53 protein-coding genes (2 of these 53 cut by a window edge) are annotated in these 57,671 nt (G+C 45.6%); 20 read left to right on the forward strand and 33 right to left on the reverse strand.

Annotated features, from left to right (window positions below):
- The 3 genes from ENLAB_RS03495 to ENLAB_RS03505 all read right to left on the reverse strand — a co-directional run.
- Positions 1 to 78, reverse strand: the start of a protein-coding gene (locus ENLAB_RS03495; protein WP_081118204.1) for an ROK family protein. It extends 798 nt beyond the left edge of the window; the window shows 78 of its 876 coding nt (coding positions 1-78); the start codon lies at positions 76 to 78; its stop codon lies off the left edge, out of view.
- Between the two features lie 3 nt (positions 79 to 81).
- Entirely contained in the window at positions 82 to 2,760 is a 2,679-nt protein-coding gene (locus ENLAB_RS03500) for an alpha-mannosidase (protein ID WP_244352640.1), read from the reverse strand.
- Between the two features lie 73 nt (positions 2,761 to 2,833).
- Positions 2,834 to 4,123, reverse strand: coding sequence for a glycoside hydrolase family 125 protein (locus ENLAB_RS03505; RefSeq protein ID WP_244352642.1), 1,290 nt, complete (start codon positions 4,121 to 4,123; stop codon positions 2,834 to 2,836).
- A gap of 155 nt (positions 4,124 to 4,278) precedes the next feature.
- Here ENLAB_RS03505 and ENLAB_RS03510 point away from each other — a divergent pair, with 155 nt between their 5' ends.
- Both ENLAB_RS03510 and ENLAB_RS03515 read left to right on the forward strand, forming a co-directional pair.
- Positions 4,279 to 5,331, forward strand: a complete 1,053-nt coding sequence (locus ENLAB_RS03510) for a GntR family transcriptional regulator (RefSeq protein WP_244352644.1) — start codon at positions 4,279 to 4,281, stop codon at positions 5,329 to 5,331.
- A 5-nt stretch (positions 5,332 to 5,336) separates the two neighbouring features.
- Complete coding sequence (locus tag ENLAB_RS03515) at positions 5,337 to 7,487, forward strand: GH92 family glycosyl hydrolase (RefSeq protein ID WP_244352645.1); 2,151 nt, start codon at positions 5,337 to 5,339, stop codon at positions 7,485 to 7,487.
- 85 nt (positions 7,488 to 7,572) lie between these two features.
- On the opposite strand, the gene ENLAB_RS03520 is transcribed toward ENLAB_RS03515, so the two are convergent.
- A complete protein-coding gene (locus ENLAB_RS03520; RefSeq protein WP_244352646.1) occupies positions 7,573 to 8,379 on the reverse strand; it encodes a Cof-type HAD-IIB family hydrolase in 807 nt (268 codons plus the stop codon).
- A 172-nt stretch (positions 8,380 to 8,551) separates the two neighbouring features.
- Here ENLAB_RS03520 and ENLAB_RS03525 point away from each other — a divergent pair, with 172 nt between their 5' ends.
- From ENLAB_RS03525 to ENLAB_RS03545, 5 genes are all read left to right on the forward strand, one after another.
- A complete protein-coding gene (locus tag ENLAB_RS03525; protein ID WP_220426827.1) occupies positions 8,552 to 9,547 on the forward strand; it encodes an ROK family protein in 996 nt (331 codons plus the stop codon).
- Between the two features lie 37 nt (positions 9,548 to 9,584).
- Positions 9,585 to 11,426, forward strand: a complete 1,842-nt coding sequence (locus tag ENLAB_RS03530; protein ID WP_244352647.1) for an FAD/NAD(P)-binding protein — start codon at positions 9,585 to 9,587, stop codon at positions 11,424 to 11,426.
- A gap of 198 nt (positions 11,427 to 11,624) precedes the next feature.
- Positions 11,625 to 12,563: an AAA family ATPase gene (locus tag ENLAB_RS03535; protein WP_244352651.1), complete on the forward strand. Its 939-nt coding sequence runs from the start codon at positions 11,625 to 11,627 to the stop codon at positions 12,561 to 12,563.
- Between the two features lie 2 nt (positions 12,564 to 12,565).
- Positions 12,566 to 13,609, forward strand: coding sequence for a DUF58 domain-containing protein (locus tag ENLAB_RS03540; protein ID WP_244352656.1), 1,044 nt, complete (start codon positions 12,566 to 12,568; stop codon positions 13,607 to 13,609).
- The gene (locus ENLAB_RS03545; RefSeq protein WP_244352658.1) at positions 13,606 to 15,744 is read left to right on the forward strand and encodes a transglutaminase-like domain-containing protein; all 2,139 of its coding nucleotides are present in this window, start codon (positions 13,606 to 13,608) and stop codon (positions 15,742 to 15,744) included. Before ENLAB_RS03540 ends, ENLAB_RS03545 begins: the two co-directional genes overlap by 4 nt.
- Positions 15,745 to 15,802: 58 nt before the next feature.
- Here the strand turns inward: ENLAB_RS03545 and ENLAB_RS03550 are convergent, their stop codons facing one another.
- The gene (locus ENLAB_RS03550; protein WP_244353410.1) at positions 15,803 to 18,454 is read right to left on the reverse strand and encodes a cation-translocating P-type ATPase; all 2,652 of its coding nucleotides are present in this window, start codon (positions 18,452 to 18,454) and stop codon (positions 15,803 to 15,805) included.
- 349 nt (positions 18,455 to 18,803) lie between these two features.
- Here ENLAB_RS03550 and ENLAB_RS03555 point away from each other — a divergent pair, with 349 nt between their 5' ends.
- A complete protein-coding gene (locus ENLAB_RS03555; protein ID WP_244352660.1) occupies positions 18,804 to 19,547 on the forward strand; it encodes an NADPH-dependent oxidoreductase in 744 nt (247 codons plus the stop codon).
- 120 nt (positions 19,548 to 19,667) lie between these two features.
- On the opposite strand, the gene ENLAB_RS03560 is transcribed toward ENLAB_RS03555, so the two are convergent.
- Positions 19,668 to 20,018, reverse strand: coding sequence for a hypothetical protein (locus ENLAB_RS03560; RefSeq protein WP_244352661.1), 351 nt, complete (start codon positions 20,016 to 20,018; stop codon positions 19,668 to 19,670).
- A 160-nt stretch (positions 20,019 to 20,178) separates the two neighbouring features.
- Between ENLAB_RS03560 and ENLAB_RS03565 the strand changes: the two genes are divergently transcribed.
- Both ENLAB_RS03565 and ENLAB_RS03570 read left to right on the forward strand, forming a co-directional pair.
- On the forward strand, positions 20,179 to 20,487 hold the full coding sequence (locus tag ENLAB_RS03565) for a DUF5960 family protein (RefSeq protein ID WP_008378984.1): 309 nt from the start codon (positions 20,179 to 20,181) through the stop codon (positions 20,485 to 20,487).
- A gap of 128 nt (positions 20,488 to 20,615) precedes the next feature.
- A complete protein-coding gene (locus tag ENLAB_RS03570) occupies positions 20,616 to 20,822 on the forward strand; it encodes a glycine zipper domain-containing protein (RefSeq protein ID WP_244352662.1) in 207 nt (68 codons plus the stop codon).
- 142 nt (positions 20,823 to 20,964) lie between these two features.
- Here the strand turns inward: ENLAB_RS03570 and ENLAB_RS03575 are convergent, their stop codons facing one another.
- A complete protein-coding gene (locus tag ENLAB_RS03575) occupies positions 20,965 to 21,258 on the reverse strand; it encodes a hypothetical protein (protein WP_244352663.1) in 294 nt (97 codons plus the stop codon).
- 220 nt (positions 21,259 to 21,478) lie between these two features.
- A complete protein-coding gene (gene pepV / locus ENLAB_RS03580) occupies positions 21,479 to 22,903 on the reverse strand; it encodes a dipeptidase PepV (RefSeq protein WP_005225493.1) in 1,425 nt (474 codons plus the stop codon).
- Between the two features lie 159 nt (positions 22,904 to 23,062).
- Here pepV and ENLAB_RS03585 point away from each other — a divergent pair, with 159 nt between their 5' ends.
- Complete coding sequence (locus ENLAB_RS03585) at positions 23,063 to 23,899, forward strand: NAD(P)H-hydrate dehydratase (protein ID WP_081116578.1); 837 nt, start codon at positions 23,063 to 23,065, stop codon at positions 23,897 to 23,899.
- A gap of 74 nt (positions 23,900 to 23,973) precedes the next feature.
- Here the strand turns inward: ENLAB_RS03585 and ENLAB_RS03590 are convergent, their stop codons facing one another.
- From ENLAB_RS03590 to ENLAB_RS03630, 9 genes are all read right to left on the reverse strand, one after another.
- A complete protein-coding gene (locus tag ENLAB_RS03590; protein ID WP_244352664.1) occupies positions 23,974 to 26,028 on the reverse strand; it encodes a beta-galactosidase in 2,055 nt (684 codons plus the stop codon).
- Positions 26,025 to 28,262, reverse strand: coding sequence for an alpha-galactosidase (locus ENLAB_RS03595; RefSeq protein ID WP_244352665.1), 2,238 nt, complete (start codon positions 28,260 to 28,262; stop codon positions 26,025 to 26,027). Before ENLAB_RS03595 ends, ENLAB_RS03590 begins: the two co-directional genes overlap by 4 nt.
- 2 nt (positions 28,263 to 28,264) lie before the next feature.
- A complete protein-coding gene (locus tag ENLAB_RS03600; protein ID WP_244352667.1) occupies positions 28,265 to 28,738 on the reverse strand; it encodes a hypothetical protein in 474 nt (157 codons plus the stop codon).
- Between the two features lie 53 nt (positions 28,739 to 28,791).
- Positions 28,792 to 30,126: a PTS sugar transporter subunit IIC gene (locus ENLAB_RS03605; protein WP_015509292.1), complete on the reverse strand. Its 1,335-nt coding sequence runs from the start codon at positions 30,124 to 30,126 to the stop codon at positions 28,792 to 28,794.
- Between the two features lie 100 nt (positions 30,127 to 30,226).
- The gene (locus ENLAB_RS03610; protein ID WP_244352669.1) at positions 30,227 to 31,261 is read right to left on the reverse strand and encodes a LacI family DNA-binding transcriptional regulator; all 1,035 of its coding nucleotides are present in this window, start codon (positions 31,259 to 31,261) and stop codon (positions 30,227 to 30,229) included.
- Positions 31,262 to 31,402: 141 nt separating this feature from the next.
- Positions 31,403 to 32,005, reverse strand: coding sequence for a hypothetical protein (locus ENLAB_RS03615; RefSeq protein WP_244352671.1), 603 nt, complete (start codon positions 32,003 to 32,005; stop codon positions 31,403 to 31,405).
- A complete protein-coding gene (locus ENLAB_RS03620) occupies positions 32,002 to 32,862 on the reverse strand; it encodes a carbohydrate ABC transporter permease (protein ID WP_005225484.1) in 861 nt (286 codons plus the stop codon). Before ENLAB_RS03620 ends, ENLAB_RS03615 begins: the two co-directional genes overlap by 4 nt.
- Positions 32,862 to 33,773, reverse strand: coding sequence for a carbohydrate ABC transporter permease (locus ENLAB_RS03625; protein ID WP_244352672.1), 912 nt, complete (start codon positions 33,771 to 33,773; stop codon positions 32,862 to 32,864). The genes ENLAB_RS03620 and ENLAB_RS03625 overlap by 1 nt, the downstream gene beginning before the upstream one ends.
- A 132-nt stretch (positions 33,774 to 33,905) precedes the next feature.
- Entirely contained in the window at positions 33,906 to 35,222 is a 1,317-nt protein-coding gene (locus ENLAB_RS03630; RefSeq protein ID WP_008379010.1) for an ABC transporter substrate-binding protein, read from the reverse strand.
- A gap of 241 nt (positions 35,223 to 35,463) precedes the next feature.
- Between ENLAB_RS03630 and ENLAB_RS03635 the strand changes: the two genes are divergently transcribed.
- Positions 35,464 to 35,982 carry a cysteine hydrolase family protein gene (locus tag ENLAB_RS03635; protein WP_244352673.1) on the forward strand — a complete coding sequence of 173 codons (519 nt, stop codon included), beginning with the start codon at positions 35,464 to 35,466 and terminating at the stop codon, positions 35,980 to 35,982.
- Between the two features lie 55 nt (positions 35,983 to 36,037).
- Here the strand turns inward: ENLAB_RS03635 and ENLAB_RS03640 are convergent, their stop codons facing one another.
- Positions 36,038 to 36,322: a hypothetical protein gene (locus tag ENLAB_RS03640; RefSeq protein ID WP_026008050.1), complete on the reverse strand. Its 285-nt coding sequence runs from the start codon at positions 36,320 to 36,322 to the stop codon at positions 36,038 to 36,040.
- Between the two features lie 287 nt (positions 36,323 to 36,609).
- On the opposite strand from ENLAB_RS03640, the gene ENLAB_RS03645 reads away from it, so the two are divergent.
- From ENLAB_RS03645 to ENLAB_RS03660, 4 genes are all read left to right on the forward strand, one after another.
- Complete coding sequence (locus ENLAB_RS03645; RefSeq protein WP_244352674.1) at positions 36,610 to 37,743, forward strand: alcohol dehydrogenase catalytic domain-containing protein; 1,134 nt, start codon at positions 36,610 to 36,612, stop codon at positions 37,741 to 37,743.
- 28 nt (positions 37,744 to 37,771) lie between these two features.
- On the forward strand, positions 37,772 to 38,107 hold the full coding sequence (locus ENLAB_RS03650; RefSeq protein ID WP_077452782.1) for a YrhK family protein: 336 nt from the start codon (positions 37,772 to 37,774) through the stop codon (positions 38,105 to 38,107).
- Between the two features lie 28 nt (positions 38,108 to 38,135).
- Complete coding sequence (locus tag ENLAB_RS03655; protein WP_008379021.1) at positions 38,136 to 38,351, forward strand: DUF378 domain-containing protein; 216 nt, start codon at positions 38,136 to 38,138, stop codon at positions 38,349 to 38,351.
- Between the two features lie 181 nt (positions 38,352 to 38,532).
- A complete protein-coding gene (locus ENLAB_RS03660) occupies positions 38,533 to 39,375 on the forward strand; it encodes a hypothetical protein (RefSeq protein ID WP_244352675.1) in 843 nt (280 codons plus the stop codon).
- Positions 39,376 to 39,438: 63 nt separating this feature from the next.
- Here the strand turns inward: ENLAB_RS03660 and ENLAB_RS03665 are convergent, their stop codons facing one another.
- The 3 genes from ENLAB_RS03665 to ENLAB_RS03675 all read right to left on the reverse strand — a co-directional run bounded on the left by ENLAB_RS03665 (position 39,439) and on the right by ENLAB_RS03675 (position 41,768).
- Positions 39,439 to 40,218 (reverse strand): sulfite exporter TauE/SafE family protein, encoded by a 780-nt coding sequence (locus ENLAB_RS03665; RefSeq protein WP_244352676.1) that lies wholly within the window; start codon positions 40,216 to 40,218, stop codon positions 39,439 to 39,441.
- A 99-nt stretch (positions 40,219 to 40,317) separates the two neighbouring features.
- Positions 40,318 to 41,052: an ABC transporter permease gene (locus tag ENLAB_RS03670; protein ID WP_081118232.1), complete on the reverse strand. Its 735-nt coding sequence runs from the start codon at positions 41,050 to 41,052 to the stop codon at positions 40,318 to 40,320.
- Positions 41,049 to 41,768, reverse strand: coding sequence for an ABC transporter ATP-binding protein (locus ENLAB_RS03675; protein ID WP_244352678.1), 720 nt, complete (start codon positions 41,766 to 41,768; stop codon positions 41,049 to 41,051). The genes ENLAB_RS03670 and ENLAB_RS03675 overlap by 4 nt, the downstream gene beginning before the upstream one ends.
- A gap of 96 nt (positions 41,769 to 41,864) precedes the next feature.
- Here ENLAB_RS03675 and ENLAB_RS03680 point away from each other — a divergent pair, with 96 nt between their 5' ends.
- From ENLAB_RS03680 to ENLAB_RS03690, 3 genes are all read left to right on the forward strand, one after another.
- Complete coding sequence (locus ENLAB_RS03680) at positions 41,865 to 42,617, forward strand: polysaccharide deacetylase family protein (protein ID WP_244352680.1); 753 nt, start codon at positions 41,865 to 41,867, stop codon at positions 42,615 to 42,617.
- Positions 42,614 to 43,591: an ABC transporter substrate-binding protein gene (locus ENLAB_RS03685; protein WP_142424224.1), complete on the forward strand. Its 978-nt coding sequence runs from the start codon at positions 42,614 to 42,616 to the stop codon at positions 43,589 to 43,591. Before ENLAB_RS03680 ends, ENLAB_RS03685 begins: the two co-directional genes overlap by 4 nt.
- Positions 43,592 to 43,721: 130 nt before the next feature.
- Positions 43,722 to 44,048 (forward strand): arsenic metallochaperone ArsD family protein, encoded by a 327-nt coding sequence (locus tag ENLAB_RS03690; protein WP_244352682.1) that lies wholly within the window; start codon positions 43,722 to 43,724, stop codon positions 44,046 to 44,048.
- A 21-nt stretch (positions 44,049 to 44,069) separates the two neighbouring features.
- On the opposite strand, the gene ENLAB_RS03695 is transcribed toward ENLAB_RS03690, so the two are convergent.
- The gene (locus tag ENLAB_RS03695) at positions 44,070 to 44,729 is read right to left on the reverse strand and encodes a YczE/YyaS/YitT family protein (RefSeq protein ID WP_244352684.1); all 660 of its coding nucleotides are present in this window, start codon (positions 44,727 to 44,729) and stop codon (positions 44,070 to 44,072) included.
- 92 nt (positions 44,730 to 44,821) lie between these two features.
- On the opposite strand from ENLAB_RS03695, the gene ENLAB_RS03700 reads away from it, so the two are divergent.
- The gene (locus ENLAB_RS03700) at positions 44,822 to 45,493 is read left to right on the forward strand and encodes a cyclic nucleotide-binding domain-containing protein (RefSeq protein ID WP_244352686.1); all 672 of its coding nucleotides are present in this window, start codon (positions 44,822 to 44,824) and stop codon (positions 45,491 to 45,493) included.
- A 120-nt stretch (positions 45,494 to 45,613) separates the two neighbouring features.
- Here ENLAB_RS03700 and ENLAB_RS03705 read toward each other — a convergent pair whose 3' ends face one another.
- The 11 genes from ENLAB_RS03705 to ENLAB_RS03755 all read right to left on the reverse strand — a co-directional run.
- Entirely contained in the window at positions 45,614 to 47,056 is a 1,443-nt protein-coding gene (locus tag ENLAB_RS03705) for a glycoside hydrolase family 32 protein (RefSeq protein WP_244352688.1), read from the reverse strand.
- Positions 47,057 to 47,099: 43 nt separating this feature from the next.
- Positions 47,100 to 48,476 (reverse strand): PTS transporter subunit EIIC, encoded by a 1,377-nt coding sequence (locus ENLAB_RS03710; RefSeq protein WP_244352690.1) that lies wholly within the window; start codon positions 48,474 to 48,476, stop codon positions 47,100 to 47,102.
- 146 nt (positions 48,477 to 48,622) lie between these two features.
- On the reverse strand, positions 48,623 to 49,618 hold the full coding sequence (locus ENLAB_RS03715) for a LacI family DNA-binding transcriptional regulator (protein WP_195264709.1): 996 nt from the start codon (positions 49,616 to 49,618) through the stop codon (positions 48,623 to 48,625).
- A gap of 373 nt (positions 49,619 to 49,991) precedes the next feature.
- Positions 49,992 to 51,302, reverse strand: coding sequence for an NCS2 family permease (locus ENLAB_RS03720; protein ID WP_081116571.1), 1,311 nt, complete (start codon positions 51,300 to 51,302; stop codon positions 49,992 to 49,994).
- Positions 51,303 to 51,462: 160 nt separating this feature from the next.
- Positions 51,463 to 52,062, reverse strand: a complete 600-nt coding sequence (locus tag ENLAB_RS03725) for an NUDIX hydrolase N-terminal domain-containing protein (RefSeq protein WP_244352691.1) — start codon at positions 52,060 to 52,062, stop codon at positions 51,463 to 51,465.
- A 206-nt stretch (positions 52,063 to 52,268) separates the two neighbouring features.
- Positions 52,269 to 52,889, reverse strand: a complete 621-nt coding sequence (locus ENLAB_RS03730; RefSeq protein WP_244352692.1) for a zeta toxin family protein — start codon at positions 52,887 to 52,889, stop codon at positions 52,269 to 52,271.
- Entirely contained in the window at positions 52,890 to 53,756 is an 867-nt protein-coding gene (locus tag ENLAB_RS03735) for a class II fructose-bisphosphate aldolase (protein ID WP_244352693.1), read from the reverse strand.
- A gap of 22 nt (positions 53,757 to 53,778) precedes the next feature.
- Positions 53,779 to 54,171: a tetratricopeptide repeat protein gene (locus ENLAB_RS03740; protein ID WP_244352694.1), complete on the reverse strand. Its 393-nt coding sequence runs from the start codon at positions 54,169 to 54,171 to the stop codon at positions 53,779 to 53,781.
- An 18-nt stretch (positions 54,172 to 54,189) separates the two neighbouring features.
- A complete protein-coding gene (locus ENLAB_RS03745; protein WP_244352695.1) occupies positions 54,190 to 55,479 on the reverse strand; it encodes a PTS sugar transporter subunit IIC in 1,290 nt (429 codons plus the stop codon).
- A 31-nt stretch (positions 55,480 to 55,510) separates the two neighbouring features.
- The gene (locus ENLAB_RS03750) at positions 55,511 to 55,813 is read right to left on the reverse strand and encodes a PTS sugar transporter subunit IIB (RefSeq protein WP_005225455.1); all 303 of its coding nucleotides are present in this window, start codon (positions 55,811 to 55,813) and stop codon (positions 55,511 to 55,513) included.
- A gap of 23 nt (positions 55,814 to 55,836) precedes the next feature.
- Positions 55,837 to 57,671, reverse strand: the 3' portion of a protein-coding gene (locus ENLAB_RS03755) for a BglG family transcription antiterminator (protein WP_244352696.1). It continues 235 nt past the right edge of the window; the window shows 1,835 of its 2,070 coding nt (coding positions 236-2,070); its start codon lies off the right edge, out of view; the stop codon is at positions 55,837 to 55,839.

Genomic DNA, 57,671 nt, shown 5'->3' on the forward strand with positions numbered 1-57,671 from the left:
GATGATCGTCAGCTGGTCATCGGCAACGGCACAAATCATTTTTGTGCCGCCGGCTTCAATTCCTCCGTAAACCATCATTTCTCACTCCTTTACTCCAATGGTACGAATTTCATATGGGCGTAATTGCTCATTGACGCTCGATGCTTGTTCTTCCTCTAAAAGATTCAACAGACAAAGTGCCGCCTGCTCTTTTTGCACGTGAAAGGCAGTGGCTTGATCCGCCAAATTATAGCCCCGCAAAACGATTTGTTGGTCTTGGCGATTGCGTTTTAAGGCGGTGATAGCTACCGTCGATCCATGAGCTTCCATGTATTGGTTGCTGCTGGCTAGCTTGCCTTGGTGCTTGTCGGTCTGGCTTGCCGTCCAAGGAACTTGGGCAGCTTGTGCTTGGCGATACGTTTCATAACGTTCTTCAGGAGCCCCATGACAGGCTACGCCGTATTCAAAGGTGTGGTTGCCTAAGCATTGCGCTTCTGGTGTTGGGAAGTAGCCCCAATCGCCTAGTTCTCCCGTACAGCGCAACAAGGTCAAGCAGATCTGATCCTTCACGATTTCATATTCGTTTAAACCAAAATTAGAAACCGTCATGCCGCTAGTTTCATCATGCAAGTTGACAAAGGCGTGCTGATGCTGCGGATTTGTTGGGTTTTCCCAATGACTGGAAACCTGATTCGGCCGTTTTACGACTTCATAAATGCTGTCAGCTTCATGGAAATCCGTGATGATCCCTGTTGGGAATAACACTCGCAGTCGGTGATCTTTGCTTTGGTTGTTGACGGTGGTTTTAAATGCCAGGCGGTTGCTGGTTCGTTCTAAACGGATCTCCGTCTCGATCTTGAAAGCAACCAATTCTTGACTCCGCTGTGCCTTACGGAAACGGAAATCGACGACAGCTTTTTGTTCTTCTAACAAACGGTCATCTGCTGAAACGGGAATCTGCAATTCTTGCGTCAGTCGCACGATCCCCACCAGTGGATCGTTTTGTTCGATCGTCACGTGATGCGGAAATTGTGTCGATAAGATTGCTTGATCTCCTTCTGGTTGTTTGAAGATGTACTCATTGGCGATATCCCCCACATCCTCGAAAACCAGTAAATTGCGATAGGCTTTTTGGGTTGCTTTGTCTGTAATCGTCAAGCTGCCGTTTTCAGTAATGACGGCTTCCAAATGTGTGTTGGCAAGTTTACGCCCTCCTTCTGAAACGATCGGTGCACTCTCTACTGGCGTAGCGGCTTTTTCCACTAGGGCAAAGGTCTGCCATGAAAATTCCGGCAACTGGTTTGCTTCTACTTGGACCGTAACAAAGCGTTTCATGAAAGGAATCCGAAAGGCATCTTTAGGCAATTCATAGTCAAAAAGGACCTCTTCTTCACTGATGATCGCAGCAACAGGGTTCCCCTGTTCATCGATCACCGAATAAGAACCTTTTGGCTTCGCCAACAATTCGTGGTAAAGCTTGCTTGGCAATCCTTCACGGAATGTTTTACGCTCAAGTTCGATCACCACTTCCACTAAACCAGAACGCGTGCTGCCAGTGGTGTTGAAGACCACGAAGGGGCGACTCTCCTCAGGAAACTGGCTCGTGTCGATGGCGACTACTAAATTGCGTAACGCTTCATCTGCCACAAACTTGCCGATTTCATTGGCTTTTTCAAAGCGCGGCATCATTTCTCGGTGTACCTCGTCCACTGAGCAGCCGCAGATGCTGTCGTGAGGATGATTTTGCATCAGAGTTTTCCACGCATGATCCAACATATCGTGAGGATAGCTGCCGATTGCTTCATAAGCCATAGTTGCTAATGGCTCCGCAACATTTTCTAATTGGCGGGAAACCTTTGTATTCCATTGTTTTAAATAGACTCGGGAAGAGGCGGTATTGGCTAAAGTATACCAACCATCGGTTTCTTGACTGGTCAATTCACCTGTAACAGTTCCTAGGTCATCTGGCAGATCTGCTTGCACTGCTTCAAGGTATTCGGTAAAGCTGGCGTGCTTGAATTCATACTCTGGGAAAAGCTCGTTGGCTGTACGAATCGCTGCCGAAATGTCTTTTTGGACGGGTTGATGATCGACCCCATTCATCATTAAATAATGATTGGTGGCACCAAATTTTTCTACATCTTGCAGTTTTTGCGTCCAAAAGGCTTTGGCTTCTGCTTTATCCACTGGAATCTCATTGCCATTGGAGTACCAGTTGGCAAAAAGTAGACCAAAGATTTGACTGCCATCTGGACCTTCCCAATGCATTTCAGAATATTGGGAAGTAAATTGATCATCGGGTAAAACTTCGTTGTCAAAGCCGATCGGTTTGACGCCACGCCCAAATGCAGCACTTTCAAGATTGGCTTGCAGCATCATTTGCGGGGTTTGCCCCATATTGCCGAAAGTATCTGGGAAATACCCCAACATAACGGGGGTGCCCCACTTTTTGCTTTCTGCCATTCCAATCAGCATGTTACGGGTGTTTGATTCAGCACTGATCAAAAAGTCATCTTGCAAAATATAAAACGGACCGATCTGCAATTTTCCTTGTTGGATGGCCGCTTTGACCGCTTCGCGTTTTTCAGGTCGCACTTCTAAATAGTCATCCAAGATGATTGTCTGTCCATCTAGATGGAAGCTGTGGAACTCAGGGTCATTTTCAATTAATTCTAAAAGATCATCCATCAATTCAACTAGCCGCATATGATGCTGTTCGTAAGGCATGTACCACTCCCGATCCCAGTGGCTGTGTGAGATGATATAAACTTGTTTCTTCATTGATTTTTACTCCTCGCTGTTTGCGTCGTTGGACTGCTTTTTGTGTCACTCGAATGGTCGTGGGTCATGCTGCTTATTTTTCCACTCGGATATCGAAATAATCCATGACCAATTCACAAAACATCATGTTCGCCCACGAGAACCATTCTCTCGTGTATTGCGAAGGATCATCGACATCGAACCCTTCATGCATCAAATTGGTACCCGCATCTGTCGCCACTAACTGATCCAAAATTCGTTTCTTTTCTTCTTTGTCAGTAGTAGTCATCCCTTCCATTGCCATGGCGATCGGCCACACATAATTTTCTGGCGTATGAGAGCTACCAATGCCTTTGGCGTATTTCCCTTCATAGAAATACGGATTTTCACTGCTTAACAACGTTTTACGAGTCTGAAGATAAAGGGGATCTTCCATACTGCCATACCCCAAGTAAGGAGCGGCGATCAAATTCGGCACATTGCTGTCATCCATCAGGGTGCGATTGCCGAATCCATCCACTTCATAGGCGTAAACTTCTTCGCCAGCTTGGTTTTTGGTCAACCCATGCTCTTTGATGCCCGCTTCGATGTCTGCTTGTAATTTTTTTGCTTGTGCCACGATCGCTGCATCTTCTAAAACCGTCGTAAAGATTTCTTGGATATAGCCTAAGACCACCACCGCAAACATATTGGAGGGAATCAAATAGCCGTATTTGCAGGCATCATCACTTGGTCGAAAGCCTGACCAAGTCAAGCCAACGGGTTTCACCGGTGCTCCTTTGCCGTCATGAGTCAAGGTATCTTCTTTTCGCCAGGTATCCCGTTCAAAGCGATACGGAGATTCCGCATGGTTTTGTTCTGTCACAAACACATCCAAGGCTTTTTTGATGCCTGTTACAAAATCATCATTGAACTGATCGGTTCTGCCTGTGTTTTTATATAGCAGATAGGCCAGTTGGATCGGATAACACAAAGAATCGATCTCATATTTGCGTTCCCAGATCCAATCGTTCATTTCTGTATCGTCTGTTTGGTGGCCAGCACCATTGGCTGATTCGTTAAAGGCATTTGCATAAGGATCGATCGTAATATAGTAGAATTGCTTCTTGACTAACCCGCTGATCATGCTTGCTAAGTCTTCGTCTTCTTTGGCGATCACTAAATAGGGACGAACTTGCGCAGTGGAATCTCGCAGCCACATCGCTGGAATATCCCCCGTCAGTAAAAAGGTCGTGCCATCCTCATGACGCTTGACCGTCGTTAATAGTGTATTGGCAAAAGCTGCGTTAAAATTTTTCGCCCAATCGGCATGCGTTTCTCCGCATAGATCCGTAATCGTTTCCATAAATGTTGCTACTGAAGTTGGTATTTCTTTATAAACCATTCCATCACCTTCCCTGATTTGATATATCAATTTACGAACCTAGTATATCATGAATCATGTGAATGTCTAGCGCTTTTTCAAAATAATTAAAGGGTTTTCATTTTTGTTGGTTTATGGTATGCTAACAAATATGATATATCAAAAGGGGTTTTCTTATGAAACAACCATTATATAAAAAAATTTACGCGGAACTTCACGAAGCCATCGTTGAAGGGCGATTAGATCCGGGCAGTCGTGTCCCTACTGAAAAAGAACTATCTGAACAATACCAAGTCAGTCGGATCACCTCTAAAAGAGCCTTGACGGAACTGGAACAAAATCAGCTGATCTATCGCGTGCAAGGCAGCGGCAGCTTTGTCCGGGAATTGAAGGAAAAAAAAGCGACTGGACGAATTTTGTTTGTCTTGCCCTTTGCCAATGATCTTTCTTTAGGAAACTTTACCGAAGGCATTTATCCAGTGATGCAAGAACACGGCTTTGAACTTTTGATGACACCAGTGGATTATTTGGAAAAAACGACGGCAGCTGAGCTGATGCAAGAATTCGACGGCCTGATCTATTACGCCAGCAATACGTTTTCTTACTATGACTTGCTGTTCGAATGTGCTGAAAAACACTTTCCTATCGTGACCTTAGATAAAAAGTTGCATGAGTTTGAATTTCCAGCGGTCATGCCAGATAACTTTCAAGGTGGACAGCTAGCTACGGAGCATTTACTTGCGTTGGGGCATCAACGGATCGCTTATATTTTTGGTGATACCCATCATCCACAATCCGTCCGTCAGCGTTATCTAGGCTACATCGATGCACTGAAAAAAGCCCAAAGAACCTTTCGCACCAAGCTAGACGACGCGGCTGCCAGCATCGCAAATGCGCTTGACTACCTGGAAGAACATCAGGTCACGGCAGCCGTCTGTGAAAATGATTTGATCGCCATCGAATTGATGCGGGCATTGCGCCAAACAGATCTGCATGTCCCTACCAACATTTCCCTGGTTGGTTTCGATAATATCCAAGCCGCTGCTCTCGTTGATCCAGCCCTAACGACCATCGGGCAGAATTTTGCGGAGATGGGGCGCTTGGCAGGAAAGCAAGTGATTGAGAAAATCAACGCTGCGAAGGCAGCAACCCCAGTACCAACGGAGACGACCACCCATTTAGTGGCGGTTTCTTTGATCAAAAGAGAATCAACCCAATTAAAGGAGTGAACCAAGTGAACGTATCAATGATCGACACACGACACGGAACAGACAACCAATATAGTTTTTCCCATGGCAACTGCCTGCCTTATACAGGGGTTCCTTTTGGCATGAACTACTTTGCCCCGCAAACCAGTGATCAACGCGGCAGTTGGTGGTTTCATCCAGAAGATCGAACCTTTCAGGGCTTTCGCATCACCCATCAGCCTAGCCCTTGGATGGGGGATTTCAGCCATCTGACGATGCTGCCGATAAACGGCACGCTTTCTGAAAATACCCTTTTCCATGCGCAAAGCTCGTATCGTCCTGAAGAAAGCACCTTTAATCCAGCCTTTCTTAAAATCAAGACACAGCGGTATTTAACAACAACGACTTTGATCCCCAGCATGTATGGCGGTGTGCTGACTATTGAAAACTGTGGGGATCAGCCAGGTCTTGGCTTGTCACTGACGGGTGACTATGTCTTAGAACAGTTGGATGAACAGACCGTGGCTGGTCAATTAATCGTATTTTCCGGGTGCGAAGATGAACGCTTCACCTTCCATTTCGTCTATCGTTTTGAAACACCCATCACGGCGATCGAAGGTGCCTTGACAGGCAAAGAAGCCTTCGTCGTTCTCCGCTTTGATGATTGCCAAACACAGACGATCCGTTTTGCGACCTCGTTTCTCAGTCGCGAACAAGCTTGTTTGAACTTGCAACGGGAACAGCAATGGGCTCCTGCCGATTATCTGGCTTCTGTCCAACAGCAATGGAATCATTTTTTGCAAAAAATCGAGATCGAGCATCACGATCAAACACAAGTTTCTACTTTTTATCATAATTTTTATCGCTTATTCTTGTTTCCTCAAACCTTCTTCGAAATCGATCAAGAGGGCCGCAAAATGCACTGGGATACCTTGGCAAAAGCGATCAAACCAGGACCACTGTATACAAACAACGGCTTTTGGGATACGTATAAAACTGTCTACCCGCTCTTTTCACTCTTGGCTGTCGAACAATTGGAAGACATGCTGGAAGGCTTTTTGAACAGTTATCGCGAAAGCGGCTTTTTACCAAAATGGCTATCACCTGATGAGCGGGGGTTGATGCCCGGGACGCTGATCGATGCCGTGATCGCTGATGCCGCAGTAAAAGGTATCCGTCCCGATTTGATGCCCGAATTTTTAGCAGCGATGAAAAAAGGTGCCACCGTCCAAAGTGAAAATCCCAATTATGGTCGGCGCGGCACGTCGGACTATTTGACTTACGGGTATGTGCCATTGACGCATCATGAATCGGTCAATCACACCCTTGATTATTGTTACAGTGATTTTTGTATCTCACAAGTCGCGCAACAGCTGGGTGACGAGCAAGCAGACTATTATCAGCAGCAATCGCAAAATTACCGCAACATTTTCGATCAGGAGACCGGCTTTATGCGGGCAAAAGACCCAGATGGCGCTTTTCGTCCAGAGTTTAGTGACACACGCTGGGGCTTGGATTATGCAGAAGGCAGTGCGTGGCAAAGTAGTTTTGCTGTTTACCATGATTTCGCTGGTTTGATCGCCGAACATGGCGGCAAAGCGGCCTTTGAAGCAAAACTGATCGACTTGTGCAATCAAGAACCTCGCTATACGACAGAAGGCTACGGCTTTGAGATCCATGAAATGAGTGAGATGGCCGCACTCGATTTTGGTCAGCTGGCGATCTCCAATCAGCCAAGCTTCCACTATCCGTATCTATTCAGCTATTTGGGCAAACCAGAAATGGCACAGCCCTTGATCAAGCAGCTATTGACACAATGCTTCAACGACTCGCCCAAAGGCTTTCCTGGCGATGAAGACAACGGCAGCATGGCTGGTTGGTACATCTTCAACTCCTTGGGCTTTTATCCAGTCACACCAGGGACGGGGGAATATGTCATCGGCATGCCATTATTTGATCAAGCAACCCTGCATCTTGCTTCAGGCAAAGACTTAGTGATCAAGAGCACGCCCAATGCGCCGCAACAGCTCTTCGTGGATAAAATTAAATTGAACGAAGAACCCTTCGAGCGATTGTTTTTCACCCACCAAGAATTGACTGCCGGTGGTACATTGAACTTCCAGCTAGGTATCGTCCCTCGCAGCAAAGAGTGGTCAGCCGATGCTTATCCTTATAGCGTCAGTCAACCACATGCATAACGAAAAAACCGCTCCTTAGCAACAGGCAGCAGTCTACTTTCAGTCAAATGAAAGGACGCGCTGTCCCTGCTAGGGAGCGGTTTTTTTATTGGTTCATTTGTAGCGGTAACAGACGTTCGATGGTTTTCAGCACGCCATTTTCATCGTTTGACTTGGTCACAAACGCTGCCGCTGCCTTGACTTCCTCAAAGGCATTGCTCATGGCGAAACTAAACGTGCCAGCTGCCATCAACTCCAAATCGTTCAAGCCATCACCGAAAACCATTGTCTCCTCTGGTGTGACGTGCAGCAATTCTTGCAAGTGTGCCACAGTCGTTCCTTTGTGGACGCCTTGATTGGTGATATCGATCCAAGCGGCTTCCGAAGCCACGATGTAGGCGTCGTTTGTAAACTCGCTTAACTGTTGGACATGCTCAAAGCAACGTAGTTTTGGATCAAAAATAGTGAGCTTCACAAAATCTTCGGTGATGGTTTGATAATCCGCCACCGTTTTGACCACCCGATAAGAGCCACGCACTTTCTGGGCATCTGCTTCATTGGTCGTTTCAGCAATGTACGCCGCAGTCGGTGTACAGGCGATGATCACATGATCTTGCGCAATCGCAGCGAGCTTCGCAATGATCCGCCGCCCTAATTCGTTTGGCAGCAGTGATTCAAAGATGTACTCTCCTTGATGTTTGATACGGGTCGCGCTATCCCCAAGAATCCAAACATCCGCTGCCGCTTCTCCAAACAGTTCTTCCACTCGTTCACACTGTTTGCCGGTACACGCCGCAAAAGCAACCCCCGCTTCTTTCATTTGTTGGCTGACTTGTTCATAATAAGGCCGATCAAAACTGCCTTGGCTGTTCAAAAATGTGCCGTCTAAATCTGTGATGACTAATTTGATCATACGTTTCTCTTCCCCTCTACCTCGTGTCCTCTGCATTGCGGATTACTTAATTAATATTATTAATTAAGTATACTTATTTTCAAGTTTTCCGTCAAGTCAGTCTTTTAAAAACTTTACATCGTTTCATCCCGTCGGTATACTTAATTAAATCACTTCATTAAGGAGAACACCTATGGCTTCTACCACCCATTCCATTCGCCAGCAAAACAAACAGCTGGTTTTAAAAACCTTATTTCAAAACGGGGCATTATTCGCCTCCGATTTAGTGAAGAAAACCGGCATCAGCATGGTCACCACTAACTCATTATTAAAAGAATTGTTAACAGAGGGGGAAATCACTAAAGGTCCACTGGAGCAAAAAGAGCTAGGGCGGCCTGCTGTGACCTATCAGCTAAACCAAGACCGAGGCCATTCTCTTTTGCTTAGCTTTATCGATCACGATGGTTCCTTGGCTCTTTGGTCCATGCTGATCGATCGTAAGGGGAAGGTTTTGGCAAAACACGACCAGCCGTTTCCTGATGTTGCCCCTCACCGCTTTCAAGAATGTGTAACGAACGAGCTGGCATTATTTCCCTCTGTAGAACAGATCGCCCTCTTTTTACCAGGAAAAATCAGTGAAGGAACCGTGACTTCCAGCTGGTATGAAAAATTCAATGGCTGGCACCTGGCAGACCTCGTGGCAGAGGTCACTGCACTGCCCTTCTACTGTCAAAACGATGCCCATATTTTAACGATCGGCTATTGCATCGCCCAACAGATCTCCTTGCAGCAAACCATCGTCGGCATGTACAATCCCGAAAAAAGCATGCCTGGTATCACGCTCTTGGTCAATGGTGCGCTTTTAGAAGGAAAAGATGCCCTAGCAGGAGAGGCGAAATTTTTGCCCGGCTACTTAGATCAAGGGGTACCGCAAGACCGCAGGGCTTTGGTCCAGCGCCTGGCAAGCTTACTGCCATTTTACAATGCAGCTTTTGCCCCCCACTGTATCATTTTAGCCAGCAGTGATGCAGTAAAAACCGATCTCTTAGACGCGATCCAAAAAAATCCATTGCTGCAGCAACAACCCAATCAGCCTGCTTTCCATTATATCGATGCCATCGAGGAAGCCATGGTGCTAGGCATGCACTGGCTGATTTTCCGCAAGACACCTTTTGACTTAGCTCGTTGATGACACAAAGACCATAGAATAATTGAGGCGGTGTGATATGAAAATAGCAATCATTGGTGCTGGTCCTCGTGGACTTTCACTTTCCGAACGACTGATTGCTCATAGCAAACAAAACAAACAAGCCATCGACTTGCTGCTGTTTGATCCCTTTCTTCCTGGGGCAGTTTGGCGCACGGATCAATCGGCAGATCTGCTATTGAATTCTGTGACCAGTCAAGTCACCCTTTTCACGGATGACACATTAAGCACCGGCGGCCCCGTGGTCAAAGGACCTACCTTATACGAATGGGCAGTGACAGAAGGGAAACATTTCGCAGCCACGCATGCCCCTGAGCTCGTTGCGGAATGCACAGCACTTGATTCACTTGATCCGAACGGGCATTGCTCACGGGCTTTATATGGACTCTATCAGCAGTGGTTTTATCAGCAGCTGTTAAAAGAGCTGCCTGAATCCATTACCGTCAATCATCTGTCAGATAGGGTCAGCTCCTTGACCCCGCTTTCCAACAATCGTTACCAATTGACGACGGCTCACCAAACATTCCTTGTTGATGCCGTCGTCTTAGCTACAGGACATTCACAGACCCAGCTGTCATCAGGGGAACAACAATTGGCGAATGCTGCCGAAAAAAATGGCTGGTTTTATGCACCGCCAGTCAATGCGGCAGATACGGATCTAACGGCGGTGAAAGCTGGCGAACCTGTGATTTTACGGGGACTAGGACTTGCCTTTTACGATTACGTCACCCGCTTGACCAGCGGTCGGGGCGGCACCTTCGTCAAAGTCAATGGAACCCTCGTCTATCAACCTTCTGGTGAAGAACCGCAAATCATCGCCGGTTCTCGGCGGGGTGTCCCGTATCATCCTCGCGGCCGCAATCAAAAAACACCGACCCAGCAGCGAAAGCCCGTTTTTTTGACCCCTGAACGCCTCGCTGCTTGGCAAGCAGCCAAAACGGTTGCTGGCAAGACCCTGCTCTTCTATTTAAAAAAAGAGGCAGAACTCGTCTATTATCAAACGCTGCTTATAGAAAAACAACGGCTTGTCAAAGATCAGCTTGCCGCTTTTACCGCCGCCTTTGTTGCCACGGAAGGATCTGAAGACTTGCTGAAAAAATGGCAGCTTCCTACGACGGAGTGGTGGTCATGGCAACAACTAGCCGATCCCTTTGCTCAGAAAAAGCAGCAGTCGTTGCAAGACTTTTTCATTGCACTATTACGTACCCAAATTCAAGATGCCGAAAAAGGCAATCTAACGGGACCTATCAGCAGTGCCTTGGAAGTCTTCAAAGATCTGCGGGACCCGATTCGGTTTGTTCTCGATCATCAGCTAATGCCAGCACAAGACCTGAAAACACTCTTTTGGCAGTCTTTCGTTCCCTTAAACAGCTTTTTATCGATCGGTCCGCCAGTTAGGCGCCTGCAGGAACTAGTGGCATTGATGGAAGCCGGAGTGGTGACCTTACTAGGTCCTGACATGACTGTTGAGATCGAGGAGGCTTATTGTACGTATTCAAAGCGATTTCCCGACACACGCTATCACGCGACGCAACTAATTGAGGCCCGCATTCCATCGACAGCGATTCGTCGAACCAACAATTCCTTGTTGCGGCAACTGCTAAACGATCGGATCATTCACCCGCACCAGTTGCCGATCCCCAATGAGGAGCCTTTTGAGACGGGAGCTATCGCCATCGATCCAGAGACCAATCAGGTCCTTGGACCAGATGAACGCCCCTACACTACCCTCTATTGTTTTGGGATTCCCACAGAAGGCATCCACTGGCTGACGGCTGCCACTGCTCAGCCGGGAACTGATGCTTGGAATTTACGGCAGGCGGATCAGATCGCCGCTGAGCTTTTGCGCGCATCCCTTTAACAAATGGGTCCATCATTTCCATGAAAAGCAGACACCTGATGAACCATTCGGGGGTCTGCTTTTGTTACGTCTTCCGTCACACTGATTTTTCTTCATTATTTAGAATATTCTTGAAATTTTCTTTAATTGTTACACGAAAATTGCGACAGTTCTAGAAAACCGTTACAATAGAAGAAAAGAACGCAAGGAGGTTGTTTCATGACCGCTGAATTACAAAAAATTAATGCCTTGATCGCAGAAGTGGAAAAAGTGATTTTAGGCAAACGAGATGTGATCCAATTTACCGTAGCTGCGCTGCTTGCTGGCGGGCACGTTTTATTCGAAGATATTCCCGGTGTCGGGAAAACAATGTTGGTCAAGTCGTTAGCAAAAGCCATTCAGAGTGACTACAAGCGAGTCCAGTTTACCCCTGACCTTTTGCCTAACGATATATTAGGTGTCTCGATTTTTAATTCCCAAAGCCACCAGTTCGAGTTTCGTCCTGGTCCGATCTTCACCTCCGTCCTCTTGGCAGATGAGATCAACCGCACCACACCAAGGACGCAAGCCTCGCTCTTAGAAGCCATGTCAGAAAATCATGTCACCATCGATAATCAAACGTACCCATTGAGCCCCCACTTTTTTGTGTTAGCTACCCAAAACCCAATCGAATATGAAGGAACGTATCCTTTGCCTGAAGCCCAATTGGATCGTTTTTTGTTCCGACTGCATATCGGTTATCCAGATTTTCAAGATGAGCTCGCCCTCTTGACTGGAAAACGACAGCAAAGCTTGGATCAGATCCAAACCATTTTACATGCTGATGAAGTGACCGCTTTAAAAGCGATGGTCGATGACGTGTATGTCGATGAGCGGGTCGCCCGTTACGCATTGCAGCTGGTTCAAGCGAGCCGTCAGCATAATGCCATTGACCTTGGTATCAGCCCTCGTGGTGGGATCGCCTTCTTAAAAGGGGCAAAAGCGTTAGCATTGACGGAAGGTCGGACCTTTGTCACGCCGCAAGACTTGCAGCGAATTTTACCAGCAGTCTTCGGTCATCGTTTATTACTGAAAGGCGGCGTTCATGCCAGCACGGAGACCCTTTCAGACTTGATGAAACAGATGATCCAACGAGTGCCTGTCCCAACGAGGAGATAGCGATGAAGAAAAAGAAGCTTGAACGCCTACTGCGCCTCCTGTTGTTTAGCGCTGCCTATTTTCTGCTGCTGGCTTACTGTGTGATCTTCAATAATAATGCTGGCTGGAGCCTTTGGTTTTTGCTGACTTTGTTATTGTTGCTTGATGCAGTATTCTTGCTCCCCTCCCTCAAGAAGGTCCAAATCATTTTAGAAGAATCGATCCAAGCTGAAACACACACAGCGATCACCTTACCGCTGCAAGTCTTCAAGTATCGCCCGACGCTGCTGCCGCTGGTCGATTTCACCTTACAGTTTGACGATCGTTTCAAGGAAAGTCATCACAGCGCCTTTTATCGAGGCAATCTGATTCGGCTGCAGCTGCCTTGGACCCCAAAGGAGCGAGGCAGCTATGAAGAATTGCCCGTTCAATTGTCCAGCCATGATCTCTTTGGCTTTTTTGAAAAAAGCTACGCTGCAGTTGCGAAACAATCGATTTTGATCCTGCCTAAATTGGCGCCAGAAGCTGTTACCCTGCTGCCATTTTTTAAACAGCAAGTCCGCAGCCAAACCCACGGGGAACCCAATTTTTCTATTCGACAGTTCCGTCAATACCAGTTAGGGGATTCCTTAAAAAATATCGATTGGAAATTATCCAGCAAACAACAGGAATTGATCTATCGCGAACGAGAACATGAAGAAGAACAAGACATCGTTCTGCTCTTTTGGGGAGAAGATCATCCTGCTTTTGAAGAGACTTTGACACTGTTTTATTCGATCCACCATTTCTCGCAAAATCAACGACTTTTTCAGCCGCTCTTGATTGGTGACGGATTGACTTCTCCTTACCAAACGGATGCCGCTGCCTATGCCCAGATCCTTCCCTTCGAGAAAGTTCCTGAAGGGGTACCGCTTTTGACTGGCAGCCATCTTGTCTTCATTACCCCGGTTTTTACCCCACAACTGGAAGACTACCTCAGTCAGTTGGAAGCAAAAAACAGCTGCCAAGTGTTTACCTACGCTGATTTAATGAGGCAGTTGAATAAACTTGAGGAGGCGGTAGGATGAGATTTATTAAGAAAGCGCTGATTGGTCTTCTGACCTTTCTCAGTCTATCACTGGTGATCTTGCCGTTTATCGCAGTTTATGACCTTGGCAATCAGTTCACCCTTTTAACTTATGCCTTTAGTGTCTGTTTGATTTTGACCGTGGTGCCGAAAGTCCGTTACAGTTTGCCTTTGCTGGCAGCCGCTTGGCTGATCGTCTTGTATCGGATCTTTCCTTATGGGACTGCCTTTTCTTTTGATTGGCTGCTGCGTTTTTGGCTAGACCTGCACCGTGCCTTTCAAGAGATTCTCAGCGGTGAAGTCGGCTATATCACCGAACTGGCGGCGGTGACATTGATCGTTAGTTGGGTTTTGTTTTTAGCGATCTTACCGATCGCTTATCAACGCTTTTTCTTGATTTACGCTACCATGATCGGCTACCTGCTAACAGTCGTGATTTTTAATCGATTTGATTTGACGTGGCATTTGATCGGTATTTTTCTTTGTGCCTTGGCTTCTTCACTGATCCAGCGCAGCGCCTTTCAATCTAGTCAAATGATCGCCCCCTGGTTCGCCGTGATGCTATTGATTGGTGGATTAGCCGTCACTGCTGTCTACTTGCCGCAAACGAGCCTGCGGGATCAGTTGGCAGCCCGTTCCACGCCTATACGGACAAATCTGAATCAGCTGGGTTTTTATCAATTTATTGAAGAACATGGCACGCCCAGCGGCTCTCGCACAGGATTCAGTGAAAACGACCGTCAATTAGGCGGACCACTACTGGATGATGCGACGATCTTATTTGAAGCGCAACAAGAAACCCCGCATTACTGGCGGGTGGAAAGCAAAGACTTTTATTCTGGTAAAGGCTGGATCAGTACGAGCCGCGAAGAGGCTCGCTTGGAAGCAGAGGGCATCACGATCGCGGATCAAAGCTATCAGCAAGCCTATCTTGAGAACGAATCCGTTCGGGTCCAATTTCAAAACCATGGAGACTATGTTCCATTGCCCTATGGACGCAGCACGTTGTCCCTTGAAAACGGTGCTCGCGGTTTTCAAATCAGCGATGCCATCCAGCGGGTCGATCTCATTGATCCACTCCCAGACACCACCTTGACCTTCGATTGGGACCATCCAGATTTTGCCGCAGAAAATCTCCAAAATCTGCCTTTGATCTATCCGGATTCTCCGATCGATTATATCCAGTTACCCGATTCTTTGCCGCAGCGGGTACGAGATCTCGCCGCTGAGATCACCGCTGACAGCAACAGTCTGTTTGATCAAGTCACGGCGGTTGAAAGCTATTTGAAAGATCCACTCGTATTCCGCTATTCCAAGACCGATGCCGTCGTGCCTGCAGAAGAGCAAGATTACGTTGATCAATTTTTATTTGAATCACAAGTCGGCTACTGCGACAATTTTTCCACGGCAATGGTCGTGCTACTAAGGAGTTTAGAGATCCCTGCTCGCTGGGCTAAAGGCTTTTCTCCTGGATCCCCCGTGACAGAAAACGGCATCACTACTTATACTATCCGTAACTTGAATGCCCACTCATGGGTGGAAGTCTACTTTGACGGATACGGCTGGGTGCCTTTTGAACCGACCCCTAGTTTCCAAAATCCAGATCGTCCCGTGTTGACGCAAGAATCTACTAGCTCCGAAGAAACACCGACCGCTAGCAGCGAGACAACACCAACGAGCAATACGGAAACAGAAAGTAGTGAAACCACGACCAGCAGTTCTGCAACAGCCGCGGTTACCAATGACGTTTGGTTGACTGAGGAGCTGAAACAAACGCTGCGCAATGGCTTCTTTGGAGGCTTAGCTATCTTAGGACTTGGCCTGCTTTTCTATTTCCGCCATTCGTTTTTCCGTATTCATTTATGGTTGATCTGCCGCTTTAACAAACAGCCGCTAGTTGCTGCCTATCCTTTGTTTTTACGGCAAACGACGAAAGTGCTGTACCGTAACGAGGCGGAGCCGTTGATCGATTATGCCCAACGACTCGAAGCCTTCTATCCACTGTTCCATGGTGATTTTATCCGCTTGACGCAGCAATACGAAGCCTATCTTTACAGCCAAGAACAGCCGGCTGGTCAAGAAGCCTTCTTAAAGCAAGTCGCTGCCCAAATCAGTCAGCTGAAAAAACTCAACTAAGCAGTGAGGAGAAACGACAAAAAAACGTATCGATCAAAGGATCGATACGTTTTTTGCTTTAGGCGTTTCCTTGACGTTTTTGAACGGCAATAATAATCAGTTTCGTGATTTCCATCAAAACAACTGCCACAGCAGCCATTGCGATACATAGACCGACATGTCCCAAAGTGAAGGTTGCTGGAATCGCAAAGACTTCACGGATGCCAGGAATCAAGGTAATGCTGTATAGTCCACCACAAACGACGATCGCCAACCACACCATTTTATTGGCAAAAAGGCCAGCTTGCCAAGCAGTCTCAGTGTTTGAGCGTGCTGGCAATGTTTGCAATGTTCGGCTCCAGATAAGTGTTGAGAAGGCCATCGCTACACCTAATTCAGGTGATTGGTTCATTCCTAACCATTGTGCCAAAATCACGACAGCGGCAATCAAAATACCGCGATACGTTACTGAGATCAATGTTTTTCCAGTGAAGATACCTGCATTTGGATCTCTTGGCTGGCGCTGCATGATGGTTGGTTCGGCTTTTTCCATTCCAAGAGCAATCGCTGGTAATGAGTCGTTGACTAAGTTGATAAAGAGCAGCTGCAAGGCAGTAAATGGATTGTCCCAACCCATCACTAAGGCAAAGATGATCGCAATGATCGCACCTAAGTTTCCAGCAAACAAATACGAAATGGCTTTTTTGATGTTGTCAAAGACGTTTCGGCCAACTTCTACGGCACGAATGATCGAGGCAAAGTTGTCATCCGTCAAGACCATCGCCGCTGCATCTTTGGCAACGTCCGTTCCAGTTCCCATTGCGATCCCGATATCCGCTTGTTTCAAGGCGGGTGCATCATTGACCCCATCTCCGGTCATGGCAGAGATCTTGCCTTTGTCTTGCCAAGCCCGTACGATACGGATTTTGTTTTCCGGCGAAACACGAGCATAGACTGTGATTTTGTCTAATTGATCCTCTAGTTCGGTTTCAGAAAGAGCATCCAATTCCGTACCAGTCAAGGCTAAATCGCCCTCGGCTGAAATACCGATCTCTTGTGCGATCGCCACGGCTGTCGTTTTGTGGTCCCCTGTGATCATCACTGTTTTGATACCAGCAGATTTAGCATCCGCTACGGCTTGTTTGACTTCTTTACGAGGAGGATCGATCATTGCCATCAAACCAACCAAAATCAGCTCGTTTTCATCCTCTAGTGTCAATTCTCGTGATTGGGCATCGGTCAATGGACGGTAAGCAAACGCCAAGACTCGTAATGCCCGTTTTGAGAATTCTTCGTTTTGATGCTGCAACTTATTTCTGATTTCATCTGTTAAAGGCACGACTTGATCATCGATCAAGACTTTAGTACTGCGGCCAAAGACGATGTCTGGACCACCTTTGGTCAACAATAAATGTTCGCCATCGATCTCATGTAAGGTGGACATCAATTTACGATCAGAATCGAAAGGCAATTCTTGCAAACGAGGAAACTGTTGACGAATCGCCCGATACGGCTGATTTAGTTTCTCACTGTAATCCAGAAACGCAATTTCAGTAGGGTCTCCTAGCTTCGCCCCATCTTCACTGATGGCAGCATCATTGGCCAAGACACTGATTTCTACCAAGCGTTTTTCAGGCAATGTCCAGGTAGTTGGCTCATCGGGGAACGTGCCCGTTTGCCCATTTGGTAAATAGTAGTCAACAACGGTCATTTTGTTTTGGGTCAAGGTCCCTGTCTTATCGGTACAAACGATACTCGTTGAACCCAATGTTTCAACCGCTGGTAGTTTTCGAATGATGGCATGACGCTTCGCCATTTGTTTTGTTCCGATCGAAAGGACGATCGTCACGATCGATTGCAATGCTTCTGGAATCGCTGCTACGGCTACGGCTACCGCAAACATAAAGGCGTTGACTAAGTCTTCCGTCATATCACCTGTTCCGTCACCTAAGAACAGCCGTGCGACTTGAACCCCTAAAATAATCAATGAAAGGACCAAGATCGCTAAGCTAAGTTTTTTACTGAAGCTGTCCAGTCCTCTTTGCAATGGCGTTTTGTGTTCAACCGTACTTTCCAATAAGCCCGCCACTTGACCGATTTCTGTCACATTACCAGTTGCGGTTACGATAAACCGACCACGCCCATAAGTGACGATCGTTCCACTGAAGACCATGTTGTCACGGTCGCCGATCGGTGCGGTACGATCGATCACACCTAATTCTTTTTCCGCTGGCGTTGATTCCCCAGTCAGCATTCCTTCATCGACCTTCAAAGAACCCTCTTCGATCAATCGACCATCTGCTGGTACATAGTCCCCAGCTTCTAAAATAACGATGTCGCCGACAACCAATTCTTTCGCTAGCACACTTTGTTCTTTGCCATCCCGAATGACGTTAGCATCTGGTGCCGACAGGCTTTTCAAAGCGTCTAACGACCCTTCGGCTTTTTTCGTTTGAATCACACTGACGACGGAATTCAACAAGAGTACTGCGAAGATAACGATCGACTCAACGTGGGCACCCATAACCATTTGGATGATTGCCACGATCAGCAAGACGATCACCATCGCATCTTTGAAGGTATCTAAGAATAAGGCAAAGCTAGATTTCTTAGGTGCTTCCTTCAGCTGGTTCAGGCCATTTTCTAAGCGCTTGGCTGCCTCTTGCTGCGTCAACCCCTCTGGACTGCTCTGGACCTCTGCCATAATTTCCGAGATTTCTTTTTGATACATTTCTTTCGCCAATTTTTTTGCCCCTTTTAATTTTATTTTCCTTAGGCACTCTGCTAGAAAAAAAGAGACCTAAGACAAGTATACGCTTGTCTTAGGTCTCACCATTTCAAATAATACCAGAAAGCTGTCGCCAGCTTACTTACTGTTGATATTATCGCAGCTTGCGCCACCGGTTACTCCCCTAAGGAATAATAATAAGAATGTATCATTATCATAACGGAAACTGTTGTGCTTGGCAACTATAAAACATCAATTTGAAAATTTTTTGAAAACATTCTTTTTGTTCCCATTCCTTTTTTTCTGTTACACTAAGGAAGAAAGAAATTTGTATGTTACAGGAGGAAAAACGATGGATCTTTTTGATACTTTTACCCACCACAGCTCTGTCAGAGATTTTCAACCCCGGCCACTATCAAAGGAACTCAAGCAAAAACTAGTAACGGTTGCCCAGAGCGGTTCCAGCTCGAATTTTGTTCAAGCCTATTCGATCATTGAGGTCAGTGATCCCGAAAAGCTGGCTGAGATTGAAAAGCTCGCGGGTGCCCCAAACTATATCACTCGAACGGGCGTCTTCTACCTTTTTGTCGCCGACTTACATAAGCATCAGCAGCTGCTGACCCAAGCAGGATTGCCGGATACCCACTTAACCACGATGGAACCATTTATTGTGTCAGTCGTTGATACGACCATCGCTGCCCAAAATATGGTAGCTTACGCTGAAGCGCAAGACTTAGGAATTTGCTACATCGGTGGCATCCGCAATGATTTGCCTCGTATCGCAGAACTCGTCGGCTTACCAAAATTGACGTTTCCGTTATTCGGCTTGACGATCGGTTATCCGCAACACAGAAATGAGCCGAAAGTCCGCTTGCCCCAAGAAGCGATCGTAAGTGTCGATCAGTATCAACCGCTGACGCAGGAGCAAACAGCCCAGTACAACCAAACGACAGAAGCCTATTATGCACAGCGCAGTCGCAATCAACAGCAAACCAATTGGCAAACGAAAATGACGGAATTTTTCCGTGAACCGCGACGTCCAGATGTCGCTGCCTTTATGAAGCAACAAGGCTTCTCAGACCACTTCGGCGAATGAGGACACTAATCACCACGGGAAAATAAAAAACGATCGCTGGCAAGGAATCTTGTCAGGATCGTTTTTTTGCTTAGTGTAAAAAATCAGGTTCAGGCTGCTCTTATATTTTTGTCATGGTAATTAACGTGTGGCTTCTTGTGCGGCTTCGTTGACGGCAACTGCCTGCTCACATGTTTCCATTAATGCTGCTAACGCTTTATCTAACACTGCTTCATTTTCGGAGGTTCGCTGACTGATTTGCGTCATAGGCTGCGCCGCAAGATCCAGCAAATAGGTAGGGATTGCTTCTTTTTCAGCAAAAGTGCCCTTGATCAGCGGCTGGTAGATAGACTCGCCACAGGGGCCGGTTTTGATAAAGGCTAGTTCGAACTGCGCCTTCCCTGACAAACGCAACCGATAGACCCCTTCTTTGGTCAGCAGTTTTTCATCGGTAAAGCGTGCCTGTAATCGTGCGAAACGTTCGTAATCCATAGTATCTGCTCCTTTTTGATTCCTTCTTTTCTCTAGTGTAGCAAATTTCTTGTTAGCAAAACATCTCTTTCATAGAGAACGCCCCCTTTTTCCTCGTTTGGTGATTTTCCACTTTACAAACAGAACAAACGTTCGTATAATTCAAGTGAGGTGAATGCGTATGCCCGCTGCAAAAATCGCTTATGCAAAACAAGAAACCTATGCATTTGAAAAACACTATTATGAATTGGTAAACTTTCCCACACCAGTGGCGCTTTTGTTTGATGAATTCGCACTGACGATGGAGCGCAACCAAAAATCGTATATTGCGATCCCCGCGCGCTATTCCGTCTTAAAGGTTCCGCTCGTCTTTGTTTTTCGACTAGAGACTAAGGATGCGCCTGTTTATTATTATGAGCACGTACTTGCTGAAAATAAGATCATTCGCCGCTACAACCCCGAGCGTAATTATTTGCCCGGCGGAAGATAGACCAATGGTTCACCCCGTTTACTTTACTAAGCAACTGCACCCTCCTGATAAATATCACTGATCAGCAGTTCGAATGTTTGTCAACAAAACAAAACCCTTCTATACTAAAAAGAAAGGGGTTTTTCACAATGACGAAAAAACCGCCGCAAACGTCTGAAGGAAAAGAAGCCGCTTCTAACAATATGGGACTGGGGATCGGTGTCGGAATGGCCTTAGGTGCTGCATTTGGGATGCTGTTTTTTGACAACCTGGCATTAGGCATGGGTTTAGGCATCGCACTAGGTGTAGCGATCGGTGCCGGTATGGATCAAAAAAGCAACAAAGACCAGAAATAGTCGTAGCAAAGAGCTGTGCTTATCTGTCACAGCTTGCTGCCAAGTAAATAACAAAAAAGCCTAGGTTCTGCACTTGTTGTACAGGACCTAGGCTTTTTGCTACTTCGAGCAATATTCTCGAAAGCAGTTGCTTCACAGTTGGTTATAGCAGATCTCTTTTCGCCATTTCAGCGCGATACAGTTCATAAACCGCATCACTTTGCTTTGCATGGCTGCGGTAAAAGAGCCCATAAGAGAAAATCGCTTGGAAATTGCTTCCTTGATTTGCTCGTGCTACAGCGTGGTACAAATTCGCCAACTGCTGATCAGACATCTTCCCGCTTTTGATTCGTTTGGCAACTGCTTTTTGGGAAAGGGTAAATAAAATCGTCGTAAATACTTGATAAACCAACCAAATCGCCAGAATAACCAAAATAAATTTCATCAAATCAGGCATCACTTTTCAACTCCTTACAAAAAGTAAATCATTCGGATGATTTGATGTCAATAATAAAATAACCCAACGAAAATAAAATATTTATTTCCCAAAGTAATAAAATAGCAGTACGACAATGATTGAAACAATCAGTCGTACTGCTATTCCTTTATTACCTCTATTCATCTAAGTATTAATAAATCGACTCAGCTAAAAAAGAATAGACGGTATCAATGTCTCTTTATTTCGCCAAACGATAGATAGCATCTGCATAGATCACCGCTGCGTTGAATAGGTCATCCAAGCTCATGAATTCATTGGCTTGGTGCATGGTGTCGACATAGCCAGGGAACATTGCGCCATAAGCAACGCCGCGTTTCAATAGACGGCCGTATGTGCCGCCGCCGATGATTTGTTCGAAGCCTTTTTCGCCAGTATGTTCTTCATAAACCGCCAATAAAGTTTCTACCAATGGATCATCTGCTGGCACGTAGTGAGGTTCCATGTTGCGGTCATTGCGGGTAACGGTGGCCCCTTCCATACCGACGGTGCGTTCCACACCGATTTCAAGTCCTTCCGCAGTTACCCCTTTAGGATAACGGAAGTTCAATGCGATAAAGTTGTCTGCTTGCGTTCCTGCTTGGTTCGCTTTAAAAGCAAACAAGCCAGCATTCATAGTCAATTTACCCATTTTTTCGTCTTCGTACGCCACACCTAATTTTTCACCGTAGAAATCTTCATGGACATAGGCTGCTGCTGCATGGATGAATTGTTTTGCGCCGCCGCCAAAGGCATAGTTATCTAAGAAGACAGCTAAGAAGGTCCCTGCATTGATTCCTGATTGTGGGCTGGCACCATGGGCACCTTTACCGACTAATTCAATCGTCACTTGTTCATTTTCTGTTTCAATCGTGCCTGTCACTGGATTGGCTTCAACGTAATCGAAAAAGGCTTTTTCGATCGCTAATGCTTCTTCTGTTGATGGAGCAATGAAGCTTGCTGTTGCCGTTCCTGGCACCATATTTTCCCGCAAGCCAGCAGTAAAGCTTTGTAGCGTGAAGTCTCCTTCATTGTTGCCTTGGAAATGGATCCCTAATGTCACATTTCCTTTTTCTCCATTGATGATTGGGAAATTGGCATCTGGTGAGAAGCCAAAATCAGGCTTTTCTTCATGCTCAAAGTAGTAATCCATATCTGCCCAGCCGCTTTCTTCATCAGAACCAACGACAAAACGGATTTTTTTCGATAATGGCAAGCCCAATTCTTTGATGATCTTCATCCCATAATAGGCAGCCATTGAAGGACCTTTATCATCAGAAGAACCACGAGCATAGATTTTGTTGTCATTGATGACTGGATCATAAGGATCGGTTGACCAGCCGTCACCTGCAGGAACAACATCCATGTGGCCGAAGATCCCTAATGTTTCGTCTCCTTCACCAAATTCGATGTGACCAGCGTAGTTATCGACGTTTTTGACTGTGAAGCCATCACGTTCGCCATAAGCTAGCATGTGTAGCAACGCATCACGAGGTCCAGGACCAAATGGTGCATCCGCAGTCGCTTTATCATCTTCTCTTTCACTTTTCACTTTCAATAGATCAATCAAGTCGTTCAGCAAATCGTCTTTGCGGGCTTCGACCTCTTTTTTCCAATCGATTGTCATAGTGTTCCCTCCATTTCTGTTCTCGCTATTTATGATAACACTCTTAAACCAAAAAAGGAAAAAAAATTGCGCCTTTTTCCATGGGTCTTTTCTATGAAATTTCTAGGAAACAGGTATAATAAATATAACTCGATTTTGATTAACGAAAGGAGTCATTGCATGGAGCAACTTGATTCTGCGATTTTATCCAAAGTGATCCAACAGCGCCCGACAAAAAGCCACAAAGGTACCTTTGGCCGAGCCGTTTTAGTAGGGGGCAACCGCCAATTCGGTGGGGCGATCTTAATGGCTGCGCAAGCCTGTGTGTATGGGGGAACTGGTTTGACTACCGTGATCTCCGATGGTGTCAACCGAACCGCCCTGCACGCTCGCTTGCCTGAAGCGATGTTTGTCGATTGGCAGCAAACAGAACTGATCGATACGGTCACCGAATCGGCGGACGTCCTACTGATTGGTCCTGGATTAGGCGAAGGAAAAAGCAATTTTGATCTGCTGCAGCGGATCGTTTCTGCCCAAAAAGAACACCAATGGTTGGTGATCGATGGTTCGGCGATCAATTTGGCTGCCAAATATCCGCTGATCATCCCCTTTCCTGAACAAGTCGTCTTCACGCCGCATCAAATGGAATGGCAACGGCTCAGCGGACTGGCAATTGCCGATCAGACAGAAGAAAACAACCAACAAGCCCAACAAAAACTCGGAAGTCTGGTGGTCTTAAAAAGCCATCGCACGCAAATTTACGGCAGCAGCATCGCCCAAAATCCCCTCGGAACACCCGCAATGGCGACTGGCGGCATGGGGGATACGCTGGCAGGCATGATCACCAGCTTTTTGGCACAGTTTGAAAAAACAGAGGAAACGATCCAAGCGGCTGTCTATCTCCATAGCCTAATTGGCGAAGCATTGGCAAAAGAGCACTATGTCGTGTTGCCGACACAAATCAGTGCCGCATTGCCTCAATGGATGAAAAAGCACCAAGCATCTGATCCAGAATGATTTCTGATAAACCATTCATCAAAAAACCGTCCCTTTCTATGTTTGTCGAAAGGGACGGTTTTTCCAATAGTCAGCTAATTGTTAAAATAAACCACTCGCACTTCATACGGCGCCAAGGTTACTGTTGGAGGGACTGCTTGATTGGTCTCTAAATCAACGACTTCTTTGATCAAGTCCAATGTCTGCTCTTTCTCAGAAAAATTCATGATGAAAAAGTACGTTCGTTCTGGACTGATCCTGCCTTGGATCGAGACTTCAGGGTTGGCATGCGCGATCCTTTCCTCTGCCAAAGACAACTCACGGGCCAAAGAGGCATAAAACTGTTCGAAAAAGTCATAGTTGGTGCGAGCCGCCAGATAATAAGCGGTGCCGGCACCAAAGGCATTTTTGGTGATCGCAGGGGTTCCTTGGTAAAAATCTGCTTGATACTCCCCTAGTACCTCCGCTGTTTCGGCTTCGATGATTGCAGAGTAGTCCCGTGTTTCAAAGGGCTGTCCTTGAAAAACCACTTGATTATGTTCAGTGTCAAAAAGAGTTTCCAGCTCCAGCACGTTGATGCCTAATAACCCTCGCAACGGCTGTGGCAAGCCCCCCAGATACAATAGGTCGGTTTCATTGACCATGCCGCTAAAGTAACTGGAAATCAAGGTACCACCAGCTTCCGTGTACTGGCAAAGTTTTGCCATCGTCTCTGCTGTCATCAAGTAAAGCATCGGAGCGATCACCAACTGATAGTCAGAAAAATCTTGCTCTGGGGTCAAAATATCGACCGCGATGTCTTGTTCCCAGAAATAACGATAATGCTCCTGCAACGTTTGGGGATACCGTCGTGTTGGTCGCCCAAACCCGCCACCTCGCTTCAATGCCCAGTTGCTTTCCCAATCAAAAAGAATCGCCACTGCTTTTTTTCTGGTGGTTCCTTGAATTTCTTTGATTTTTTCCAAGCGCTTGCCGTAAGCCGCAACTTCTTTGAAGACCCGATTCTCCGTGGAATCATCATGTCCCACGACTGCCCCATGGAATTTTTCTGAATTGCCACGGGATTGGCGCCATTGAAAATACAAGGTACTATCTGAGCCATGGGCGATCTGTTGCATGGCACTCAACTGATGGACACCAGGCTTTTTCGCTTTATTGATGGAATGCCAGTTAACAAAACTCGGCGTGCATTCCATCACTAAAAAGGGCTGTTTCTTCAATGACCAGTACTGGTCATGCACATAGGCGGATTTCATCGCTGTCGCTGCCAGGGATTCAAAGTTGTTGTTCCAATCAGGGTAACTATCCCAGCTAACGATGTCCACATGACGAGCAAACTTGCTGTAGTCAATGCCTTCTAAAGGAATAAAATCTTGGGTAGCATGTCCTTCCGCCATAAAATTCGTCGTCACAGGAATGTCCGGGGTCAGTTGACGGATCGGCGTACATTCATGCAAATAAAAATCGATCGTCCTATCTGTGACAAATCGTTTCCAATCAAGATCCATGCCATGCACTTTGTGTTCTCCTAGAGGCGAAGGCGGTAAAACCTGCGACCAATCGGAGTAAGTACCACTCCAAAAAGAAGTCCACCAGGCATGATTCAACGTGGCTAAATCACCATATTTCTTTTGCAGCCAGCGGCGCCAGTTTTCTTGACAATAGGAGCAAAAGCATTCCCCAGAGTACTCATTGGAGATATGCCACATGGCTAATGCCGGATGCTTGCCGTAACGTTTTGCCAACTGCTGATTGATTTGCGTTACCTTTTCCCGATAGATCGGTGAAGAGTAACAGTGATTGTGGCGAAACCCATGGGAATGTTTTTGCCCTTGGGCGTTGGTCCGATTGACTTCGGGATACTTTTGGCTCAACCATTGCGGACGCCCACCGCTAGGAGTGGCCAAAATGACTTTGCCGCCGATACTATGGATCTGATCGAACACACGATCCAACCAGTCAAACCGATAAACGCCTTCTTGCGGCTCTAAGGCACTCCAAGCAAACACCCCTAATGTGACGGTGTTGACATGGGCTTGCTGCATATAAGCAAGATCCTTTTGCAAGATTTCTGGATAAGCCAGCCATTGATCGGGGTTGTAATCCCCGCCATGCATAAACTGCTGATCAAACAATTGATTGCCCATCATTCTACTCCTTTTTTGGCTTGTAACTGGTAGACAAATGATTGAAAATCGCCAGTGACTTGCGCCGTTCCATGGTTGACGGCATTAAACTGATAGGGTTTACGCAACCCTAATTGCCTTAACAACTGACCAGAGACGGGTTCGCCATTGACCTGATACACCTGTTGGCCATCGAGAAAGGCTACGGGCAAAAAGTCTTCCGCCGTCGGATTGGCTTGTGCCAACACGCGAAAGAAAGCAATCAATGCTTCTTCGTTTTGCGGATCATACACCGCCCAAGTTTTTTCATTGCCATGGTCCAACTGCTGCAGCTGGTAAAAAGTGCCAAAGGTCAGCAATTGCCGCTGTTTTTTATAAAAGACGATTTGGGATTTGATTGCCTGCTTTTCAGCTTCAGACAAATGAAAGAGATCGAGTTCATACCCCAAAGGCCCAAACATTGCGACGGTTTGCCGAAAGTCTAAAGACGTTGCCCGACCGACTTGGTGGTTTGGTGCCGCCGACACGTGATTGCTGAAGGAGGACAACGGATACCCTAGCAACGTTCCGCTTTGGATCGCTAAACGTTCCACTGCATCACTATCATCACTAGGCCAAATCTGCGGACTGTAAAACAAGATCCCCAAATCGTATCTCCCCCCGCCGCCAGCACAGCCTTCGATCAAAAGGGTCGGAAACGCCGCTAAGATTTTTTCATATAAGCGATAAAGACCTAAAATATAGCGATGATAAAACTCCGTCTGAGAAATTCCCTGTTCTGCTAAATAGGGAGAGTAAGCTTCCGTGATATTGCGGTTCATATCCCATTTGATGTAATCCAGCTTGGTTTCAAGGATCACTTTTTGCATCGCTTCGAAAATTGCCTCAACCACTGCTGGATTGGCAAAATCCAACACGTATTGTCCGCGCCCCACAGAGATCCGCTCATAAGGATGCTTGACTACCCACTCAGGATGCTCTTGGTACAACTGACTATCTGGCGAAACCATTTCCGGTTCAAACCAAATCCCCAGTTGCAGCTGCATGGCATGAATTTTCTCAGCAAAAGAGCCGATTCCTTTTGGAAATTTGACAGGGTCCGCCACCCAATCGCCTAATGAACTGCGATCATCGTTGCGTTTCCCAAACCAACCATCATCCAGCACAAAGCACTCCATCCCTAACGCCTTGCTTTCTTGGGCTAAGGTCAACAACTTCTCTTCATTAAAATCAAAATATGTCGCTTCCCAGTTATTAAAGACGATCGGCCGCTGCCGCTTTTGCCAATAAGGAGCAATCACATGCTTTTCGATAAATTGGGCGGATTCTTGACTCAAGCCATTCAGACCAGCAGCGGTGAAGGTGAAGAGACATTCTGGTGCTTCAAAGGTTTCTCCTTGTGAAAGCTGCCAGCTGAAATGCTCAGGATGTATCCCCAACATCAATCGAACGTTGTCCCATTCATCCATTTCCGCTTGCGCCAAAAAGTTGCCAGAATAAATCAGGTTGGCACCATAGACGTGACCAGTGTCATTGGTGGCTTGCTGTTCTTTTAAGGCGACAAAAGGATTGTGCTGATGACCAGACGCTCCTTTTAACGAGCCGACACTGATCGTCCCTTGGGTCAAAGGGACCGTCTTGATATGCCGTTCTTTCAGCCAGGCGCCTGAAAGGTGCAACAGTTCAAAATTGCGATTTTTCAGCTCCAAGACACCACTCAAAAAGCGCTGAATGGTTCTAGGCTTGCTCCCCGTATTGGTCAATGTTTGCTGCCGCGTGATGGTTCCTGATCCTTTGAAGATCGTATAGGTGATCGCCAGTTCCAGCTGCCGCTCTTGATCTACTAATTCAAAGACGATGCTCTGGCTTTCATCGGCAGCCGCGAAGCTGGCGGGTTGCGCCAGCTTTCGTTCTTTGCCCTCAAAACAGTGAAAAGCCACAAGTTTAAAATCCACATAAAGAGGGGTTTCTTCCTCAAAAACCGATACTGCCCCTTCTCGAAAATCAGAAGTCCCATATGTTGGCAATTCTTGAAAACGGTCCGCCAAGGTAAAAAGATTGTCTGCTTCAAAAAATTTGACAGTTCCTGCCGATTTATTCTCTTTTTTCTCAAGGTACGCTTGATCAAATGGCGCCAGTGTGCCTAGAGATGGCCCAAAGTAGACATGACCCAGTTGCTGATTTGGTAACACATTGATGATATAACTGATTTTTTCATTGTATAAGTGAAAGAGTTGTTCGTTTTTAATTTCTATCATTGCTATCCTCGATTTTCCCCATTTTTTTCATTTGTCCCTGCTCGTTGACAAGCTGCTTCAAGATAACGCAAGCGTTTTTTGACGCCACGATTGAAAAAGAATTTGTAAAACAGCGCCGCCAGCATAAAACTGTAGGTTGTTTTCTGCTGCTCAAAACGGCTTTGTTCCGAATACGTGACTTGCAGCTTCCCTTTTCGTCCTGGAGCAAAACTGTACCGTTGATCGATCACTCCTTCTTCATGGGTCGTACGAAGCCACAGCTCATCCGCGGCAATTTTTTTGACCGTCATGACGGCTGGTACCATCCGCGGAGCGGTTTTGGTTTGAATCATCGTTTCAATACGGCAGCCTTCCCCGAACGGTTCTTGGGCTTGTTTGGCTAGAAAGAATTTCTCTTGTTCCACCAATAACACACGGGAAAAGTCCGTAGATGTGGTATTCATTTGATAACTGCAAGACAATGTATCGGTTCTCATCACAAATTCCTTTCTAAAGGGTGCGCGTATTGCATTCCTTTCGGTTTCTTGGCTTATCTTTCTTCTACCCTTTGATTGATCGTCTCAGATGTCGCTTGTTCATTTAATGCCGCTTCCGCTTTTTCTTCTTTCAAGTACCCGCGATCCATTACGATCAAGAATGGCACCCAGATCAAGGTCATAACGGCAACCGTCACTAACTGTAAGATTGCACCAGCAACAGAACCCGTGCCTAACCAACCAGATAAGAAGACTGGGGTCGTCCAAACCACCGTTGCTCCAATTGGTCGTGGCACCAAGCCTGCGGCGATCGCAAAGTAAGAGATCGTCGTACTGGCTAATGGCGCTAAGATCCATGGGACAAAAGCGATCGGGTTCAAGACGATCGGCAAACCAAAGGTCATCGGTTCAGATACGTTGAAAACAGATGGCGCGATCACGGTCTTCATTAATTTTTTCATCCGAATCGAACGAGCGATAAAGAAGGCCATTGTAATCGAGATCCCCAGCTGCATTCCTTGATTGACGAACACGCCCATAAACGTAGTGTTAATGATATGGGGCAATTGTTCAGCCCCTGCTTTGTAAGCTTCATAGTTTTCAATCGCTAACGCATTCATGATTGGATCGATCACCGCATTGACCACTAGTGTCCCGTGAATCCCAAACCACCAGAAGAATTGGGTGAACAAGACGGCGATCAGTACTGCTGGCAACGTACCGCCTAAGCCCATCAATGGTTTTTGCAAAATCTCATAAACGAAATCAACGGCATTGCCCCATGAAGTAAAGGTGAACAAGTAGCGGATCAAATTGAAAAGGAACAACGGTGCCGCACCAGGAATGATGGCGACAAATGATTCTGCGATCATTGGCGGAACCGAATCTGGCATTTTGATCGTCAGCCCAGCCGCACTGATTTTGCAATAGATCTGCGTAGCGATAATGGCCGTGATGATTCCAACAAACATGCCCTCAGCCCCTAATTTCGACAAGGGGATCACTGTACCTAACTCTTCGGATGAGCCAAAAGGCAGCAGCATCAAAAACGAAGACAGTGAGATGGCACCCGCAAATAATTTGGCTTGTCCATACTTGCCAGCCAACTGATAGCCGATCCCAAAAACAACGAAAATAGCGGTGATACTCATGGTCGCATTTCCGATAGGACCAAAAAAGTCGTTTAGAAACGTGATGAATCCCTCTGGAAGTTTTTCCGAGAGTCCGAAAGTAGCAGGCAGATTTTGAATAATAATCATAATTGACGCAAACATTGTTGCAGGAAAAGCGACCATAAACCCATCACGAAGACTTAACAAGTATTTGTTGTTGGCAATGATCTGAGCAAAAGGCACCATCTTTTCGGCTAATTTATCAATAAACTTCATTTCGTTTTCTCCTTTATTTTTAACTGTAAACGTTTACTACAATCAGTATAGTTGTTTAGTTAATGTTTACACAACCCCTAAAATAAAAAAAGATCAGACGTCACTGATCTTTTCCGGTAATCGATTCTCTAATGATCAATTCACTGCCACAAACGACGCGAACAGGCATCGTCCGCACCCCAAGGATTTTATTTTTCGCTAATTCGACACTCATCTGCCCCATCTCTTCAGCTTTCATCTTGACGGAAGACAGTGCGGGCGTCATAAATTGCGCCATTTCGATATCATCAAAACTAACGACTGACACATCTTTAGGAATCGATAGCCCCGCTTCAGCGAGTGCCTTGTAAACCCCGACAGCCATAGGATCGCTGGCAACGACGATCGCTGTGGGGCGAGGATTCATTTGCGCGATCTGCTGACCAAAATGCAAACCAGTCTCTGGTGACCATTTCCCCTGCAGCACGGTTGTGAACTTTTCCAATTTATTGAGCAGCATCCATTGGCGATAATTTTCTGCTCGAATCTCTTGTTCATCGTAAACGACTTCGCCAGAAATCGTCACTCGGCTGGCAACACCGCCCACAAAGGCAATATTCTCATGGCCCTTCTCTTTTAACAACGTGAGGATCTGGTGAGTCTTTTGGGCAAAATCGGTTTGGATGCAATCGTAGCTGGGTGCTTCACTATAATTATCCACCAGGATAATATTGGCATTTTGCTGACTGATTTCTGCCAAAGCATCGCTGGTCATCTCTCCAATAATAATGACTGCGCCATACTTCGCCAATTGTGCCAAATCTTTTTGAGGCTCCCGCATGGAAAAGGCCCGAATCGTTTTTAAGCGCCACTTCGCCGCTTCTTTTTCGATCCCGTTGCGGATCATCATAAAATACGGATCGTTTCTTTCCGACTCTCGATCGTGGCGGGTAATGATGGCAATCGTGTTTTGGTCGCCGACTTCACGGGAATGGGGTTGATTTTTTTCTTTTGAATAATTCATTTGGTTGGCGATCTCAATGACTCGCTGACGCGTATGTTCATTGATACTGAAGGTTTCATCATTGTTAAGGATTCTAGAAACACTTGCTACCGACACCCCGGCTAATTTCGCGATATCTCTCATACTTGCCATAGCTGCACCTCATCTGTTTACTGTTTACTAAATTTACATTCAGCATAGGCATAATTTTTGACCCTGTCAACCTTCTTTTCACAAAAAAACCGAAACTCCTTAGCTTTTCACTAAGGAAGTTTCGGGATACCCGTTTGTTTTCTATTTGAGCGCTTGGTCACAGAGCAAGACATTGACTAAATACAAGGTGCTGATCCCTAAGACCAATAAGTAGACTGGACCAAACAGCAAAAAGGTCAAGACAAGCGTCACTGTTGCTAAAAGATGCGCCAGTACTCGTTTGGGTGAACGAGCAAACTGGTAAAAACTATAAAACAATGAGCTGGGCTGCTGCGGATAGGTGTGAAGCAGCCTCGTTTGATAAAGTAAGACCAAGCAAAACAAGCCAAAGGTGAACGCTAACTCGTAACTAGCGATCTGAAACAGCGGGTGCTGCAAACGGCTAAAGATAAAGCTGTCCGCCAAAAGCAGCAGGAAGAATAGACTGAGCAAACGGTCTTGCCCTTTTCTTGTTGCCCACTGCTGATGAAATGCTTGCTGAAAATGAGCTTTGCTGCTTGCCACCAAGCCATCGTTACGCAGTTCCGTCAACGTCTCGATCAATGCTCGACTAGCGGTGGTACTGGTGATCAAAGGCAAGGAATACAACAGCCACATGCCTTGTAAAACCAGTAAATGCGGAAGCCAGTTGATGCCAGTCAACAGCGCTTGGTTTAAGCGTTGCGGGGTAACTTTTGTTCTCATCCTTTGGAACCTCCCGTCAGATCCATTCCCTCAATAAAGTAGCGTTGAGCGAGGAAGAACAGCAAGATCGTCGGCAATAGCACAAGCGTTGCTCCTGCCATCAAGTAGTTCCACTGGGTCGTTGATTGGTTTTGGAAGACTTGCAGGCCAATCTGCAGCGTGTACTTTTCTTGGTTTTGAATATACAGTAATGGTCCTAAGAAATCATTCCACGCCCCATTGAAGGAGTTGATGGCAATCGTGATCAGCGCGGGTTTCGTCAATGGGATCATTAGATGGCTCCAAATATAAAGATGATTGGCGCCATCGATCTTAGCGGCTTCGATCAATTCATTGTTAACGGACAAGTAAAACTGCCGCATCAAGAAAATGTTAAAGGCGTTCCCGAAAAACGCTGGAACGATCAGCGGCAGATAGGTGCCGACCCAGCCGATTTTGGAAAACAAGACATATTGCGGGATCATCGTCACAAAGCCAGGAATCATCATCGTAGACAAGACGAGGGCAAAGATCAGATTTTTTCCTGGAAAGGCCAATTTTGCAAACCCATAAGCAATGAAGGAATTTGATAAGACATTCCCGAAGACCACTAAGACGGTAATGAATAACGTATTTTTTGCATACTGCCAAAATGGAAAGGCGTTGATAGTCTCCAAATAATTGCCAAGATTGATTTCTTCTGGGAAAAAGGTCGGCGGGTAGCGCACGATCTCCTCCATCGGTTTCAATGATGTAAAGACCATCCACAGCAACGGAATCAGCAGCACGATCCCGATGATCGACATCACCACATAGCTGATGATTTTTTTGACTCGCTGTTGGCTTGATTTGCTTCGTGTTTTTGTCGTCATTTCCATTAGCTGCCACCTCCGGTATAGTGAACCCAGCGCGGTGCCAGCTTGAGATTGATAAAGGTCAAGACTAAGACGATCAAGAACAAGATCATCGACATGGCCATCGCATAGCCCATATCAAAGGCGACGAAGGCTTTGTTCCACATATGCAAATTATAGAAGAGCAGCGAATTCGCCGGACCACCGGTACCATTTTTGGTCATCACGTATGCTTCTTGGAAAATTTGAAAAGAACCGATCGTAGAAGTAATCACATCATAGAAGATGATCGGCGTGATCAACGGGATCGTAATATTTTTGAATTTCGCCCAGACTCCCGCCCCATCGATCTCAGCCGATTCATACAGTGTCGGCGAAATATTTTGCAAGGTAGCTAGATACAAGAGCATCGCGCCCCCTGAACTCCAAATCTTCATCAAAATCAACGCTGGTTTCGTCCATTCGGGATCAAACAGCCATGCCGGACCTTTGATATTGAACCAGCTCAAGAAGGTATTGATCAATCCTGCGGAAGGAGATAATAATTGCATCCATAAGACGTAGACGGCAACCCCTGAAAGAATCGCTGGCAAGTAAAAGGTCGTTCGGAAAAAACTGATTCCGCGGATTTTTTGATTCAATAAAGTGGCTAGAATGACACTGAACAACGTTGTCAAGGGAACATTGAAAAGTACAAAATACGCCGTGTTATAGAGAGATTTCCAAAACAGGGTATCTTGCGTGAACATGCGGGTAAAGTTCTTAAAGCCGATAAAATTCATTTTCGAAGTCAGATTGTAATCGGTAAAGCTTCCTACGAAGGAAAACAGCATGGGCCCCAACATAAACACCACGAACCCAAGCAAAAATGGCGCTACGAAGAAGTAGCCCCAAAGAGCTTCTTGCCGTTTACTTTTTGAACGCTTCTTTGGCATTCCTTCCACTCCATTCTATTTTTACTCATTGTTTGTTCAAGAAAACATGTCCGCTTCGCAAAGCAGAAAGCAAAGCCCAGTCCGCTAACCGACTGGACTTTCCTTCTTTTTTAAAAACGCTCGTTTTGAAATTTATTTGTTTTGCTCAACAAGATCTTCCACCGCTTTTTGCGCATCTGCCAACCCTTCAGCCGGTGTTTTACTGCCTAGCATGATTTGGTCGATTTGTTCATTGACAAGACTGCTGAAGTCAGGCGCTGTCAATGGCACAGGCGTGATCACCGTGTTGGCAAAGTTTTCATCCGCCATTTGGTAGATCATTTGACCATTTTCATCTAGATTGTCGTTGTTGACCAAGTTTTCGTTGGCTGTCCGATTCGCCATGATATCAAAGCTCTTCTCACCAAATTTCTCTTGAACTTCTGGTGTCGACAAGTATTTGATAAACTCATAGGACGCTTCAGGATCTTTGGCACCGTATGGCACTTCTAAGACGAACCCGCCACCCCATGACCAGTGGCCAGAGCCACTTTCTTTTTCAGGAATTTGAATGACCCCAAATTCAAAGTCATCTGGTGCATTTTCCGCCAAACTTGAGTAGTAGTTGATGTTTTGCGCACGCATCGCCACTAATCCAGAAATGAATGGATCGGCAACCCCTGAACCAAATTCAGCTTCTAAGCGATTGATGGTATCTTGACCATAATACTCTTGCCAGTCTAAGATCCATTCCAACGCTTCGACTTTGTTGTCTGTATCGATTTTGACGTTCTCATCCTTGTCAAACCAGCTGACGCCATCGTCGGCATTCAACGCCCACACGTCAGCGCCTAAATTCCACAATGGGTAAAAACCGATCCGCTCAAAATCATCACCGTTTTTGACATCTAATTTACGAGCAACTGTTTCTAACTCCTCCCACGTTTGTGGCAGTTGCTCTTCACTGATACCAGCCTCTTTAAAGAGTGTCTTATTGTAGAAAATCACTTGCGTATCTGTATTGAAAGGAACGGCATAGGCATCCCCTTCGTACTCCACTGTATCCCATAATTGCGGATAAAATTCATCAGAAAAGCCCTCTTCAATATACTCGCTTAAATTCGTTGCTTGCTGCGCTTCTGCCCGCTGAGCAACAGAATTGATATCTTGTACAATAACATCAGGCGGATTACCAGCAGTGATTGACGACAGTGATTTTGTCCAAATATCGCCCCAAGGCTGGTAGCTGTATTTGACCTCGATTTTATCTTGTGACGCATTAAAATCATCAATAATTTCTTCAATTACTTCTTGTCTTGCACCAGACCCCCAGAAGGACCAAAAATCCAATGTCGTTTTGCCATCTGCTGACTCATTCCCCGAGGAATCAGCGGTTTCACTGTTGCCGCATCCTGCCGCCAGTACACCAACTGAAAAAAGCAAAGTCCCCATATAAAATAACTTTCTCATTTAACCTAACCTACTTTCATTTATTTTTAATGTACTATTTAAAAGCTATCACTACTTCTTCTTTTCAGCAAACAAAAAGCATCGTTATTCGAATAAAAAAATAACATTTTTGCCGTTTCACGATAAGAAGAGCGTTTTCTTTGAAAATATAAAAAAAGTGGGGCATCATAGAAATAGCACCTATTTTTCAACCTCACGTCAGACCATTAAAAAACGATGTTTATAGAAAGGGAGTAACCACATGCTAGTCATTGTCGATATGCAAAACCAAATTCTCGATGAAGAGAACGAAGCGTATGTGCCAGATGGCGCTGCTCTCGTCAAACGAATCGCCAAGCGCCTAGAACAAGCGCGGGCGGATGGGGAGTACATCTTACACACCCGCGACATCCCAATCGAAGTCAAAGGAACGCCTGATGAAGAAGCCGCTGCCCTGCAGCTGATCCCAGAACTTAAGCCTCTCGAAAATGAAAAAGTCGTCAAGAAATACTATTACAGTATTCCACCTGAAGTCTTGATCGACATCAAGAAAAATCTATTTGAACCTGAAGAAGAAAAGAAAATCGAAATCACTGGTGTTGAAACCAACATCTGTGTCCTTTCCAATACGATCGAGATCCAAAGCGCCTTTCCTGACGCTGATTTCACCATCAATAAAACATTAGTCGCTGGTAAAAACCACGAGTCGCAAGGACTCGACATCTTACGAGATTTCAATGTCCAAATCCTTGATGGCACAAAACAAACCAATGACCAATAGGTAACGAAAGCTCCCTGTTCAAGGAACAGAGAGCTTTTTCAATTTGATTATTGATTTAATTCATTGAGCCATCTAATAGCTCGGTCGGAATTTCAATCCGAACCTCATTTTCAGTCTGACAGTTTGGACATACGAAGGTTCCTTCGATGGCTTCCTTCACTTCCCCGTAAGCGTAATGAATAGCGATTTCATCTTCTGCCAATTCATTCGTTTCCAACGGTGGTACCATGGTTAATTGCCCCTCGCTGTCTTCTTGTAAATGAACGACCAGCTTCCCATCAAAGTTTTCATTGCAATTGGTGCAGGAAGCTTTTCCTCGAATCGTTAGATCCATGATCATCCCTCCTCATTTCTTGTCACTGGTTGATGCAGGTTCCGTTAGATACTCGTAACGCATGCATACTTCACTTTAATAGTGTCACGCTTTCACTTTTTTAGCAAATCATCTGTTTTTCTTTTTTTAAACCATTGATGAAGAAAAAACAAATCAACCGTTTTGAGCGTTTTCGTTGTCAAATCGTTAAAATCCTTGCAGAATTAAACTATCTGTTACTGAAAAGTAAAAACATGTTGTTGAAAAAATTAGTGATTGTCCGAACTTATCTGAACAAACAAGGAGGAAAAATGATGCAAGCAGTAACCTGGCAAGGAAATCAAAAAATGGACGTTCGCCGTGTAGAAGATCCAACGATTTTAGAACCGACGGATGCGATCATCCGAATCACCGCAACTGCAATCTGCGGCTCTGATCTCCACCTTTACCACCATGGCGGCTCTGTTTTGGAAGAAGGCTATGTTGTTGGTCACGAACCAATGGGTATTGTCGAAGAAGTCGGCAGTCAAGTACAGAAACTAAAAAAAGGCGATCGCGTCGTCATCCCTTTCAATATCGGTTGCGGCCATTGCCACTTTTGTCAAAATGAAATGGAAAGTCAATGCGACAATTCTTCAGAAGATACATTGTATGGCGGCTTATTCGGTTTTGGAAAAATGAACGGCAACCACTGGGGCGGTCAAGCCGAATTCTTGCGCGTACCTTTCGCAGATTTCACCTCGTTTATCGTACCTGAATCCACGATCCCTGATGAAAAAGTATTGTTTTTATCTGACATCTTACCAACAGCGTATTGGAGTGTCCAAAATGCTGGCGTCAAAAAGGATGATACCGTGATCGTCTTAGGCTCAGGACCAGTTGGCTTGTTTGCCCAAAAATTTGCCGTGATGGCAGGCGCTAAGCGGGTGATTGCCGTGGACCCTGTTGCTCATCGCTTAGAAAAAGCCAGCAGCTACAATCAAGTCGAAACATTCCAGTTGGATGATTTGGCTACTAGTGCTGATGAACTGTATGAGCTGACCAAAGGTGGCGCTGATGTGATCATCGACTGTGTTGGGATGGATGGTTTAGAACCCGTCAAAGAAAAAGCCAAAAACCTACTCAGCTTACAAAGTGGCACGATCTCACCGATCCAGATGGCCGCTAAGGCAGTCAAAAAATTTGGTACCGTCCAAATCACTGGCGTTTACATGACTCCAGCTTCTTCTTATCCATTGCAAGAATTCTTTATGCGCAACATTGATGTCAAACACGGGCAAGCACCTGTGATCCATTTAATGCCGAAAATTTATGACATGATTGCCGATGGTTTGTTTGACCCGTCACAGATCATCACCCACACGATGCCTTTAGCAGATGCTGCCAAAGCGTATGAGATTTTTGACAAAAAAGAAGACAAGAACATCAAAGTTGTCTTGAAACCTTAGCACAAATAAAGGAGCAGTGATAGCACCTATGCCAAAAATCAAACGGAGTGAACATCAATTCGATCCGGGAAAAGAAGAAGATGTGATCATCAAGGCAAGCCGCTTTCGCATCTACTTTCAAAATCGCTACATGTTGATCTCACTTACGAATGATATTTTGACGGGCTTGTTTTATATTTTCGGAAGTATCGTTTCATTAACTAGCTTGCCTGCGATTTACGGAACGATCGCCTATTTGATCGGCGGAGTCTTTTTGACCATTCGCCCGCTGATTAAAATCGTTCGCCATGTCTATATCTATAATGATCGCAATCAACAAGGGGAGAAAGAAAAAGATGTCACCATCACCGACGATGAAAGTTGATGGGAGGACAACTAGAGAGGAGTTTCCTATGTTAAAAACATTTGATGGGATCGCACTGACCCTATTGATCATCGGTGGGATCAATTGGCTGCTGGTCGGCGCCTTCGAGTTTGACCTTGTCGCAGCCATCACCGGCGGCAGCACGTCGATCATTGCCCGCGTCATTTATATTTTAGTTGGGATCAGCGCATTGTATAGCCTGAAATTCTTTCCAGCTATCGCCCGCCAACAAACACTCGACTAAATGAAAATAAAACCTGCATCTGCGGTGTACTGACCCAAAAAAAGTTAGATTTTTGGTCTAACTTTTTGAGGTCGCATCTGCGGATGCAGTTTTTTTGTCTACAATCATTGAAAAAAAACACCAGTTGTACTACTCTTGTATTTAACCTGCTATTTTCGAAAATATAAAAAGGACGTGACTCATGACCCCACCTACTAGACCCTCGCTGATACGTCGGATACTCGGTCGGATGCTTTTGCTATTGATTTTCTTATTTATTCTAAGTATTATTGGCGGAATTATTGTTTTAAATAACCTCACCATCGCGGAAAATTGGTTTGGTCTGAATGAATACCAAGTCGTTGAAACCAGGCATCAGATCATTCGTCTGTTCCCCTACTTTTGGGTAGCAGGGATCCTGCTGGTCTTTTTGATCGGTCTGATCATCGGCCTCAAAAAACGCAAAAAATCGCCATTTTACTGGTTATTCTCATTGCTCTTGCTGCCAGCGATTCTCTTTTGTATTGGCGTAGTTTCCACCTTTTTACCTGTAGACCGCCAACTATTTCGAGAAGAAACCAGTGCCAAAGAAATTATGGCGGCGCTGCCAAATCAATCTTCATTCAAGAACAAAGAGCTGCAACTGGTCAGCTATAGTTTTCACATCCGCAATGTCCCGCTAAAAAGCGGCATTTATGCAGTTGCACGAGTGATCAATCCAAACACAGGCCTGCAAGACGAGTATTGGTATTACCCAGAAAATCTGTTGACCAAATGGAAAAAAGACGACGATACGATCGAGCTTTCGATGGAAGATACCATTGCCTTTGATGCCATCGACTGGGGCGTCATTCCCAAGATCATCAAGGATTCTGAGGCGCGAGCAGCTCAGCTGGATCACTATGTCCCTGGCGTCAGCATCGTCATTTTAAACGGCTTCCAAGGCGAATGGACTTGGACCGTTGGGGTAAATGGGATTCGTAATCGCACCGAGATCAATTATGTCTATGATCTCAAAGGAAATTATCAATCCGAATGGCAATAAAACAAGCGGCACCTATCCACGAGGAAAGGTGCCGCTTTTTCATAGTTAAGCAAGCCGATTGAATTAGAAAAATAGTTGAATGCCATTGTAAATATTGATCAGCAAAACCAAAACGATCACTGTTTGAAAAACCAGTGTCACCCGCTGGGTCGAAAGGACATTGCTTGCCTTTGCCCCGATGAGTCCCCCAACAATGGCTGCCGGAATGACAAACCATAAAACCTTGAGGTCATATAGACCAAAACCTGTCGAAAAAGCGATCGTCAAAATTTTTGCCAGCTGTGAGAAAAAAATCGTACAAATTGAATAAATCGTCGCCTCTTTGATCGGCATGGCAAATAGCAGCATCAATAAAGAAACATTGATGGGTCCGCCGCCGATCCCCAGCAAACTGGCTAGAAAACCGAGAATCAAACCGCAAGCTGCATACCAGCCGACTTTTTCCAACGCAAACCCGCGCCAGTTATATTTTGTATACAAAAAAGCAAACAATAGTGTCAGCACGGTCACAAGGATTTGGATCAGCTGAACCATCTTGTCGTCTCGAAAAACCAGCAATAGCTGTTCAAAGGCAACATTGCCTAAAACACCGCCTAACACAGCACCACCAGAAACCCACAAGGCAATCGACCAATTGATTTTCCGTCCACTGGCTAATTGTCTAGCTGTCGAAACGATGGACATCGTGAAGACCGCTGTCGCCGAGTAAAAAGAGATCGCAGCAACAGAATGGGCGCCGATAAAATCGAAAATCGGTTTGATCAATACACCACCACCCATACCCGAAACTGCACCTACTGCATTCGCCAAAACAATGACAATAAAATAGATAAACCCTATCACTCGCTCACTCCTTAGTATTGCGATCAACTTTGTTTTTCTTGCTCGATCGCTCTTTCTTATCAATAAATACTATCATACAATGGAGCAACCATTCATTTTCTAAGATTGTCGGTAACGGCACACCACTTTTTCCAACCAATCGATACTGGCAAAAAGCAGATAGCCCATCAAAGCAATCAGAAGGATCCCGGAAAGCATTTGCGGGTAGTCCATTTTTGACCACGCACTTAAGATCAGATAGCCGACACCATACGTCGTGTTATAGTTTTCGGCAAAAAAGAGGGAAGCCAACGCGATCCCGATACTGACCCTTACACTGGCAAAAAGTGCGGGCATGAGCGCGGGCAAAATAACGAAGCGCAAGACATGGCGCCATTGGTTCGTATAATTTTTCATGACTTGAAAATACGCTGGCGGGATCTTTGTGACTGCATCACGAATCGAGACGATCACTTGAATGACGATCACCGCAAAAATCAAGAGAACTTTTGAGAGATTGCCTAAGCCAAAGAAAATCATAAAGACGGGTAAAAACGCAACTTTAGGAATCGGATATAAAAAGTAAAGCAGTGGACCAAGCAGCCGATCCGCTCTTTGGGATCGCCCAATCAAGATCCCTAACGGCACCCCGACCAGCAACGCCCCACTCAACGCCGCAAACACCCGCAGCAAACTGGCACCTGCGTGGATCAGTAAGACTTCTCGCAGTGCCCAAAAACGTTCGGCCGTTTCTAAAGGATTAGGCAATGAGCGATTGTTGGTCACCCAGCTTACACCCCACCAAACCACGACAAACGAACAGAAGCCCCAAGCAAAAGATTTGATGGTTTTCATTGCCTCGCCTCCCTCATTTGTTCTTTCAACTGCAAGACGACTTCATAAAAAGCCAATGAGTCTCGTTCCTGCTGGCTGCCGTAAAAAGGATTACTGATCGGCGTAACGCCTTGATCTTTTAGCAGCAAAATCGTCTGCCCCAAAAACACTGCCTCTTCTGGATCGTGGGTCACCACAATCAAGCTGTTTTGTCTACGCTGCTGTTGGGCAGCGATCATGGCTTGGGCGTTTGCTCTGGTTTCTTGATCTAGCGAAGCGGTCGGCTCATCCAATAATAAAACATCGGGCTGTGTGATCAGTCCCCGCCCCATGGCGGTCCGTTGTTTTTGACCGCCACTAAGCTGATGCGGATAGCGGTCTTGCACCTGCGTCAATCCCAACTCAGCAATACAGCTGGTGACCCGTTTTTTACGGCGCTCACTAGGGATTTGGTTGATAAGCAGCGGCATTTCCAGGGCTTGGTAGACTGTTTGCCAAGGAAACAAATGCAGTTCTTGGAAAACGACCTCGATGTTGTCAGGGGAACAGCCTTGGTAAGTGATCGTGCCGGATTGCGGTCGCTGCAACCCTTTGATCAAGGATAAAAGCGTGCTTTTGCCAATCCCCGATTCTCCCAGCAGCACATAGGTCGCGCCTTGTTCAAAACAAAACGAAAGGTTTTTAAAAATGGCAGTATCTCCATAGGTAAAGGAAACGGAATCGAATAGAATACTCATCAGAGAATAAACTTCTTTCTTCAAATTATTTGTGTTGGTTTTCACATTTTATGCTATACTATTTTTTGCGTGATTGACAAGAAAGGATGGTTTATGATGTTTCAGACCCTCGTATTTCATGAAATACGTCCCGAAGCAGAACTTTATGATCAGGTTCGCCCGATCAAAGTCGCAGACGGTTATCAAGATGCCTTGCCTCTGCCCTTATTCAATAGCACTTCTCATTTTAAACAACAAATCGACTTTTTGAAAGCAGAAAATTACCATACGTTGACCCTTGCAGAAGTCAAAGATTTTTATTTTCGGCAGCAGCCGCTACCAGAAAAATCCGTGTTGCTGACCTTTGACGACTGCTATCAATCGATGAAAGAATATGCCTACCCACTGTTGAAAGAAGCTGGTTTCAAGGCAACTGCCTTTGTCGTGACCGGCTGGCTTTTTGATGCCCCTCAGCCTTACGATCCAGAAGTTTCACGGACATTGAGCAGCGCCGAATTAGCCGAAATGAGCGATGTCTTCGAATATGCCAATCATACCGATCATTTTCACGAACGCAAGGACCAGCAAGGGCGTTCGATGTGGGAAACACCAGCCTCCTTTGCGCAAGACTTACGAAGCTGCAATCAGCATGTGGCCATCCAGGATGTTTTTGCCTATCCTTTTGGCTTTTATGATCCGCAGACGATCGCTACTTTGGAAAAGGAAGGCTTTGTTCTAGCATTTACAACCAAACCCGGGATCAATACGGCACAAACCAAGCCAATGGAACTCCATCGAGCAGTCATCCCGTTCTCACTACCAATGGCTGCTTTTGAACAACGATTTAGAAACGAGGAATTGAACCAATGAAAAAAACGATTTTAGCAAGTATCCTAGCACTATTCGCTGTTGGCGTTGCTGCCTGCGGCAACACTGACGAAACAGCAAGTACCAGCAATTCCAGCACTAGCAGTACAGAAGCTGCGGTCACAGATCAAACATTGACGATCGGGGTGTTACCAGCAGAGTCAGCGATTCCGATCATTCTAGCAAAAGAAGAAGGCTTTTTCGAAAAGCAAGGATTGACTGTGGAACTCAAATCCTTCACTTCCCCGAATGACCGCAATGTGGCGGTGCAGGCAGGCGAGCTGGATGGTACCATCAGCGATGTCATGACAGAAGCGACCTTCAAGCAAAACGGCATCGATATGACGATCACTTCTGATATTTTGGAAAACTTCAAGATTCTCGCTTCACCGAATTCAGGAATCACTGAGATGAAAGGGTTAGCGGATAAAAAAATCACCCTTGTACCGAATTTCATTTTAGAATACATCATGGACCAATTTGCACAGGAAAATGATTTTACCTATGACATCGTGGATATCGCTTCTTTTTCTGCCCGTTCCGAAGCATTGCTCAATGACCAAGTCGATGGCGCTGTTTATACGGAACCGCAAGCCAGCATGTTGGCTGCCCAAGGGGCGATTGTTTTAGGCAGCTCTAAAGATGCTGGCATCAAAGGCGGCACACTGCAATTTATGGACGAAGTTATCCAAAATCGCCCGCAAGACCTAAAAGCATTCTACACTGCTTACAACGAAGCCATCGATTACATGAATGCTCATTCAGCAAAAGACTATGCCGACATCTTGGCAGACTATCAATTTCCCGATGCTATGAGTACTTACTTAGACAGCCAGGAAGACTATCCGTATGCCCAGGCAGTGCCGCAAGAGCAATTCGACGCAATCATTGCTTGGACGAAAGACAAGGGTCAAATCGATCAAGCGTATTCTTACAACGAGTTGACCAATTTCGATTTTTTACCCGCTGACGAATAAGAAACAACAAAAAAGACGCATTTGCGTCTTTTTTTGTTGTTTCACTTCTTTTTGCCACTCTTTTTTTGCTCGTGGCAAGAAATTCAGGTATACTTTTGACAAATCAGCTGTCATGAAAGGATTTGATGCAATGCCAACGATCGCTGTTTATGCCGACCAGAAAGAAGATACTTGGGAAGCACACTTGACTCACCAGTTAAAAATAAATGAAGAAAGGACCCAGGCTCATCAAACATTTCATAACGAACCTTTAGCGATCAACGAATACTTCTTTACAGAAGATCCTGCCCCTTTCTATACGAATCAAGACCTTAGTCAGCAATTAGCAAGCAATGGGCGCAGCTGTCTTCCGCTCGTTTATGTCGACGATCAGCTATTTTGTCAAGGTCGTTTGCCAACGATCCGTGAATGGGAACAATTGACGAAATCCGGGATCACTGTGCAATTTGATGCGTAAGATCAAAAGGCGTTGAAGGATTTACCCTTGACGCTTTTGCCGTGTCGGTATTCCCAAAGTCAAGTCACGTTCCTTCGACCAAGCGATGGCACCCGACAGCAAAAAGAAACTAATGACCGTCCCTTCCCTCACCGCTAGCGGTAAGCCCAAACTGATCGCTAGCAAGAGCGCCCCCGAAATACAGACCGCATCAACGCCATAACGGTACTGCTTGAACGTCCAGCGACTGCGTTGCGCCAGCAAATGACACCAGTGCTCGATTGGAAATTTCAAGACCTGCAACCGTAAGACTTGCCCCGTCGCCGTTCCAGAAATCAAGATCCCACCGATCAAAGCAGCTAGTTGGCCCCAATAATTCGTCAAGTGCAGCGATGCCAAGAAGTAGTAAACAAAGCCATTGATCAAATAGCCGAATGCCAGCAAAGCGAAAAACATAATCAAGTACTCACTGCCTTTTTGTTTGAGGGACGTCTGCCGCCGATCCAATAGCCAACAGGCAGCTAAAAAGCCCAAGTTGATGGCTGTTGTGATGGTGCCGACTTTGATTCCTGACATCGTTGCCAGCGTGACATTCAAGGCATTAAAACTACTGACCCCAACGCTTGCTTTAATGGTCAAGCTGATCCCGAATGCACTCAGCCCATAAAAAATCCCGGATCCTATCCATTGCTTTTTATTCATTTTTTCTCCCACACTTTCTTTTTTGCTTTTCTAAGTATGTGCTATACTGACTAAAAACAAATAGGAGATTTCTCCTAGTTTGGAGGGAAAAAGTGAAAAAAACCGCTTATGCCTTGGCAATAAAGCAGGTACCAATCAAAGAAAGCTGCCCCTTACCGATTCCTGAGGAGATTTTACAACAAAGTGCCCTCTGGACCTTTGATCATCGAGAAGCGATCCAAAAAGAAACGGTGCCGATGTCGGTCTTTTTCGTCCTATTGACTGGCAAAGCCAAGATCATTCAAACGCAAGAAAACGGCAAACGTGCCTTGCTGCAGTTTCTCCATTCTGGTGATTGCATTGGCGATCTCACGTTGATTGGCGCCGAAACAGTACCGAAAACCGTGGTTGCGATCGGTGAAACAACATGTCTGGGCATTCCGATGCAAGCAGCAGCTCACGGGCTCATGCAAGACCTGGCTTTCGTACAAGCACTAGGCAAAACTATCGGTGAAAAATTGCTGCTGCGTATGGATCATTTTTCCGTCAATCAAACCTATCCCTTAGCTTGGCGCCTTGCTCATCTACTGTTGGAAGCTTCGATCGATGATCTTTTTCAAGAAAAATTGACGGAGACCGCAGAATACTTAGGCGTGAGCTATCGCCATTTGACGTATACCTTAAAAGATTTCAAAACGCAAAAACTAGTCACAAAAACTGCAGACGGCTATCGGATCGATGCACCTGCGCTGCAGACCTTTATCCAAAACCAACAAAAACAGTAACAAGCAAATAACGACAGCGAAATAGTTGGTATGATGCCCCCTAAAAGCCAGAGAAAAAGCTGACTCTTGGGGGTGCAACAAGAAAAACCAACTGTTTGCTGTCGTTTTCGGATCGTTGCTTTATTTTTTCGCCAATGCCCAAGTATTGACAGTAACCGTGCCGGTTCCGCTGAGAGCGATCGCCTCGGTCCGTTTGGGATACACGCGAGAGGTCAAACAATATTGCCCGCCATTTAGGAAGATCTCAATCGAAGACGTATCGACAAAAATCTGCAGCTGCGTCAGTTCATCGACCTTGACACTGCGCTGTTTACGACCGTAGCCAGAAACGCCATGATGGATCGTCAAGACACCAGCTTCATAAGCCAAAGTCGTATCTTGCAAAAGTCCAAGCTGGAACTGCTGCAATGGGACTTCCGCCGTAACTTGCAACTCATATGCCAATTCATCGAAAGACAAGTGCTGCGGTTTCTCTGAAAGCACAATTTTTTGGCTGACTTGCTTGTCTCGCAATTTTTGGAATTCTGGCAAAGGTTCTTGATACAACTGGTCATTTTTGACCGAAAGCTGTCTTGGCAGCGTTGCGGCATGCTGCCAGCCGCGAGTGATCGTAGGATTGCTGTATTCAGGACTGGTATCCCCTAGCCCCATCCAGCCCCACAAGATCCGACGTTTCTGCTCATCTTCAAAGGTTTGCGGGGCATAGAAGTCAAAGCCATAATCAAGTTCACGAAACGCAGAAGTTTCTTTAAACGTCAGGGTTTCCCAATCCACCTCACCAATCAGATACCCTGATTGATGAATATTTTGGTAGGCATGTTCTTTGGCTGCCAAGCCTTGCGGTGAGAAGACCAACACATCTTTGCCATCTAAATGGAAGTAGTCTGGGCATTCCCACATGTAGCCTAGCGCATAGTCCTCACCGAAAAAGATTCCTCGATAGGTCCATTCATTTAAATCCGTCGATTCATAAATCAAAATTTTGCCTTCGTTTTCCAACGTACGCGCGCCTAGCAGCATATAGTAGGTGTCTTCGTGAGCAAAAACTTTTGGGTCACGAATATGATCGGTAAATCCTTCAGGATAGTCCTCATGTGGAATCACAACTTCTTGCTTTTCGACGGTATAGCCGTCCTTGCTGATTACATGGACCGTGTTTTGTTCTCGTCCACTAAAGGTATAGTCATGATCACCGGGATGTTTGACATTCCCAGTATAGAAGAAATGGATCGCGTCATTCTCGATAAAGGCAGAACCCGAGTAGACCCCGTCTTTGTCATAGTCGTGTTCGGGAGAAAGAAACAGCGCTTCTTCTTGAAACGTGACAAAATCCGTCGACGTTTTGTGTCCCCAGTGGGGGGGTTCTCCGCCGTGGGGCGTTTGCGGTACATATTGATGGTAAAAATGAACGACACCTTTGAATTGGCAAAGACCGTTCGGGTCGTTCATCCATCCTGTTTCTGGCATCAAATGATAGTTCAAGCGCCACGCATCAGCACGGATTTTTTCCGCTAATTCGCTTTGAGTTTGGGCAAGCTGTGCCCAGTATTCTTTCGTTAACATTGTGGTACCTCTTTTCTCTTGCCGATGAACAGCAAGGGATTATTTATTGGTTCAACTCTTTGGCTAGCGGTTTGCGCTGCAATTGGACACCAGCAAAACCGACACCAAAGGCAATCAAAATCACGACGACGTATTTCAGCATGGCACCGAAATCTCCAGTATACAACAATAGTCCTGGAATAAAAGTGATGCCCATCCCAGTGGCAGCTAATTGGAAGACATACGTCGCAAACCCGCCGACTGCGCCCCCCAACATGCCTGCGCCAAAAATCCGCATCGAGCGTAAGTTGACCCCAAATAGTAAAGGTTCCGTGATCCCAAATAAGGTTGGAACCGCCGCACTGATGGCATTTGAGCGTTTGACTTTGTTTTTATAAATAAATGCCGCAGCGATCGCAGCCCCAAATTGTCCCGCCATACTTGCTGTACCTAAGACTTGTAGGACGTTTTCGCCTGTCGTATTCAATAACCCTAACTCAATAATACTTAACGAATGGTGCAATCCAGTGATCACGATCACTTGCTGAACTCCTCCGTAAATGATATAACCGATGCCCAATGGTGCTTGCACCAAGTAGACGATACTGTTGATGACTGCTCTTTCAGCTACTTGCAAGATTGGTCCTAACGCAAACAAAATCAAACCTAAAGTAATGACAATCGTTAAGAATGGTGTCACGATCAAGTCCATCATTTGCGGAACAAATTTACGGAACCATTTTTCTAGCTTAGAAACTAAGATCCCGACAATAATTGCTGGAAAAATCGACCCTTGATACCCAGAGATCGATAAACCGAATAAGTGCAGTGGCTCTGCATCCCCGCTGGCAACTGCCCAAGCGTTCGGCAATTGCGGTGCCACCATCATCAATCCTACCACGATCCCGATGATCGGATTACCGCCGAATTTTTTCGTCGCACTATAGGCGATCAAAACAGGTAAAAAGGCAAACGCTGTATCCGTTAACATTTCAAACATAGCTAACCAGTCAGCACTATAGGTGACCCCCAACTCGGTCAATAATCCCCGAATCCCCATCAAGAGCCCCGTCGTCACCAAAGCTGGAATCAGTGGCACCAAGACATCTGACAACGTACGGACAACTTTTTGGACGGGTGACAGATTCGAATACACATCATCTTTGAAGCCAGCTTTTTCAGCGGAGGCGTCATTGCCCATCTCTGCGGCGAAGGATTGATACACTTCATTGACTTTTCCTGTTCCAAAAATGAATTGATGCTGTCCGGTGTTGAAAAAATAGCCCTTGCTGCCCTCAACTGCTTCCGCTTTGTCTTTATCTACTAACTGATCGTCTTTCAAAATCAAGCGCAAACGTGTGGCACAGTGTTCAAAGTTTTTGACATTTTCTTTGCCGCCAACAGCTTCTAACACTTGGTCGATCGTTTTTTGTTCCTTCATTTTTCCCACTCCTTTGATCGTCGGTCCATTTGTGGAACCGGTTCTACATTTGTAGATTAACAGAAACCGTTTGCAATTGCAAGCAAAGAAAATAAAAAAACAGAACGCCGCAACTGGACGTTCTGTTTTCTCGAAAAATATTTGCTTTATCGCTCCTGATTGTCAAGCTTGGCAGTCGACTGTTTGACCACTAATCGATTCGGTAATTCGATCACTTCAGGAACCTCTTCCCCTTGTGTCAGTTTTTGGATCGTTAAGACGGCATCGATGCCTAATTGGACATAGGGATATTGGGTCGTTGTGATGGTCGGATAGACATAATCCGTCGAATCATAGCCGCCAAATCCGTTCAAGGAAAAGTCTTGCGGCACTTGGTACCCTAGTTCATGGGCGGCTTTCAATACAGCAACAGCGATATTGTCCGTAGCACAGGCGATGTACGTTGCCGGTTGATCTTTCAAGAACACAAGAGCTTTTTGGTACGTTTCTCTTCTAGAAAAAGACGTTTCGATAAAGTCCACCTTGACGTTGGGGGTTTGTGCCAAGACATCAAGAAATCCTTTTTTTCGCAAGACACCTACCGCATAATCATTCTCGCTGACCCCAACGAATAAATAACGTCGGTGGCCAGCGCTGACTGCATATTCTGCCATGGTTTTGCCCGCTTGATAATCTTCATGGACGATGGAATGAATGCCAGCTAACTGTTGGCCTAACAATAAAACCGGCATAGGAACCTCTGCCAGCACCGCTTGCAGCTGCGGCGTGATTTTACGCGCAAAAAGGATCATCCCTGCTACTTTTTGTTTAACCAGCATTTCGATATTTTCTAGTTCCCGTTCATCGCTTTGATCAGAGTTGGTGATCAGCATTTGATAGCCATTTTCCCGTGCCGTCGTATCGATCCCTTTCAACACATCATTTGTCGATGGTGAATTCAGCCGAGGAATGATCACGCCTAGCAATTTCGTGTCTTGGGCTTTCAGCGATCGAGCAAATGTATTAGGACGATAGCCAGTTTCAGCAATGATCTGATCAATTTTTTTGCGCTTTTCTTCACTGATATAGCCATTGTTCAGATAGCGGGAAACCGTACTTTTCGCTACTCCCGCCTTTTCAGCAATGTCCTTGATCGTTGTCATGATTTCCCACCTTTGCATTTTCTTTTATTATAACAATAACTGAAAGAAAAGCGCAGGTTTTGCGTGAAAATTGTTGGGATAGGAGAATTTGGAATGAAGCTTCACTTCAAAGTCATCTTACAATCAATGAATGGTAGAGAAACTAAAACCTCCCTTTACAAGCTATGGCGAAGATCGATCAGATCATTGAGTATATTTTTTAAGCAACACAACGCCCTGATTCGTCAGCAGATAAACCACGAATAGTAAACCCTTATTCGATTCTGAACATTTTTATAGCAAGCGACATATAATAAAAAAACCAGCTAAGCCACGCTTAACTGGTTTTTCATTAGTAGAAATCCTACTTTAACTTTACATTGAAACCCCTCTATCACACATTCAAAATCCACATAAACCCAAGAAAGACAAAGAACAAGCCGTACATGATCGGTGAGACTTCTTTGCCGCGTTTGGCTGCTAACATGGTGATTGGGTAAAAGATAAAGCCCAACGCGATCCCATCGGAGATGCTGTAGGTCAACGGCATGCCTAATAGAATCAAGAAGGCTGGGATTGCAATTTCCATTTCGTGCCATTTGATTTCTCGCAGCGATTGCGCCATCAATACACCTACGACGATCAGTGCTGGTGCGGTCACTTGAGAAGTGACAACGGATAGCAATGGTGAAAAGAACAAGCCGAACAAGAAGAAAATTCCAGTCGTCACGGCAGTCAAGCCAGAACGACCGCCCACGGCGATCCCAGCGGAAGATTCCACATACGCCCCTACTGGTGATGTCCCTAATAAAGAACCGGCGAGCATGGCAGTGGAGTCAGAAGCAAGTGCTTTGCCGACTCGTGGCATTTTGTTGTCTTTCATGAAGCCCGCTTGGTTGGCCAGCCCTACCAAGGTGCCTGCGGTATCAAAGAAAGTGACGAGTAAGAAAGTCAGTACTACGACCCACATTTGCAGAGAATTGATGTCTCCTACATGGTTGAGCGCCACTAAGAATGTGGAAGAAATACTTGGTGCAGCAGAAACGATACTGGATGGTGCTTGGATCAAGCCAGTCAAAAGACCTAAAACAGTTGTTGCGGCCATCCCGATAAAAATTCCGCCAGGAACTCGGCGAACCATCAAGACGGCAGTGATCACTAAACCAAAAATCGTCAGCCACGTTGTACCGACACTCAATGAACCTAGTGCCACAAGGGTCGAATCGTCGGAAACGATGATCCCGCCTTCGCTCAATCCCAGAAAGGCGATGAACAGACCGATCCCGCCAGAGATGGCATATTTTAAATCAGCAGGGATCGCATCAATGATCAGCTCCCGTAATTTGAAGATCGTGATCACGATAAAAATCAGTGATGCCACAAACACACCGGCTAATGCTGTTTGCCATGGAACCCCCATTCCAATACAGACTGAATAAGAAAAGAAAGCGTTGATCCCTAATGCGGGTGCCGTAGCGATCGGGTATTTTGCTAAAACCCCCATCAAGATACAGCCCAATGCACTGGCTAACGCCGTTGCTGTAAAGACGGCACCTTCGTCCATCCCAGATGCCCCAAGGACCGTTGGATTGACGAATAAAATATAGGCCATTGAGATAAAGGTGGTAAATCCAGCTAAGATTTCTCGCTTGACCGTTGTTTGTAGGGCATCCAGCCCAAAAAAGGAATTGATTTGATTCTTCATTTTTACTCCTCCAGCAATCAAGCAAAGGTATCACGATTGCTTGATTTTTTATAATGAAAACGACGAAATCAATCATAAACCAACTTTATCTGCAAGTAAATATTATCCGGTTAAAAAAACCAATAAAACGCTTTTTCCAACATCTTACCCTTAGTTGTTTCTAATCCACGTGTAAAGACTTCTCATTCACCAATTGCTCCAGCTGTTCCTTGGTGGTGCGCTTGATGGAAAGCTTTGGCAACTCGTTCAACGCAAAGTAATCGCTGTTGGAGGTTTCACTGTTTTTGATGAAGTCCCCTGCCAAAACATCACAGGCAAAGACCAGCTTATAGTATTGAAACACTTGTGGAATGTCTGGTCTTAGATTCGTATCAAAAATTGCTCGCAGCTCCTTGACCTCAACGAGCAAGCCAGTTTCTTCCAGCACTTCTTTTTTGATGTTTTCCCGTGGTGTCAAACCAATTTCTGCATAGCCACCCGGCAGTGACCATTCTTTCGTCAGGCTGTCTTCCACTAGCAAAATTTTTTCATCTTTTTGGATCAATGCTCGTACATCGACTTTAGGCGTAGGATAGCCCTCATTATTTTCTGTTAAAAGGGTCAACGCAGCTGCGTCTTGATCCACGACGGTACTCATCAAATGCAATGCCAACTCTTTGATTTCTTGGTAACGTTCCTTATCGTACACATCTTTGCCATAGTACAAACCTGCTTCAGCGATCGATAACAGGCGTTTGTATTGCGCAAAATAATCTTTCATCCATTCCCCGCCTTTTCCATTTCTCTGTTATGCTTCTTATTCTAGAGGAAATCGCCAGTTTTGCAAAAGAAAGTCTTCTGAGACATAAGAAACAATCCGTCTTGCTTTGACAGCTAAACTTCCCCAAAAGCTAAGTCATGAGAAATAGCTCATCAAAAAAAGCAGTTGGCATGTACCTAGACCAGGTATAACGCCCACTGCTTTGCTTATTTACTTAGCTCAATTGCAATTTTCTCGATCAATGGGCGATAATCCACTTGCTCGTACTCTTCCACATTGACTTCGATAAGCTCCCCTAACTGAAAGTCATTGTAACAGCGATCGGTGATGATTTGCCGAAACGCTTCTTTGGTTATATGGTTGGTTGCAGCTTGTCTATCTTCCAGCACATCCCCGTAATGGTATCGTTCCATGATAAAACTCAAATGGCGGTCATCCGCACGATCACGTAAGAAGCGTCTTTCCCATAAGGTTTCAAAAGAGGCTGTCAAACGTATGGTCAAGCAGTCATAGCCATAGCTTTGGGCGAGAAAATTCAGCAAGGGCTTCTGCTTTTCACTAAAGGGGTATTCCGAGACCACCAAACGTTTTCCTAAAGACATGTACAAGCCTAATGCCTGATAGTAAAAAGGCCAAACATACTGCTTTTCGATCTGGGCTTTTTCTGCCAATGAATCAAAGCCGAGGGATTCGGCATAGCACTCTTTGATTTCATCCGGCGTAAGAGAGAAAAGATCAGGAAAACGTGTCTTCAACAGATTCAGTAAATAACTTTTTCCGGTTCCAGGGCTGCCTGCCAATAAAACAAGCATCTTTTTGCGTACCATCTATTTGCCGATCGCAGTCGGCGCTTTCGTATTCATGAAAAGGCCGATCTTGTGCTTGACGATTACTTTGATGGCTTCATTGGATGGGATCACGTTGTGGCGCAATGATTTGTTGACTTCCGTTGCCCCAAAATTTTCTTTTGCGATCTTCGTCCAATTCACCAACAATTCAGTACCTACATTAAACTTGCGAATGCCGTTATTGATCAATTCAGGATAATCTTCTTCTTTGACGCCAGTTCCTCCATGAATGACTAGCGGCACGTCTACGACCGCATGGATTTCCTTCAATAACGCAACATTCACTTCGGTTTTGGAGCGGAATTGACCGTGATTGGTTCCGATAGCGATGGCTAGCGCATCGACGCCAGTAGCAGCGACAAATTCTACCGCATCTTCTGGGCGTGTGAAGACTTTATCGTCTTCTTCCACATGAATGCCTTCTTCTGTGCCGCCGATCGTTCCTAATTCTCCTTCGACGGACACCCCATGGGCATGGGCGTATTCTACGACTGCGCGCGTTTTCAAAATGTTTTCTTTGAAGGGCAAATGCGAGCCATCATACATCACCGAGCTATAGCCGCTATCAATCGCTGCTTTGATCTCATCGAAATCTCTGGCATGGTCCAAATGCAAGACAGCGTCCACTAGCTCGTGATCGGCAATCGTTTTGACGACATTGACCAAGACATCATAGCCGATGTATTTCGCCGTATCGATACTTGTTTGAATGATGATGGGTGCCCCCATCTCTTTGGCTGCCCGCAGCATGCTTGGCAGCATTTCTAAATTATGGGTATTAAAAGCCCCCACTGTAAAATTCAATGCTTCTGCTGTTTTCGTTACTTCTTTTAATGTTGTATACATCCTTGATTCCACCTCGTCTAGTTTAATTGCCGCTGATCGTAAGTTGTTTGGCGATTTGCCGCATTTCTTCCATTTTGTCCATGTAATAGTCGATCTTTGCATCGTCGCCGTTTCGTGCGGCGGCGGCACGCTGAGCATTGTAAAGGGACATCAGTTTTTTGTAGCCGTCCCCGATCGATTTTTTCGCCTGCAAGCTTTTTTCCAATGCGTCGATCGCTTCTTCTGTGCGAGAAAGTTTAGCCTGGGCTAAGCCTAACGCTTCATACAATTTTGCTTGTTCGTCGCTGTCAGGTTCTGCTTGCAACTGACTTTCTAAGTTTCCAATAAGCGCTTCTGCTTCTTGGCTTTCTTCAGCGGTCAAAGGAACCGCTGGTGTTTCTGTGGGCTTTTTTTCTTTTTTGAAAAAAGAGAACATGCGTCTTCCTCCTAGCGATTAAAAGTTTTTCAATAAGGGACTGATGATCCATGCATATAGCAAGGCTGCCGTGACGGTATCCACATCGGTTGCCGTAGCGTTAACAAAGCCCATTTGATTGAAGATCGTTACAAGTAGGGCTGGCAGTAACGTAATGAAGAAGCCGTGGAAGATCCCTCCGATGATCGCCCCTCGACGTCCACCGACCGCATTGCCGAAGATCCCAGCGGTACCGCCGGCAAAGAAGTTCGTCAGCATCCCTGGCAAGATCATCGCCAAGCCAAAGACTGGTAAAACGAACATGGCAATGACTGTCCCAATCGTTGTAGTAATAAAGCCTAAAATAACTGCATTTGGGCTATATGGGAAGAACACTGGACAATCGAGTGCTGGTTTTGCATCAGGCACCAATTTCATGGCGATCCCACGAAACGCAGGAACGATCTCGCCTAAGAGCAACCGGACGCCTGCTAACAAAACATAGACCCCAACCACGAATTGGATGGCTTGCAAGAAGGCATACATGATATAGTTTTGATCACCAGAGAGCGTAGAAGCAAAGGTTTCTCCAGCAAACAAGACCGTCACGATATACAGTGGAACCATCACGACCATGACAGAAAGATAGGTGTCTTGTAAAAATTCAAAAGAACGTGGCAGTTTGATGTCTTCGATCGATTTTTTCTTCTCGCCTCTTTCTCCAAACAGATAGGCAACGCCTGCTTCAAAGAGGTAGCCGATCGTACAGAAATGTCCGAGAGCAATGTCATCTGACCCAGTGACTTTACGGATGATAGGCTGAGCCATCGCTGGCATCGCTACGGCAAAGATCGCCCCAATCAACCCACTAACGAGAATCAAGACAACGCCCCGTAAACCAGCGAAATAGCCAAAAACCGTCGTCATGGTCGCCATCCATAAAATGGCCTGACCCGTTAAGAAAATATATTTCCATTTCGTAAAGCGTGCCAATAAAATATTAAAAACAAAGATGGCTAAAAATGTCAGCGCTATGTCCCGCCCCAAGCCCAACTCATTCATCGCTTGCCCGTTGATGGCTTCGATGGAAGGGATTATGCCTTGCATGTCGAATCCTTCTGTGAAAATCTCGCCGAAATAGGTCAAACTACCGACGATGATGCTAGAACCAGCGCTTAAAACCTGAAAGCCCAATAGCGTCTTCAAACTTCCTGAAATGACTTGACCTGTTGACTTTTTCTGAAGCAGCAGTCCTAACATCGCGATCAAGGCGATCGTGATCGATGCCTGCGTTAAAATATTATCAATAATAAAATTGATGATGCCCATTTTTTCAAACTCCCTTCGTCATGACCCTTCCTTACAGTGCGCCTTTTTCCGTTAATACCGGGGTGATTTTTTCTTCGATTTCTGGTTTTGAAACAATGTTGCGTAAATAAATGATTGCGGTTGTCGGGTCCAAAGCAAACTTTTCAAATTGCGTCCGAAAATTCTCTGCTGTAATGATGATGTCTGGTTTCATTGATACCGCTGATGAGATATCGACATGATCCAATTTCGCCTCCACTCCTAATTTCGTTAAGACATCTTCTGTTGACATCTGAGCCGCAAAGCTGCTGCCAAGACCTGCACCGCATACGAATAAGATCGATAATTTGTTCATGATTTTTTCCTCTTTTCTTTTTTTTATGAAAATAGCAATGATTGAAAAGCTTCAATCGTGGAACAAGCCAGTAACTGCGTGACTTTTTCTTCATCATTGATCAGTTCGATCAATTCCTTCATGATGGCAAGATGAGAGTAGGAGTCCACCGCAGCCAAGCAAAAAATGATTTTGACGGGGTCCATTTCTGGGTTCCCAAATGCGACTGGCGGCGCCAAGGTGAGGACACTCACACCCAACTGCTGGGCGCCATCTTCTGGTCGTGCATGCGCCAGCGCCAAATGTTTGCCAATGACGATATAAGGACCGTATTCCTCCACCGCCGCAACCATTGCCTCGATATAGCGTTTTTCGATGATCTGTTCTTTTACTAGCGGCTGCGCCGAGCGTTCAATGGCTTCTTCCCAATTTTGAACAGGAACGTTTAATTGAATATGACTAGCGGATAAAACATCTTTTAACATTGGCTGAATCTCCCTTGCATTAATGGCTAATTGATTTTGTTCAAACAAGTGTGTCAATTTGCGATAGGCGGCAGCATCGACCGTCCCGCCACTTTCTTCAATGACTGTAAGCAACTGATTGAAGAACAGCGTGGCATTTTTTTGGTCAAAGGCGATCCGCTTGAACTGTTCATTGTTTTTTAAGAAACGGCGGATCACTTGGTGATTTTCTTCATTGATGATCGGTGGGATCAGTAATACCGGCTTTTCTCGATAATCGATCTCATAGGTTGAAAAAACCAGATCCACATCGAATTTCGTAATCAAATTGACTTCTTGTGAATTCAAGACTGCCGCGACTTCTACTTCTGGAAATTTCTCCTTGAGGCTGGCTGCCAGCAGATTGCCGGTTGCCATTCCATGGTTACAGACAACGACCGCCTTATAGATCGTAATGATTTCGTGGTTCAATGAACTTAAGGCTGTAGAAAAATGGATCACGAGAAATGTCAGTTCATCTTCTGATAGTGGTTGTCCGACGATCTCTTCGATCGTGGGGGCGAAGCCCTTGACGGCTTGGTAGATTTGTCCATAATTTTTGCGAACAGTCTCTTTGATCGGATTGGGGACTTGAATGCCGCTTTTGGCTCGAACGATCAGCGCGGCCATATGTTTATACAATCCCTCTAACAACTCTTCTTCCTTTTTACTAAAAGGGATCTTGGTTTGGCATTCCACAAATTGGATCAGCTGCAGCGACAAGAGTTGCGCATGCGCCCATTCGATGGAATTGGACAAATCTTTAAAATTCAGTGATTCGATGATGAAAGAAAGATAGTTGACTTCGATTTCTGGTGGCTCGATCGAAAAGGTTTCAGCGATCGCCTGGATATAGGCTGACCCTTGGAGCGGATTGCTGGAAGTAGACCAGTTCATGCGTGTGATAAATTCCTTCATTCTGATGCGCATCAGCCAAATGGCGGTAAAAAATAAGATTTGGCTGCTATACAACTCATTTTGATTTGGCGGCAACACTGCTTGCATCACTTGTTGGATCTGTTTGATTGCTTTTTGCGGCAAATAGCGATAAAGCAATTTCGTAAAGACTAAATCTGGGGTCTGTTTATCAAGTGGCAGCCTACCGATCCGCTGATTGATGATGTCAAAAATCATCGTCCGAATCGCTCGTTCCGATCCATTCAACCGCAGTCCTTTTTTTCCTAGACTAATGATCTCAATGCCATATTTATTGATGTCCGCCCGCAAACGGCGCATGTCTTCATCCATGCTGCTTTTCGATATCTGGTACGCTTCTTCTTTTTTATTCAACACCAGGATCTCTTTTGAAAATGTCAGATGCAGTAGCAGATCAAAACTCCGCTCTTCACGGGTCATATATTCCGACTGTTGTGCCT

It is taken from the genome of Enterococcus innesii, from assembly GCF_022846515.1.
In the GTDB taxonomy this organism is placed as follows: Bacteria; Bacillota; Bacilli; order Lactobacillales; family Enterococcaceae; genus Enterococcus_D; species Enterococcus_D innesii.

What these genes read in the sequence shown, in the direction of transcription:
- ENLAB_RS03500 (WP_244352640.1), bottom strand. Translation starts at nt 2,760, where the DNA reads ATGAAGAAACAAGTTTATATCATCTCACACAGCCACTGGGATCGGGAG.
- ENLAB_RS03505 (WP_244352642.1), bottom strand. Translation starts at nt 4,123, where the DNA reads ATGGTTTATAAAGAAATACCAACTTCAGTAGCAACATTTATGGAAACG.
- ENLAB_RS03510 (WP_244352644.1), top strand. Translation starts at nt 4,279, where the DNA reads ATGAAACAACCATTATATAAAAAAATTTACGCGGAACTTCACGAAGCC.
- ENLAB_RS03520 (WP_244352646.1), bottom strand. Translation starts at nt 8,379, where the DNA reads ATGATCAAATTAGTCATCACAGATTTAGACGGCACATTTTTGAACAGC.
- ENLAB_RS03525 (WP_220426827.1), top strand. Translation starts at nt 8,552, where the DNA reads ATGGCTTCTACCACCCATTCCATTCGCCAGCAAAACAAACAGCTGGTT.
- ENLAB_RS03530 (WP_244352647.1), top strand. Translation starts at nt 9,585, where the DNA reads ATGAAAATAGCAATCATTGGTGCTGGTCCTCGTGGACTTTCACTTTCC.
- ENLAB_RS03535 (WP_244352651.1), top strand. Translation starts at nt 11,625, where the DNA reads ATGACCGCTGAATTACAAAAAATTAATGCCTTGATCGCAGAAGTGGAA.
- ENLAB_RS03540 (WP_244352656.1), top strand. Translation starts at nt 12,566, where the DNA reads ATGAAGAAAAAGAAGCTTGAACGCCTACTGCGCCTCCTGTTGTTTAGC.
- ENLAB_RS03545 (WP_244352658.1), top strand. Translation starts at nt 13,606, where the DNA reads ATGAGATTTATTAAGAAAGCGCTGATTGGTCTTCTGACCTTTCTCAGT.
- ENLAB_RS03550 (WP_244353410.1), bottom strand. Translation starts at nt 18,454, where the DNA reads ATGTATCAAAAAGAAATCTCGGAAATTATGGCAGAGGTCCAGAGCAGT.
- ENLAB_RS03555 (WP_244352660.1), top strand. Translation starts at nt 18,804, where the DNA reads ATGGATCTTTTTGATACTTTTACCCACCACAGCTCTGTCAGAGATTTT.
- ENLAB_RS03560 (WP_244352661.1), bottom strand. Translation starts at nt 20,018, where the DNA reads ATGGATTACGAACGTTTCGCACGATTACAGGCACGCTTTACCGATGAA.
- ENLAB_RS03565 (WP_008378984.1), top strand. Translation starts at nt 20,179, where the DNA reads ATGCCCGCTGCAAAAATCGCTTATGCAAAACAAGAAACCTATGCATTT.
- ENLAB_RS03570 (WP_244352662.1), top strand. Translation starts at nt 20,616, where the DNA reads ATGACGAAAAAACCGCCGCAAACGTCTGAAGGAAAAGAAGCCGCTTCT.
- ENLAB_RS03575 (WP_244352663.1), bottom strand. Translation starts at nt 21,258, where the DNA reads ATGCCTGATTTGATGAAATTTATTTTGGTTATTCTGGCGATTTGGTTG.
- pepV (WP_005225493.1), bottom strand. Translation starts at nt 22,903, where the DNA reads ATGACAATCGATTGGAAAAAAGAGGTCGAAGCCCGCAAAGACGATTTG.
- ENLAB_RS03585 (WP_081116578.1), top strand. Translation starts at nt 23,063, where the DNA reads ATGGAGCAACTTGATTCTGCGATTTTATCCAAAGTGATCCAACAGCGC.
- ENLAB_RS03590 (WP_244352664.1), bottom strand. Translation starts at nt 26,028, where the DNA reads ATGATGGGCAATCAATTGTTTGATCAGCAGTTTATGCATGGCGGGGAT.
- ENLAB_RS03595 (WP_244352665.1), bottom strand. Translation starts at nt 28,262, where the DNA reads ATGATAGAAATTAAAAACGAACAACTCTTTCACTTATACAATGAAAAA.
- ENLAB_RS03600 (WP_244352667.1), bottom strand. Translation starts at nt 28,738, where the DNA reads ATGAGAACCGATACATTGTCTTGCAGTTATCAAATGAATACCACATCT.
- ENLAB_RS03605 (WP_015509292.1), bottom strand. Translation starts at nt 30,126, where the DNA reads ATGAAGTTTATTGATAAATTAGCCGAAAAGATGGTGCCTTTTGCTCAG.
- ENLAB_RS03610 (WP_244352669.1), bottom strand. Translation starts at nt 31,261, where the DNA reads ATGGCAAGTATGAGAGATATCGCGAAATTAGCCGGGGTGTCGGTAGCA.
- ENLAB_RS03615 (WP_244352671.1), bottom strand. Translation starts at nt 32,005, where the DNA reads ATGAGAACAAAAGTTACCCCGCAACGCTTAAACCAAGCGCTGTTGACT.
- ENLAB_RS03620 (WP_005225484.1), bottom strand. Translation starts at nt 32,862, where the DNA reads ATGGAAATGACGACAAAAACACGAAGCAAATCAAGCCAACAGCGAGTC.
- ENLAB_RS03625 (WP_244352672.1), bottom strand. Translation starts at nt 33,773, where the DNA reads ATGCCAAAGAAGCGTTCAAAAAGTAAACGGCAAGAAGCTCTTTGGGGC.
- ENLAB_RS03630 (WP_008379010.1), bottom strand. Translation starts at nt 35,222, where the DNA reads ATGAGAAAGTTATTTTATATGGGGACTTTGCTTTTTTCAGTTGGTGTA.
- ENLAB_RS03635 (WP_244352673.1), top strand. Translation starts at nt 35,464, where the DNA reads ATGCTAGTCATTGTCGATATGCAAAACCAAATTCTCGATGAAGAGAAC.
- ENLAB_RS03640 (WP_026008050.1), bottom strand. Translation starts at nt 36,322, where the DNA reads ATGATCATGGATCTAACGATTCGAGGAAAAGCTTCCTGCACCAATTGC.
- ENLAB_RS03645 (WP_244352674.1), top strand. Translation starts at nt 36,610, where the DNA reads ATGCAAGCAGTAACCTGGCAAGGAAATCAAAAAATGGACGTTCGCCGT.
- ENLAB_RS03650 (WP_077452782.1), top strand. Translation starts at nt 37,772, where the DNA reads ATGCCAAAAATCAAACGGAGTGAACATCAATTCGATCCGGGAAAAGAA.
- ENLAB_RS03655 (WP_008379021.1), top strand. Translation starts at nt 38,136, where the DNA reads ATGTTAAAAACATTTGATGGGATCGCACTGACCCTATTGATCATCGGT.
- ENLAB_RS03660 (WP_244352675.1), top strand. Translation starts at nt 38,533, where the DNA reads ATGACCCCACCTACTAGACCCTCGCTGATACGTCGGATACTCGGTCGG.
- ENLAB_RS03670 (WP_081118232.1), bottom strand. Translation starts at nt 41,052, where the DNA reads ATGAAAACCATCAAATCTTTTGCTTGGGGCTTCTGTTCGTTTGTCGTG.
- ENLAB_RS03675 (WP_244352678.1), bottom strand. Translation starts at nt 41,768, where the DNA reads ATGAGTATTCTATTCGATTCCGTTTCCTTTACCTATGGAGATACTGCC.
- ENLAB_RS03680 (WP_244352680.1), top strand. Translation starts at nt 41,865, where the DNA reads ATGTTTCAGACCCTCGTATTTCATGAAATACGTCCCGAAGCAGAACTT.
- ENLAB_RS03685 (WP_142424224.1), top strand. Translation starts at nt 42,614, where the DNA reads ATGAAAAAAACGATTTTAGCAAGTATCCTAGCACTATTCGCTGTTGGC.
- ENLAB_RS03690 (WP_244352682.1), top strand. Translation starts at nt 43,722, where the DNA reads ATGCCAACGATCGCTGTTTATGCCGACCAGAAAGAAGATACTTGGGAA.
- ENLAB_RS03695 (WP_244352684.1), bottom strand. Translation starts at nt 44,729, where the DNA reads ATGAATAAAAAGCAATGGATAGGATCCGGGATTTTTTATGGGCTGAGT.
- ENLAB_RS03705 (WP_244352688.1), bottom strand. Translation starts at nt 47,056, where the DNA reads ATGTTAACGAAAGAATACTGGGCACAGCTTGCCCAAACTCAAAGCGAA.
- ENLAB_RS03710 (WP_244352690.1), bottom strand. Translation starts at nt 48,476, where the DNA reads ATGAAGGAACAAAAAACGATCGACCAAGTGTTAGAAGCTGTTGGCGGC.
- ENLAB_RS03715 (WP_195264709.1), bottom strand. Translation starts at nt 49,618, where the DNA reads ATGACAACGATCAAGGACATTGCTGAAAAGGCGGGAGTAGCGAAAAGT.
- ENLAB_RS03720 (WP_081116571.1), bottom strand. Translation starts at nt 51,302, where the DNA reads ATGAAGAATCAAATCAATTCCTTTTTTGGGCTGGATGCCCTACAAACA.
- ENLAB_RS03725 (WP_244352691.1), bottom strand. Translation starts at nt 52,062, where the DNA reads ATGAAAGATTATTTTGCGCAATACAAACGCCTGTTATCGATCGCTGAA.
- ENLAB_RS03730 (WP_244352692.1), bottom strand. Translation starts at nt 52,889, where the DNA reads ATGGTACGCAAAAAGATGCTTGTTTTATTGGCAGGCAGCCCTGGAACC.
- ENLAB_RS03735 (WP_244352693.1), bottom strand. Translation starts at nt 53,756, where the DNA reads ATGTATACAACATTAAAAGAAGTAACGAAAACAGCAGAAGCATTGAAT.
- ENLAB_RS03740 (WP_244352694.1), bottom strand. Translation starts at nt 54,171, where the DNA reads ATGTTCTCTTTTTTCAAAAAAGAAAAAAAGCCCACAGAAACACCAGCG.
- ENLAB_RS03745 (WP_244352695.1), bottom strand. Translation starts at nt 55,479, where the DNA reads ATGGGCATCATCAATTTTATTATTGATAATATTTTAACGCAGGCATCG.
- ENLAB_RS03750 (WP_005225455.1), bottom strand. Translation starts at nt 55,813, where the DNA reads ATGAACAAATTATCGATCTTATTCGTATGCGGTGCAGGTCTTGGCAGC.